Annotated in this window: 41 protein-coding genes and 6 pseudogenes (2 of these 47 cut by a window edge); 29 read left to right on the top strand and 18 right to left on the bottom strand. The window is 68.6% G+C overall.

Annotated elements, in window-relative coordinates; genetic code table 11:
* Positions 1–172 carry the 3' end of a VOC family protein gene (locus ACGH7X_RS04930; protein WP_399881997.1) on the top strand. It extends 593 nt beyond the left edge of the window, so 172 of the gene's 765 nt are visible here — the last part of the coding sequence; the start codon falls outside the window, past its left edge; the stop codon is at positions 170–172.
* A gap of 45 nt (positions 173–217) precedes the next feature.
* Here the strand turns inward: ACGH7X_RS04930 and ACGH7X_RS04935 are convergent, their stop codons facing one another.
* Both ACGH7X_RS04935 and ACGH7X_RS04940 read right to left on the bottom strand, forming a co-directional pair.
* Positions 218–847: a MarR family winged helix-turn-helix transcriptional regulator gene (locus ACGH7X_RS04935; RefSeq protein ID WP_399881999.1), complete on the bottom strand. Its 630-nt coding sequence runs from the start codon at positions 845–847 to the stop codon at positions 218–220.
* Positions 844–2,532, bottom strand: a complete 1,689-nt coding sequence (locus ACGH7X_RS04940) for an FUSC family protein (protein ID WP_399882001.1) — start codon at positions 2,530–2,532, stop codon at positions 844–846. Before ACGH7X_RS04940 ends, ACGH7X_RS04935 begins: the two co-directional genes overlap by 4 nt.
* 197 nt (positions 2,533–2,729) lie before the next feature.
* Here ACGH7X_RS04940 and ACGH7X_RS04945 point away from each other — a divergent pair, with 197 nt between their 5' ends.
* The 3 genes from ACGH7X_RS04945 to ACGH7X_RS04955 all read left to right on the top strand — a co-directional run bounded on the left by ACGH7X_RS04945 (position 2,730) and on the right by ACGH7X_RS04955 (position 5,138).
* Positions 2,730–3,314, top strand: a complete 585-nt coding sequence (locus ACGH7X_RS04945) for a DUF5134 domain-containing protein (protein WP_399882003.1) — start codon at positions 2,730–2,732, stop codon at positions 3,312–3,314.
* Positions 3,315–3,428: 114 nt separating this feature from the next.
* On the top strand, positions 3,429–4,364 hold the full coding sequence (locus ACGH7X_RS04950) for a M56 family metallopeptidase (protein WP_399882005.1): 936 nt from the start codon (positions 3,429–3,431) through the stop codon (positions 4,362–4,364).
* Between the two features lie 45 nt (positions 4,365–4,409).
* Positions 4,410–5,138 carry a phosphatase PAP2 family protein gene (locus tag ACGH7X_RS04955; protein WP_399882007.1) on the top strand — a complete coding sequence of 243 codons (729 nt, stop codon included), beginning with the start codon at positions 4,410–4,412 and terminating at the stop codon, positions 5,136–5,138.
* 35 nt (positions 5,139–5,173) lie between these two features.
* On the opposite strand, the gene ACGH7X_RS04960 is transcribed toward ACGH7X_RS04955, so the two are convergent.
* The gene (locus tag ACGH7X_RS04960; RefSeq protein ID WP_399882009.1) at positions 5,174–6,157 is read right to left on the bottom strand and encodes an SDR family NAD(P)-dependent oxidoreductase; all 984 of its coding nucleotides are present in this window, start codon (positions 6,155–6,157) and stop codon (positions 5,174–5,176) included.
* 137 nt (positions 6,158–6,294) lie between these two features.
* Positions 6,295–7,257, bottom strand: a complete 963-nt coding sequence (locus tag ACGH7X_RS04965) for an alpha/beta hydrolase family protein (RefSeq protein WP_399882011.1) — start codon at positions 7,255–7,257, stop codon at positions 6,295–6,297.
* A gap of 148 nt (positions 7,258–7,405) precedes the next feature.
* Here ACGH7X_RS04965 and ACGH7X_RS04970 point away from each other — a divergent pair, with 148 nt between their 5' ends.
* Together ACGH7X_RS04970 and ACGH7X_RS04975 are read left to right on the top strand one after the other, a co-directional pair.
* Positions 7,406–8,002 (top strand): TetR/AcrR family transcriptional regulator, encoded by a 597-nt coding sequence (locus ACGH7X_RS04970; protein ID WP_399882013.1) that lies wholly within the window; start codon positions 7,406–7,408, stop codon positions 8,000–8,002.
* A gap of 216 nt (positions 8,003–8,218) precedes the next feature.
* A complete protein-coding gene (locus ACGH7X_RS04975) occupies positions 8,219–8,941 on the top strand; it encodes a TetR/AcrR family transcriptional regulator (protein ID WP_399882015.1) in 723 nt (240 codons plus the stop codon).
* Here the strand turns inward: ACGH7X_RS04975 and ACGH7X_RS04980 are convergent.
* Complete coding sequence (locus ACGH7X_RS04980) at positions 8,929–10,473, bottom strand: LVIVD repeat-containing protein (protein WP_399882017.1); 1,545 nt, start codon at positions 10,471–10,473, stop codon at positions 8,929–8,931. The two genes, ACGH7X_RS04975 and ACGH7X_RS04980, sit on opposite strands and share 13 nt — an antisense overlap.
* Before the next feature lie 163 nt (positions 10,474–10,636).
* Between ACGH7X_RS04980 and ACGH7X_RS04985 the strand changes: the two genes are divergently transcribed.
* On the top strand, positions 10,637–11,293 hold the full coding sequence (locus ACGH7X_RS04985; RefSeq protein ID WP_399882019.1) for a DUF305 domain-containing protein: 657 nt from the start codon (positions 10,637–10,639) through the stop codon (positions 11,291–11,293).
* Between the two features lie 27 nt (positions 11,294–11,320).
* Here the strand turns inward: ACGH7X_RS04985 and ACGH7X_RS04990 are convergent, their stop codons facing one another.
* Positions 11,321–11,776: a DUF6214 family protein gene (locus tag ACGH7X_RS04990; RefSeq protein ID WP_399882021.1), complete on the bottom strand. Its 456-nt coding sequence runs from the start codon at positions 11,774–11,776 to the stop codon at positions 11,321–11,323.
* Positions 11,777–11,959: 183 nt separating this feature from the next.
* Positions 11,960–12,322, bottom strand: a complete 363-nt coding sequence (locus tag ACGH7X_RS04995; protein ID WP_399882023.1) for a helix-turn-helix domain-containing protein — start codon at positions 12,320–12,322, stop codon at positions 11,960–11,962.
* A gap of 143 nt (positions 12,323–12,465) precedes the next feature.
* On the opposite strand from ACGH7X_RS04995, the gene ACGH7X_RS05000 reads away from it, so the two are divergent.
* Both ACGH7X_RS05000 and ACGH7X_RS05005 read left to right on the top strand, forming a co-directional pair.
* The gene (locus ACGH7X_RS05000) at positions 12,466–13,545 is read left to right on the top strand and encodes an NADH:flavin oxidoreductase/NADH oxidase (protein ID WP_399882025.1); all 1,080 of its coding nucleotides are present in this window, start codon (positions 12,466–12,468) and stop codon (positions 13,543–13,545) included.
* A gap of 201 nt (positions 13,546–13,746) precedes the next feature.
* The gene (locus tag ACGH7X_RS05005; protein ID WP_399882027.1) at positions 13,747–14,550 is read left to right on the top strand and encodes a pectate lyase; all 804 of its coding nucleotides are present in this window, start codon (positions 13,747–13,749) and stop codon (positions 14,548–14,550) included.
* A gap of 4 nt (positions 14,551–14,554) precedes the next feature.
* Here ACGH7X_RS05005 and ACGH7X_RS05010 read toward each other — a convergent pair whose 3' ends face one another.
* Positions 14,555–15,307 carry a PaaX family transcriptional regulator C-terminal domain-containing protein gene (locus tag ACGH7X_RS05010; RefSeq protein ID WP_399896794.1) on the bottom strand — a complete coding sequence of 251 codons (753 nt, stop codon included), beginning with the start codon at positions 15,305–15,307 and terminating at the stop codon, positions 14,555–14,557.
* 102 nt (positions 15,308–15,409) lie between these two features.
* Here ACGH7X_RS05010 and ACGH7X_RS05015 point away from each other — a divergent pair, with 102 nt between their 5' ends.
* The 4 genes and pseudogenes from ACGH7X_RS05015 to ACGH7X_RS05030 all read left to right on the top strand — a co-directional run.
* Positions 15,410–17,128: an acyl-CoA dehydrogenase family protein gene (locus ACGH7X_RS05015; RefSeq protein WP_399882029.1), complete on the top strand. Its 1,719-nt coding sequence runs from the start codon at positions 15,410–15,412 to the stop codon at positions 17,126–17,128.
* Between the two features lie 81 nt (positions 17,129–17,209).
* Positions 17,210–18,364 (top strand): WD40/YVTN/BNR-like repeat-containing protein, encoded by a 1,155-nt coding sequence (locus ACGH7X_RS05020; RefSeq protein WP_399882031.1) that lies wholly within the window; start codon positions 17,210–17,212, stop codon positions 18,362–18,364.
* 70 nt (positions 18,365–18,434) lie between these two features.
* Positions 18,435–18,656: pseudogene (locus ACGH7X_RS05025) on the top strand (uracil-DNA glycosylase); the annotation flags it as partial.
* 2 nt (positions 18,657–18,658) lie between these two features.
* Positions 18,659–18,901, top strand: a pseudogene (locus ACGH7X_RS05030) (transposase); the annotation flags it as partial.
* Positions 18,902–19,076: 175 nt separating this feature from the next.
* On the opposite strand, the pseudogene ACGH7X_RS05035 reads toward ACGH7X_RS05030, so the two are convergent.
* Positions 19,077–19,543 (bottom strand): annotated as a pseudogene (locus tag ACGH7X_RS05035) (transposase); the annotation flags it as partial.
* A gap of 235 nt (positions 19,544–19,778) precedes the next feature.
* Between ACGH7X_RS05035 and ACGH7X_RS05040 the strand changes: the two are divergent.
* Positions 19,779–20,974: pseudogene (locus ACGH7X_RS05040) on the top strand (IS110 family transposase).
* 17 nt (positions 20,975–20,991) lie between these two features.
* On the opposite strand, the pseudogene ACGH7X_RS05045 reads toward ACGH7X_RS05040, so the two are convergent.
* From ACGH7X_RS05045 to ACGH7X_RS05080, 8 genes and pseudogenes are all read right to left on the bottom strand, one after another.
* A pseudogene (locus tag ACGH7X_RS05045) lies at positions 20,992–21,335 on the bottom strand (transposase); the annotation flags it as partial.
* Positions 21,336–21,522: 187 nt separating this feature from the next.
* Positions 21,523–21,780: an acyl carrier protein gene (locus ACGH7X_RS05050; RefSeq protein WP_399882033.1), complete on the bottom strand. Its 258-nt coding sequence runs from the start codon at positions 21,778–21,780 to the stop codon at positions 21,523–21,525.
* A gap of 29 nt (positions 21,781–21,809) precedes the next feature.
* The gene (locus ACGH7X_RS05055; protein ID WP_399882035.1) at positions 21,810–22,820 is read right to left on the bottom strand and encodes a beta-ketoacyl-ACP synthase III; all 1,011 of its coding nucleotides are present in this window, start codon (positions 22,818–22,820) and stop codon (positions 21,810–21,812) included.
* Positions 22,805–23,923, bottom strand: coding sequence for a histidinol-phosphate transaminase (locus ACGH7X_RS05060; protein WP_399882037.1), 1,119 nt, complete (start codon positions 23,921–23,923; stop codon positions 22,805–22,807). Before ACGH7X_RS05060 ends, ACGH7X_RS05055 begins: the two co-directional genes overlap by 16 nt.
* Positions 23,920–24,969: a 4-hydroxy-2-oxovalerate aldolase gene (gene dmpG, locus ACGH7X_RS05065; RefSeq protein ID WP_399882039.1), complete on the bottom strand. Its 1,050-nt coding sequence runs from the start codon at positions 24,967–24,969 to the stop codon at positions 23,920–23,922. Before dmpG ends, ACGH7X_RS05060 begins: the two co-directional genes overlap by 4 nt.
* Complete coding sequence (locus ACGH7X_RS05070) at positions 24,966–25,859, bottom strand: acetylating acetaldehyde dehydrogenase (RefSeq protein ID WP_399882041.1); 894 nt, start codon at positions 25,857–25,859, stop codon at positions 24,966–24,968. Before ACGH7X_RS05070 ends, dmpG begins: the two co-directional genes overlap by 4 nt.
* Before the next feature lie 67 nt (positions 25,860–25,926).
* Positions 25,927–26,691, bottom strand: coding sequence for a 2-keto-4-pentenoate hydratase (locus tag ACGH7X_RS05075; RefSeq protein WP_399882043.1), 765 nt, complete (start codon positions 26,689–26,691; stop codon positions 25,927–25,929).
* A 150-nt stretch (positions 26,692–26,841) separates the two neighbouring features.
* Positions 26,842–27,837 carry a class I SAM-dependent methyltransferase gene (locus tag ACGH7X_RS05080; protein WP_399882045.1) on the bottom strand — a complete coding sequence of 332 codons (996 nt, stop codon included), beginning with the start codon at positions 27,835–27,837 and terminating at the stop codon, positions 26,842–26,844.
* A gap of 351 nt (positions 27,838–28,188) precedes the next feature.
* On the opposite strand from ACGH7X_RS05080, the gene ACGH7X_RS05085 reads away from it, so the two are divergent.
* On the top strand, positions 28,189–28,470 hold the full coding sequence (locus tag ACGH7X_RS05085) for a hypothetical protein (RefSeq protein WP_399882047.1): 282 nt from the start codon (positions 28,189–28,191) through the stop codon (positions 28,468–28,470).
* Positions 28,467–29,057, top strand: coding sequence for a transposase (locus ACGH7X_RS05090; protein WP_399882049.1), 591 nt, complete (start codon positions 28,467–28,469; stop codon positions 29,055–29,057). Before ACGH7X_RS05085 ends, ACGH7X_RS05090 begins: the two co-directional genes overlap by 4 nt.
* Before the next feature lie 61 nt (positions 29,058–29,118).
* Here the strand turns inward: ACGH7X_RS05090 and ACGH7X_RS05095 are convergent.
* Positions 29,119–29,546: pseudogene (locus tag ACGH7X_RS05095) on the bottom strand (hypothetical protein); the annotation flags it as partial.
* 181 nt (positions 29,547–29,727) lie between these two features.
* Between ACGH7X_RS05095 and sbnA the strand changes: the two are divergent.
* The 13 genes from sbnA to ACGH7X_RS05160 all read left to right on the top strand — a co-directional run.
* On the top strand, positions 29,728–30,732 hold the full coding sequence (gene sbnA / locus ACGH7X_RS05100; protein ID WP_399882051.1) for a 2,3-diaminopropionate biosynthesis protein SbnA: 1,005 nt from the start codon (positions 29,728–29,730) through the stop codon (positions 30,730–30,732).
* A 1-nt stretch (position 30,733) separates the two neighbouring features.
* The gene (gene sbnB, locus ACGH7X_RS05105; RefSeq protein WP_399882053.1) at positions 30,734–31,744 is read left to right on the top strand and encodes a 2,3-diaminopropionate biosynthesis protein SbnB; all 1,011 of its coding nucleotides are present in this window, start codon (positions 30,734–30,736) and stop codon (positions 31,742–31,744) included.
* Positions 31,735–40,005 (top strand): amino acid adenylation domain-containing protein, encoded by an 8,271-nt coding sequence (locus ACGH7X_RS05110; RefSeq protein WP_399882055.1) that lies wholly within the window; start codon positions 31,735–31,737, stop codon positions 40,003–40,005. Before sbnB ends, ACGH7X_RS05110 begins: the two co-directional genes overlap by 10 nt.
* On the top strand, positions 40,002–47,204 hold the full coding sequence (locus ACGH7X_RS05115) for an amino acid adenylation domain-containing protein (protein ID WP_399882057.1): 7,203 nt from the start codon (positions 40,002–40,004) through the stop codon (positions 47,202–47,204). Before ACGH7X_RS05110 ends, ACGH7X_RS05115 begins: the two co-directional genes overlap by 4 nt.
* Positions 47,201–47,941, top strand: coding sequence for an aspartate/glutamate racemase family protein (locus ACGH7X_RS05120; protein ID WP_399882059.1), 741 nt, complete (start codon positions 47,201–47,203; stop codon positions 47,939–47,941). Before ACGH7X_RS05115 ends, ACGH7X_RS05120 begins: the two co-directional genes overlap by 4 nt.
* 81 nt (positions 47,942–48,022) lie before the next feature.
* Positions 48,023–48,799 carry an aspartyl/asparaginyl beta-hydroxylase domain-containing protein gene (locus ACGH7X_RS05125; RefSeq protein ID WP_399882061.1) on the top strand — a complete coding sequence of 259 codons (777 nt, stop codon included), beginning with the start codon at positions 48,023–48,025 and terminating at the stop codon, positions 48,797–48,799.
* Positions 48,780–49,940: an Ldh family oxidoreductase gene (locus tag ACGH7X_RS05130; protein ID WP_399882063.1), complete on the top strand. Its 1,161-nt coding sequence runs from the start codon at positions 48,780–48,782 to the stop codon at positions 49,938–49,940. Before ACGH7X_RS05125 ends, ACGH7X_RS05130 begins: the two co-directional genes overlap by 20 nt.
* Positions 49,924–50,697: an aspartyl/asparaginyl beta-hydroxylase domain-containing protein gene (locus tag ACGH7X_RS05135; protein ID WP_399882065.1), complete on the top strand. Its 774-nt coding sequence runs from the start codon at positions 49,924–49,926 to the stop codon at positions 50,695–50,697. The genes ACGH7X_RS05130 and ACGH7X_RS05135 overlap by 17 nt, the downstream gene beginning before the upstream one ends.
* The gene (locus tag ACGH7X_RS05140; protein ID WP_399882067.1) at positions 50,694–52,949 is read left to right on the top strand and encodes a lantibiotic dehydratase; all 2,256 of its coding nucleotides are present in this window, start codon (positions 50,694–50,696) and stop codon (positions 52,947–52,949) included. Before ACGH7X_RS05135 ends, ACGH7X_RS05140 begins: the two co-directional genes overlap by 4 nt.
* A gap of 16 nt (positions 52,950–52,965) precedes the next feature.
* A complete protein-coding gene (locus tag ACGH7X_RS05145; RefSeq protein ID WP_399896797.1) occupies positions 52,966–53,175 on the top strand; it encodes an MbtH family protein in 210 nt (69 codons plus the stop codon).
* A gap of 166 nt (positions 53,176–53,341) precedes the next feature.
* On the top strand, positions 53,342–54,403 hold the full coding sequence (locus ACGH7X_RS05150) for a TauD/TfdA family dioxygenase (protein ID WP_399882069.1): 1,062 nt from the start codon (positions 53,342–53,344) through the stop codon (positions 54,401–54,403).
* Between the two features lie 352 nt (positions 54,404–54,755).
* The gene (locus ACGH7X_RS05155; protein ID WP_399882071.1) at positions 54,756–55,328 is read left to right on the top strand and encodes a winged helix-turn-helix domain-containing protein; all 573 of its coding nucleotides are present in this window, start codon (positions 54,756–54,758) and stop codon (positions 55,326–55,328) included.
* Positions 55,329–56,007: 679 nt separating this feature from the next.
* Positions 56,008–57,671, top strand: partial view of a gamma-glutamyltransferase family protein gene (locus ACGH7X_RS05160; RefSeq protein ID WP_399882073.1) — the 5' portion only. It continues 64 nt past the right edge of the window; 1,664 of the gene's 1,728 nt are visible here — the first part of the coding sequence; the start codon lies at positions 56,008–56,010; its stop codon lies beyond the right edge, outside the window.

Raw genomic sequence — 57,671 nt, forward strand, 5'->3', positions numbered from 1 at the left:
GCTGCCGTACTTCGCGGTGGCGGACGTGAACACCGCCGCGGCCGACGCGACCGACGGCGGCGGCACCGTGCTCATGGAGCCCACCTCCGTGCCCGACGGGCCGCGCATCGCGGTCCTGCGGGATCCCCAGGGCGCGATGTTCGGCGTGTACCGGGCGGGCGACGAGCGCTGAGCCCTCCCAAGCCTCCCGAGCCCTCCCGGCACGCGGGGGGCGCGCTCAGGCCCGCAGCGCGTCCAGGCGGCCCTCCAGCTGGCCGAGCAGCCCTCCCAGGAGCGTCGCCAGCTCGCCCTGGCGGGGTCCGTCCACGCCGGACAGGACGGCGGACTCGTAGGCGAGCTGTTCGGGGAGAATGCCGTCGACGAGGTCGCGTCCGGTGTCCGTGAGGCGGACGTGGGCGACCCGGCGGTCGCGGGTGTCTCCACGCCGTTCGACCAGGCCGCGCTCGGTGAGCTGCTTGAGGCGCTTGGTGACGGCCGCTCCGGAGGAGAAGGTCTCGCGGGCCAGCTCGCCGGGGGTCAGCTCGTGCCCGGTGCGGCGCAGCGCGCCGAGCAGGTCGAACTCGGCGCGGCTGAGGCCGGCGCGGCGCAGCGGGGCGTCCTCGGCCTGCTGGAGGAGGGCGGCGCAGCGGTTGATGCGGCCGATGATCTCCATCGGCCCGGTGTCGAGGTCCGGATGGACGGCCCGCCACTGCCGCACGACCGCGGCCACGGTGTCCCCGCCCGGTCCCCTGCCGGGTCCCTCTCTCCCGTCACGGAGTCCCCTGTCGCCGGGCCCCGTGTCGCCGAGTCCCCCGTCACCGGCTCCCGCGTCGCCCGCGGTCACCGAGCCCCCGTCGGTTGCGGTCATGGCCGTACGCCCTCCGTTCTCGTGCCCGTGTCCCGGTCCGCACGCGCTGCCTGGCGTCGCACCGCCTCGGCGAGCGTACGGTGTCCGGACCGCTCGGCGAGCACGACCCTCTCCTGGGGCAGTGCGCGCCCCCACCATTCGCCGGCCGCCCCGTCGACGGTGGCCCGCAGGTCGGCCAGCGCGGCGGTGAGGCCCCTGCGGGCGGCCTCCAGGGTGCCCGGGGCCGGGTCCCGCTCCGCCAGCAGGCGCGCGGCGCGCTCCCGGGCCAGGTCGGCCGCGGTCACCGCCTGTTCGACGCGGTTCCCGGCGCGCCGGTTGGTGACCGCCACCGCGGCCAGGAAGCCGACCGCGGCCCCGACGAGGGTGTCCACCACCCGCTCGGTGATCAGCCCGCCGGGTTCCTGGTAGCCGGCGAACTCGGTGACGAGCAGCGCCATCGGGGTCACACAGACGCTGCCGAGCCAGTAGTTGCGGGTGATGAGGGCCTCGGCGCCGAAGTTGAGGGCGAGACAGAACAGGACGAGGAGCGCCTGCCCGAGGTGGGCGAGCGGGGCGATGGCGGCGAAGAGCAGCACCCCGGCGACGTTGCCGACCACCCGCTGCACGGCCCGGCTCCAGGTCAGGGTCATGTTGGCCTGGTAGAGCGCGGCGGCGGTGACCAGGGCCCAGTACGGGCGGCCGATGCCGAGGGCGAGGGAGGCGTACCCGGCCAGCGCGCAGCCGAGGGCGGTGCGCGCGGCGATCGGGGTCAGCGGGCCGAGCCGCTGCCACAGGGGCGCGGGGCGGGCGGCGAGTTCGGCGTCCACGCCGAGGAGTTCGTCGGTGGCCCCCGGGGTGTCTCCGGTGCGGGGGATCCGGCCGGCGCCGCGCAGGGCGTGGGCCCAGGTGCGCAGCCGCTCCGGGTCGGTGTCGGCGGGCGCGGCCAGCGCGACCTCGGCCCGCACGACGAGGCGTTCCAGGGCGTGCCGGGTGGTGGCCCGGGCGCCCGTCACGGGCAGGGACAGCAGCGTCTGCCAGGCGGCCTGTACGGCGGCGTACCCGGCGGCGCGGGCGGGGGCGTGGCCGTCGCCGGTGCCGCGGGTGGCGGCGTACGCGGCGGCGGCCTTCAGGGCCTGGGCGGTGGCCCGGCGTTCCGGGCCGTGCGGGCGGACCAGGGCGGGGGCCATGCCGACGAGCCAGGCCCAGACGCCCGCGGCGGCGCCCAGCGCCAGGTGTGCGGGGATCTGGCCGAGGGTCTGCGGGACGAAGAGGGCGGCGGAGCTGATGAAGGTCAAGACCACGTTGCCCGGCGGGCCGACGCGGGTGGCGTCGCACAGGGCCTTCTGCACGGCGGCCAGCAGGGCGCCGACGGTGACGAGGACGACCGCGTTCCGGGTGAGCGAGGCGGTGACCAGGGCGACGGCGACGCCGCCGAGCATGCCGAGCACCACCCACGCCAGGGTGCGGGCGCGGGCGGCGTAGGGGCGGTTGTGGGCGTAGAGCGCGCACAGGGACCCGGCCATCGTGTACATCGCCAGATCGAGCCGGCCGAGCCCCAGCAGGAGCAGGTTGGGAGGCACGAGGGCGACGACCGAACTCAGGGCGGGCTTGAACCAGATCTCGGAGGGCCGGCGCAGGCGCAGCACGCCTGCCAGGGACAGACGTCGGCCCAGTGAGGTGCCGGAGGTGGGGGTCGCACTGCTCATGGAGTTTAGCTTAACAGGTGTTTTACCTGTAAACGAATGACAGCGGATGCCGCCCCCGGGCCCGTCCGCCCCACCGACCAGCGACGATCCGCCGCGCTCCCCCGAATACCCCCCGTGTACACCCTTGCGCTCGCGTGCGCGCCGCTTGGCCCGGGCAGTCCTTGACGGACCGTGGACCGCCGAACGGGGAGGTGCGTGTGCACGGACCGGCGTCGCCCGGATGGCTGCTGGTCGCGCTGTGCGCGGCGACCGGCGCCTACTGCCTGCTGCGGATGCGCAGCGGTGTCGAGGAGCAGCGCCGTGCCGCCGGCGGCGAGGCGCTCATGGGGTTCGGCATGGCCGCCATGGCGGTGCCCGCGGCGGTGTTCACCCCGCCCGCGTGGGCGTGGCCCGCCTACGCCGTGGTGTTCGGGGCCGCCGGGCTGCGCGCGCTGTGGGCGGCCAGGTCCGGACGCCATCATCTGCACCACCTCGTGGGAGCCGCGGCGATGGTCTACATGGCGCTGGTGATGGCCGGCTCCCCCGCCCACGCGCACGGGCACGGCACGTCGGGCGCACCGGTGCTGACCGGGGCCCTGCTGCTCTACTTCACGGGGTACGTCCTGCTGACCGGCGTACGCCTGATACCCGTCGTCGCCGTGACCGGGGGCGGTCCGGTGCCTTCTCCCGCCCGCGCGGCCGGCGGCGGCCCTCCGACCGGGTGGGGCGACCGGCCGGAGCTGGCGCGCGCCTGCCGGCTGTCCATGGCGATCGGGATGCTGGCCATGCTGCCGGCCATGTGACGCCGGCGGCCGGGTCCGGCCGCCGGTCCGGCGTTCGCGGCAGGCCGTCGTTGCCTGCGTCACTTTGCGCGTCGGCCCGTACTGCCGGCGGCGCCGCGCTCATAGGCTGCCCCCATGATTCTCCCCGCGGCACTGCTGCTGCTCGGCGCGCTCACCGCCGTGCTCGCCCCCAGGCTGCTCGCCCGGGCCGACTGGCCCGATCGCGAACCGGTGGTCGCGCTGTGGGTGTGGCAGTGCGCGGTGGCGGCGGTGATCGTGTGCTGCGCGCTGTCGATGACGTTCAGCGCGGCGGCGGCCTGGCACGCGGTGGGCGGGCCCGTCTTCGCGAGCGCTCCCGGTCCGGTGGTCGAGGCCTACGCGCTCGGGACGTCCGGCCACTGGGCGGACATGACCGCCGTCACGCTGGCCTGCGGCGGGCTGTGGAGCGTCGCCATGCTGACCCGGGAGGTCGTACGGGCCCGGTCCCGGCGTCGGAGCCGCCGGGCCGAACTGCTGCTGCGCGTTCCGGTGTTGCCCGGCGAGGTGCCCGGCTCGGACCCGCTCGTCGTGCTGGAGGGCGAGCGGCCCGACGCCTGGTGGCTGCCCGGCACTCCCCCGCAGCTGGTCGTCACCACGGCCGCGTTGCGGCGCCTGAAGGGCCGGCAGCTGGACGCGGTGCTCGCCCACGAGAAGGGGCACGCGCGGGCGCGGCACGACTGGCTGCTGCACTGCTCCGCCGCGCTGGCGGACGGATTTCCCCAGGTTCCGGTCTTCGCCGCGTTCCGCGACGAGATGCACCGCCTGGTCGAACTCGCCGCCGACGACGTCGCCTCCCGCCGCTTCGGCCGGCTGACCACGGCCCTGGCCCTGGTCGAACTCAACGAGGACCGTGGCGTCTTCGGTCCGTGCCCGACCGCGCAGGCCCATGTCCCGCAGCGGGTCCACCGGTTGCTCACCCCGCCGAACCGGCTGACGGCGGCCCGGAGGCTGCGCCTGACGGCCGCGGCCGCGCTGGTACCGGTGGTTCCGGTTCTGGTGGCCTTCGCGCCGGGACTGCGGGCGTTGGGCTAGCCACCGAACTGGCCCCGGAGCCTCCGGGTCGGCGAGTATCGCTGCATGCAGACGCCGTCGGTCGACTCCCCGCCCACCCCGCCGCGGCCGCGCGGCGCCCTCCGCCTCACCTGGGTACTGGCCGTGTGCTCCGCGCTGCTGCTCACGCTGGTGGCCGTCGAGTGGCGCCCGTTGGTCCGGCTGGACGACGACATCGCCGGTACGACGCACCGCTGGGCCGTCGACGGGCCCGGGGTCACCCACGTCATGCGGATCCTCACCGACTGGGTGTGGGACACCTGGACGATGCGCCTGCTGTGCGCGGTGGTCGTGGTGTGGCTGTGGTGGCGGCGCAAGGACCGGTGGACGGCCGTGTGGCTGGGGACGACCTGTCTGCTGGGCAGCCTCCTCCAGCAGGTCCTCAAGGCGGCGGTGGACCGCCCCCGCCCGGTCTGGCCCGACCCCGTGGACTCGGCGCAGTACGCGGCCTTCCCCTCCGGGCACGCCATGACCGCGACGTTCGTGTGCGGCCTGCTGGTGTGGCTGCTCCACCACTACGGCGCCGGCCGCGATCCGCGCCGTGCCGGCCTCGCCGTGGCCGTCGTCTCCGTGGCCGGCGTCGGGGTGACACGGGTGTGGCTCGGCGTCCACTGGGCCACGGACGTCCTCGGCGGCTGGCTGCTGGGCGCCCTGGTCGTGGCGCTCGCCGTACAGGTGCACCGGCGCAAACCTCCGCGAGCAGGGCGGCCTTCCGCCCGGCCGGACTCCTGCCCGGACCGCGGCATCGCCTCCTAGGATCCGCCCGTGGCCGGCTGCTTGCCGCCGAGCGGTCAGGCGCCGAGCAGCCGGCCGCTCAGCTCCCACAGGCGCTGGGCGGATCGCGGGTCGAGGGAGTGCGAGGCGGCGTCCGAGGGGATGCTGTCCGGCGTCACCGGCCGCTGTTCGTCGTCCAGCGGCGCCACCTCGCTGTCCTTCAGATAGACGCCGCCGATGTCCGCCAGGAGCGGACTCGCGGCCCCGAACACGATCGTCGCCGCGCCCTGCCGGGCCGTCTTCTTCCCGGCCACCGGGTCGATGACCGGCCGGCCGGCCTCGTCGATCAGACCGGCTGCCCGCAGGCCCTCGTCACCGGCGGCGCGGTTGAGAGCCGTGCCCACGACGACGCCCGGGTGCGCGGCATAGCCCCGAATGCCGTCCGCGGCCCAGCGGTTGTCGAGTGCGACGGCGAACAGGACGTTGGCGCACTTCGACTGGGCGTACGCGGTGTGGGGCTCGTAGTCGCCGGAGGTGAAGTGCGGGTCGTCCCAGCGGATGGTGGAGTAACGGTGGGCGCCGGAGGTGACATTGACGACCCGGGCGCCGTCGGCCGCGAGCAGGGCGGGCCGCAGGGCCAGGGTGAGCTGGAAGTGGCCGAGGTGGTTGACCGCGAACTGCACCTCGTAGCCGCGGTCGTCCACCTCGCGCTGCGCGGGTGCCGGTACGCCCGCGCAGTTGATCAGTACGTGCAGCGGGCGCCCCGAGGCGTTCCAGCGGTCGGCGAACGCGTCGACCGAGGCCGCATCGGCCAGGTCCAGCCGACTGACCTGGACGCCTTCGAGGCCGGCCACCGCATCGAGGGCCCGGTCGGGGTTCCGGGCGCCGACGGTGACGGACGCCCCCCTCGCGGCCAGGGCGCGGGTCGCTTCGTGTCCGATGCCGGCGTGGCCGCCGGTGACGACGACGTTCTTGCCGGTGAGGTCGACGCCGGCGAGGACCTCGTCGGCGGTGGAGGCCGGGGTGAAACCCGAGCCGATGGGATGCTGCCGGTCAGTCATGGGACCGTTCCTCTCGTCGTACGGGTGCGGCACCCGGGTACGACCCGGATGCGGGGATGTCCAGCAGGAGCGGCGCGGGCGCCCTCGCGTGCCCGAAGTACGGCGGACCCGGGCGGGGCGGCCGGGCCCCGGTGGGCCTACTTCGACTCGATGCGCCCCACCGGGGCGGTGCCGGACACCAGAGCGTCACGGGCCCGCTGCCAGGCGTGCGCGTCGAGTCCCAGCGTGGTGGCGAGGTAGGCGGCGGTGAGGTGTCCGACGGCCGCGACGCGCTCGGGGTTCTCGTCGGTGGTCTCGTCGGCGTCGTAGCCGGCGATGCCGCCCAGCCCGTGCTCCGCGTCGAAGACGGTGAGCAGGGTCTTGGGGCCGGGGGCGAGGGTGTAGGGGTCGGCGTGCCAGTCCGGGCCCACATCCGTGAAGTGACGGGAGTCGTCCTTGTCCCCGGCCACGACGAGCGCGGGGGTGACCATCGTGGAGAAGTCGACGGTCTTGAAGGCCGGCATCTGCTCGGCCATGGATGCGTGGATGACGTCACCCCGGCCCGGAGCGGCGAGTACGACGCCCGCCTTGATGCGAGGCTCCCGCAGACTCACCAGCTCTCCGGCGGTGGGGTCGGTGAGCCGGGCGCCCAGCAGCAGGTTGGCGGTGAAGCCGCCGAGCGAGTGACCGGCGACGGCGACCCTGCCGTGGTCGATGCGCCCGGCGAGATGCGGCACGCTGCTCTCGATCACGTCGAGGCGGTCGAGGACGTGGGTCATGTCCTCGGCGCGCGAGCGCCAGAACAGGGGCGCCTCGGGGTCGTCGGAGACCTGATGCGCCAGCGTCCTGGAAGACAGGTGCGTGGGCTGGACGACGACGAAGCCGGCCTGCGCCCAGAGGTTCGCTATCGGCGCGTAGCCGTTCAGCGAGGACAGGTTGTTCGAGCCTCCGTGACCGTGGGAGAGCAGGATCACGGGGAGTCCGGTTCCCTGGGCGGGGGCGGTGACGCGGACCTGGAGGTCCACGGGCCGTCCCTCGACGGGAAGCACCACGGGGCTGAAGGACAGCACCGGGGCGGGCGAGGTCCCGGCGGCAGGAGCGGATGTGTTCACGAGGGGCATGAGGGGGTCCTTTCCAGAGCCCGCCGCCCGAGGACGGGCAGGGCGGCTCGGCATGGTCCGCGTGCGCTAACCTGAAAGCGGAACACGGCTCCATTTATTATGTGGAGCAGCGTTCCGCTTTGTCAAAGGGTGCCGAAGGGAATGCGTCATGACCACGGGAGGCCCTGCCGCGACGCCGCCGGCGAGGAGCAGGCGCGCCGACAGCCTGCGCAACCAGCGGGCTGTGATCACCGCGGCCGCCGAGGTGTTCCTCACCTCGGGTGTCGATGCGCCCATCCGTCGGATCGCAGCCAAGGCGGGCGTCGGGATGGGCACCGTCTACCGCCACTTCCCCACCCGGGCGGACCTCGTCACGGCCGTCTACAACCAGCAGATCGAAGACCTCGCCGCCGCCGGCCCGGCCCTGCTGGCCCGCGCCGAGACACCGTTCGACGCACTGAGCCAGTGGATCGACCTCTTCGTCGACTTCCTCGTCACCAAGCACGGCCTCGCCGACGCCCTGCAGTCGGACAGCGAGCGCTTCGCCGACCTGCACGCCCACTTCCTCGACCGCCTGTCACCGGTCACCACCGAGCTGGTCGACACGGCGGTCGACGCCGGCGACATCCGGCCCGGGATCCAGCCCTACGAACTCATGCGCGGCATCGGCAACCTCTGCATCGGACGGGGCAGCGACCCCCGCTACGACCCGCGTCGCCTGATCGCGCTGCTCCTCCAAGGGCTGCGCCGACCCGCCTCGTCCTGAACGGCGTGCGGCGGCGACCGGCGCGCGGACGGCGGCCGGCGCGGGTGGTGCGCGACGTCGAGGGCAGGTAGCCCGAGGCAACCACCGGGGAGTTCCGTCCGCCTCGGACGATCCCCCGTGTCGCCCGAGGCAGACGGTGGCCGGAGCGGACCCCTGGGGCCCGTCCGCCTGCGCCGAGTATAGTTGGCTGCCAGCCAGTCAACGCAGGAGTACAGCATGTCCCCGCGCAGCGCCTCGGTCAATGAAGAATTGCGGCGGCGCTCGAAGGAGCGGCTCCTGCAGGCCGCCGTGGAGCTGGTGGGCGAGCACGGGTACGACGCGACCACGCTGGGCGCCATCGCCGACCGGGCGGGCTCGGCACGCGGGCTCGTCTCGTACTACTTCCCCGGCAAGCGCCAGCTGGTGCAGTCCGCCGTGCACCGGCTGATGCACCGCACTCTGGAGGAGGCGCTGGAGCGCGAGCCGCACACGGTCGAGGGACGCGAGCGGATGGCGCGGGCCATCGACGCGATCCTGGGGCTCGCCCGGGACCGGCCGGTGCTCATGCGCCAGCACATGGCGGGCCTGCTCCAGGCCGAGGTCGGCTTCGTACCGTGCCCGGAGCAGCGGCGGCTGGCGGAGCTGCTGCGGGACACGGTGGCCCGGCACGGCTCGCAGGACGTCGACCGCGACTACCCGATGCTGCGCGCGCAGCTGATGGGCGCCGTCTTCGCGGCCCTGGTGCCCGGGGTGCCGATGCCGGTGCCCCGGCTGCGCGCCGAGTTGTTCGAACGCTACCGGCTGGACTGGGAACTGGGTGTCCCGCCGGACACCGAGGCGCCCGGCGGGACGACGTGCGACACGGATCTGTCGCGGTTCTTCGCGACCGGCGTGCTCGGTCGACCGGACCGGACCGCCGACCAGACCGACCCCGCCGGGCGCACCCCTCAGTCGAAGTAGTCCGGCTGCGTCTGCGTGTTGAGCTCACGCAGATGGACCCGCTTGGCCGGGTCCGTGCGCCGGTCGCTGAGCTTGAGGACGTCGAAGCCCTTGGCGATGTCGTTCGAGTAGATGTAGCCGTTGTAGTAGTACGCCGACCAGGAGCCGCCGGTGGTCATCGTGTCGGTGGTCAGCGGACCCCGCTCGAAGTAGGCGATCTCCTTGGGCCGCGAGGAGTTGGTGAACTCCCAGACGGAGATGCCGCCCTGGTACCAGGCCTGGACCATGATGTCCTTGCCCTTGACCGGGATCAGCGAGCCGTTGTGGGCCACGCAGTTCTCGGTGTCCGCCTGGTGACGGGGGATCTTGAAGTAGCTGCGGAAGACCAGCTTGCGGTGGTCGCCCCGGCCGACGATGTCGTAGATGCCGTCGGCGCCGCGGTCCGGGCCGATCTCCGCGTTGCAGGTGGCGGCGCCGCCGCCGCCCAGCTCGTCGGTGAAGACGACCTTGTTCGCCTTCTGGTTGAAGGTCGCCGAGTGCCAGAACGCGAAGTTCACGTTGTCCTGGACGCGGTCGATGACCTTCGGACGCTCGGGGTCCTTGATGGAGAACAGGATGCCGTCGCCCATGCAGGCACCCGCCGCCAGGTCCTCGGAGGGCAGGACGGTGATGTCGTGGCAGCCGGTGGTCTTGGAGACACCCGGGTTGGTGGGTCCGCCCGGGTTTCCGCCGCCGTCGGGGCCCTCACCGGGGAAGAGCACGGGGAAGCCCACGAGGGCCGCCCGCTCGGGGGCCTTGCGCGGCACCTTGATGACGGAGATGCCGTCGTGCGGCGGCTGGCAGTCGGGATAGGCGGCGTTCGGCGAGTACGACGAGACGTAGATGTAGACGTTCCTGCGCTCGGGCACCAGCGTGTGGGTGTGCGAGCCGCAGGCGGTCTCGACGGCGGCGACGTACTTCGGGTTCCGCTTGTCGCTGATGTCGAAGACCTTCATGCCCTCCCAGGAGGACTTCTCGGTCACGGGCTGCGTGGTGCTGTTGCAACTGCTGTCGCTGCGCGAGGAGTCGGTCGACAGGAACAGCAGGTCGCCGGAGACGGAGATGTCGTTCTGCGATCCGGGACACAGCACCTGGGCCACGGTCTTCGGCTTCTTCGGGTTCTTGATGTCGAAGATGCGGAAGCCGTCGTAGTTGCCTGCGAAGGCGTACCGGCCCTGGAAGGCCAGGTCCGAGTTGGTGCCCGGCAGCGCGTCCTTGGGGATGTTGGTCAGGTGCTCGATGTTGTCGGAGTGGACTATCTCGTCCTGACCGGGTATCTCGCCGCTCTCGATGGCGTCGCGCACGTCGGCGCGCGCACTCTTGGACACCTCCTTCGACGTGGCCGGACTGTCCCCGGGGTCGGGGGTCGCGACGGCCTGGCCGGCGGTCAGCAGGGCGGACAGGAGTCCGGCGGCCGCAGCCGCGACTCCCAGTCGTCTGCGCCGCGTTCGCGGGTCGTTCAACAGGGTCACTGTTTCCTCCCAACGTCCGTTCCCGTCGGAACGGTCACGCATCCCGCAGTATCGTCTTCGCCATGCACATACCAACAGGGGGCAACAAACACGCAATGAAGTTTTTTGATCAGTGACGCGCGGAAGCGTGCTAGGACGGTCATCGCACCCACAAGGTGTTCCGCATCCCTCCCCAGAGGGGCACCCCCAGCCACAGGAGGTCGTTGTGTCCTTTCGCCCCGCGATGTCCAGCGCGTCGCTCGTCACGGCCTCACTGACCGCACTGGCCGTACTCGCGCTGGGCGCCTGCGACTCGGGTTCGGACACCGGGTCGGCGGCCGCCGCCGGGCCTTCGGTGATCGCTCCGGGCAAGCCGGGCGAGGGCAACCGGACACTCTCCGCCGAGGACGCCGAGAATCAGCGCGCCGACGACGACTCCCCCAACTCGGCGGACGTCTCCTACGCGCGCATGATGATCCAGCACCACGCCCAGGCACTGAAGATGACCGAACTGGTGCCGGAGCAGGCCGAGTCCGGCCAGATCAAGAAGCTGGCCGAACGGATCTCGGCGGCGCAGGGACCGGAGATCGAGGCCATGAAGGGCTGGCTGAAGACCAACGGCGAGAAGGTGACGGGCGGCGGACACGATCACGCGACGATGCCGGGGATGGCCACCGAGGCACAGCTGAAGAACCTGCGCGCGGCGCGGGGCAAGGCCTTCGACCAGCTCTTCCTGACGCTGATGATCACTCACCACGAAGGCGCGATCGCCATGGCCACGGACGTGAAGTCCGAGGGCAACAACGTGCGGGTCGAGGAGATGGCCGACGACGTCGTCGCCCAGCAGACCAGCGAGATCTCACGGATGCGCGGCATGCTGTGACGGCGCGACGGGTCCTTCGGGCGCGGCTCAGCGGCGCGCGCGACGGGGCGCCAGGAATCCCTCGTCGCGCGCCTGGCCGATCAGCCTGAGCGACCTGCGCCGGCCGTGCCCGGTCGCGCGCATCACCGCGAGGACCGGGTCGCCGCCCTCCTCCCGGGCCGCCCGGTACTCCCGGGCGACGAGCCTGCGCTCCTCCCTCCCGCGCGGCCACGCCGGACGGGCCCGCCGCGACGCGGCCGCTCCCGCCCGCGCGGGGGCCGGCACGCAGGCCTCGAAGAGCGGCGCCTCCAGCCATTCGGCGAGCACGGCCAGATCGTCGAGGGACAGCGGCGGTTCGGCCCGTACGTCCTCGACCCGCACGTCCTGACCGGACAGCACGGCGAGCGCGTCCACCCGGGCGCCGTCGGCGAAGGCCAGCCGGACGTCGAACCACGAGGCCGTGGCACCGCCCTCGCTCACCACCCAGGTGTGCCGCACGGACATCTCACCGTCGTCCGGACAGCGGTCGGAAAGCTGAAGAGAACGATCAACGAAGGATGCTTCGAGCACATACGCAACGTAACCGAATGATCACATTCCATACGAACGGAACACGCTTCGTTCACCGGGCGCGGCACCCTGTCAGCGGAGCGGAGTACGCCGGGCCGTGCGGCACGCGCTCGTCGGTCAGGCGCCGCCGAGGACGGCGGCCTGACGGGCGGCGGCGGCCAGCAGGGCGTCGAGCAGCCCGGGGAAGAGGGCGTCCAGATCGCCCCTGCGCAGGCCGTTCATCTTGGCCGTGCCCCGGTAGGCCTGCCGGATCACCCCGCTCTCGCGCAGGACCCGGAAGTGGTACGTGGTCGTGGACTTGGTGACCGGCAGGTCGAAGTGCGAGCAGGAGAAGAGTTCGTCGCTGTCGGCGGCGAGGTCCCGCACGATCCGCAGCCGCACCGGATCGGAGAGCGCGTGCAGCACGCCCTCGAGCCGGATCTCCCCGCGCGTCGGGTGCGGCAGCTCGCGGGTGCCGGCGGCAGTGGCGGCGGGGGGCACGGCGACTCCAGTTCGTCCGGGGGTCCCACCGGTCAGGAGGGGCCCTTCATTGTACGAAGGACGCCGTAGTTTGACACTCGACGTACTACGAGAGATACCGTACGAGTCGCCCGACCCGCCGCGACCCCGGGGAGCAGCCCTCCATGAGCGCCCTTTTCCAGCCTCTCGACCTGCGTGACACCACGATCCCGAACCGGGTCTGGATGCCGCCGATGTGCCAGTACTCCGCCGCGCCGCAGGGCCCTGCGACCGGTGTGCCCGGCGACTGGCACTTCGCGCACTACGGCGCACGCGCGGCGGGCGGCGCCGGCCTGATCGTCGTGGAGGCCACCGGCGTGTCGCCCGAGGGCCGCATCTCCCCGCAGGACCTCGGGCTGTGGAACGACACGCAGACCGAGGCGTTCCGCCGGATCACGGGCTTCCTCCGGTCCCGGGGCACGATCCCGGCGATCCAGCTGGCCCATGCCGGCCGCAAGGCGTCGACCGCGCAGCCGTGGAAGGGCGGGGCTCCGGTGAGACCGGACGCGTACGGCTGGCAGCCGCTGGCCCCGAGCGCGCTGGCGTTCGACGAGCGACACCCCGTGCCGACCGAGCTGACGGCCCCGCAGATACAGCAGGTCGTCGGACAGTTCGCCGACGCCGCGCGCCGGGCCCTCGCCGCCGGTTTCGAGATCGCCGAGATCCACGGCGCCCACGGCTACCTGATCCACGAGTTCCTGTCGCCGCACTCCAACCAGCGCACCGACGCCTACGGCGGCTCGTACGAGAACCGCACCAGGTTCGCCCTGGAGGTCGTCGACGCGGTACGGGAGGTGTGGCCCGAGGACAAGCCGCTGTTCTTCCGCGTCTCGGCGACCGACTGGCTGGAGGAGGGCGGCTGGACGCCGGACGACACCGTCCGTTTCGCCCGCGACCTCCAGGCCCACGGCATCGACCTCCTCGACGTCTCCACCGGCGGCAACGTCCCGCGCGTCCGGATCCCCACCGGGCCCGGCTACCAGGTCCCGTTCGCCGCGCGGGTGAAGGCCGGGACCACGCTGCCGGTGGCCGCCGTCGGCCTGATCACCGACGTCGAGCAGGCCGAGAAGATCCTGGCCAACGGGGAGGCCGACGCGGTACTGCTGGGCCGCGAGCTGCTGCGCAACCCGTCCTGGGCCCAGCACGCGGCGCGCGAGCTCGGCGCGGACGTCCGGATGCCGGACCAGTACGGCTGGGGCATGTGAGGCAGCGGGGTTTCGCGCGAGGCGTTGACTAGAAAGCGCTTACCCCCTACGGTCCGTTCATCAGCATGACCGTCGCGAGCGCCGCGGCCCGCCCATACCCCACATGTGCTCCCGGCGCGCTCGTGATTCTGGTCAGCATGACGCACAACGTTCACGTACATGTTCCGTTCCACCCCCACTCCCTATGGAAGGGATCAGAACATGACCGCTGCGACACGCCCTCGCGCCCAACGGCGCGCGGTGACGGGCGCGCTGGCCGCGCTCGGCCTCTCGGTTGGCATGCTCATGACCTCCGGAGCCGGCTCGGCGCACGCCGCCACCTGGCCCACCCCGAACGGCAGTGAAGGCGTCTCCTCCACCATCTCGGTCTCCGGCACCAAGGACTACGGGATGAAGCGCCTGTACGGCACCGGCGACCTGGGCTCCGGCGGCCAGGACGAGGACCAGGGCCCGATCCTGGAACTGGCCCCCGGCGCCGTCCTCAAGAACGTGATCATCGGTGCTCCGGCCGCGGACGGCGTCCACTGCAAGGGCAGCTGCACACTGCAGAACGTCTGGTGGGAGGACGTCGGCGAGGACGCGGCGACCTTCCGGGGCTCCTCGTCGTCGAACGTCTACACCGTCTCGGGCGGTGGCGCGAAGGAGGCGAGTGACAAGGTCTTCCAGTTCAACGGGGCCGGCACGCTGAACGTCTCGGGCTTCGCCGTCAAGAACTTCGGCACCTTCGTCCGCTCCTGCGGCAACTGCTCGACGCAGTACAAGCGGACGATCAACCTCAGCGGCATCGAGGTGAACTGGAAGGGCGGCAGGATCGCCGGCATCAACACCAACTACGGCGACAGCGCGACCCTGCGAGGCATCACGATCGTCGGGGACAGCAGCAAGAAGATCGTCCCGTGCCAGAAGTACATCGGCAACGACGACGGCGACGAGCCGGACTCGAACGGCTCGGGCGCCGACGGCACGTACTGCAAGTACTCCTCGTCCGACCTCACCTACAAGTGACGCGTCAGGTCCGGGTGCCGGGCGCCCGGACCTGACCGGACTGCTCCCGCTGGTAGCGCGCGTAGGCGTCCCGCAGGGCCGCCCCCGGCCAGTCGGGCGGGAGCAGTTCCGCGGGCAGCACCGGGTCGGCGAGCAGGTGGCGTACGACGGCCGCGAAGGCGGTGAGGCGGTCGGCCGGACGCCGGGCCCGGTCGACATGGGCGAGCAGGGCCCGCGCCCCGTCGGACCAGTCGCCCAGCGGCCACAGGCGCGCGGCAAGTTCGCGGGCCGGGGCCCCGGGGCGGGAGAAGAGTCGCTCGGCCACCCGGTCCAGCTCGGCGGGCAGCGGGCGGCCCAGGTTGGCGGGGCGCAGCCAGACCCCCTCGCGGAGTTCGCCGAGGCGCAGGGCGGTCAGCCGGGTGCGCAGCTCGGCGCGGGCGGCGGGACCGCGCCCCGTCGCGGTGATCACGAGCATCTCCCAGTCGCCGTCCCACGCGCGCGTGTGCGGACGCAGGGCCTCGTCCTGGCGCCGTTGGCGTTCCAGAAGGCGCTCGCTGAGCCGGTAGCCGGTGTCCGTGCGCCTGAGGTCCCCGGCGGCCGCCATCCGGCTGAGCGCCGCGCGCACCGTGGAGGCACCGACGTCGAAGACCTCCACGAGCCGTACCAGTTCCCGCGCCGGCAGTTCGGGGGGATGCGTGCCGAGCAGCAGGCTCAGGACCACCGACCGCGCGGACAGCGGACGCAGCGTCAGCCCGCCGGGGGCCTGGGAGCCGGTCATCCGCGCGGGCTCGTGTCGTGCGTCCACATGAGCACGTACTGTACGTGCGCCCACCCTGTTGCACTATTGCTGCGGCCGTCGAGAGAGTGCAACACTCGAGGCATGACGACACTCGCGCAGGAGCCGCAGGAGCCGCAGGAGCCGCAGGAGCCGTTCGGGGACTCCGGGGAGCCCGCGGGGCACCCGGAGGGGTACGCCACGCACGACGTCGCCAACCAGCCCTCTCCCCTGGCCCCGTACGACGCCTCCGAGGACCCGGTCCTGCTGGAGGGCGTGCGGCGGGAGGGCGCCGGGTGGGCCGAGGACGGCCTGCGGCGGCTGGGCCGGCGGGCGGGGAGCGCCGAGGCCCAGGAGTGGGGCGATCTTGCGAACCGCCACGAGCCCGTGCTGCGCACGCACGACCGGTACGGCAACCGGGTCGACGAGGTCGAGTACCACCCGAGCTGGCACCACCTGATGCGGGTGGCGGTCGGTGAGGGGCTGGCCGGCGCGCCCTGGGCCGACGACCGGCCGGGCGCCCATGTCGCGCGGACGGCGGGAGGACTCGTCTGGGGGCACACCGAGGCGGGCCACGGGTGCCCGACCTCGATGACCTATGCGGCCGTTCCGGCGTTGCGTGCCCAGCCCGAGCTGGCGAAGGTCTACGAGCCGCTGCTGACCGCGCGGGAGTACGAACCGGGGCTGCGGACGCCCGCCGAGAAGCGCGGCCTGCTGGCCGGGATGGGGATGACCGAGAAGCAGGGCGGCTCGGACGTCCGCACGAACACCACGGCGGCCACCCCGACCGCCGAGCCGGGCGTCTACACGCTGCGCGGGCACAAGTGGTTCACGTCGGCGCCGATGTGCGACGTGTTCCTGGTGCTGGCTCAGGCCCCCGGCGGACTGTCCTGCTTCCTGGTGCCCAGGGTGCTGCCCGACGGCAGCCGCAACACCTTCCGCATCCAGCGGTTGAAGGACAAGCTCGGCAACCGGTCCAACGCCTCGTCCGAGCCCGAGTTCGACGGGACGGTGGCCTGGCTGGTCGGGCCCGAGGGACAGGGCGTCAAGACGATCATCGAGATGGTCAACTGCACCCGGCTGGACTGTGTGATGTCCTCGGCGACGCTGATGCGCAAGACGCTCGTCGAGGCCGGGCATCACGTGCGCCACCGCAGCGCGTTCGGCGCCCGGCTGGTCGACCAGCCCCTGATGCGCAATGTCCTGGCCGACCTCGCGCTGGAGTCCGAGGCCGCGACCACGCTCACCCTGCGGCTCGCCGGCGCGGCCGACCGTGCCGCGCGCGGGGACGCCGGGGAGGCGGCGTTCCGGCGGATCGCCACCGCCGTCGGCAAGTACTGGGTGACCAAGCGGGGGCCCGCCTTCACCGCGGAGGCCCTGGAGTGCCTGGGCGGCAACGGCTACGTGGAGGAGTCGGGCATGCCCCGCCACTACCGCGAGGCCCCGCTGCTGTCGATCTGGGAGGGCTCGGGGAACGTCAACGCCCTCGACGTGCTGCGGGCGCTGGGCCGCTCACCCGCTTCCGCGCACGCCCTCTTCGACGAACTCGCCCTCGCAGGCGGTGCGGACGCCCGGCTGGACGCGGCGGTGGCCCGGCTGGAGGCGGGACTCACGGAGGCGTCCGAGACCGGTGCCCGCCGGCTGGTGGAGCTGATGGCCCTCACCCTCCAGGCCTCCCTCCTGGTCCGGCACGCCCCGCCCGCCGTCGCCGACGCGTTCTGCGCGACCCGGCTCGGGGGCGACTGGGGGCACGCCTTCGGCACGCTGCCGGACTCGGCCGACCTCGGCGGCATCCTGGCGCGGGCCCTGCCGGGCGAGGGCTGAGCGGGCGGCGCCGAGACACCTCGCCGGACCCGACACCACCGACCTGACCTGCGGCGACACCCTCTCCAGGGGTGACTGTCAGTGGCTGGGTGCAGACTGGCCCGTGTCCGAGACAAAGGCGTCGACGAGGACGCCGCGGAGGTGATCGGCATGACCGAGGTACTGCTCGCCGTGGGCACCCGCAAGGGCCTGTTCATCGGGCGCCGGCGGGGTGGCACCTGGGAGTTCGACGAGAGTCCGTACTTCAACGCACAGGCGGTCTACTCGGTCGCCCTCGACACCCGCGGCGACACCCCGCGGCTGCTGGCCGGCGGCGACAGCGCGCACTGGGGCCCGTCGGTGTTCCACTCCGACGACCTGGGCCGGACCTGGACCGAGCCGAGCGCACCCGCCGTCAAGTTCCCCAAGGAGACCGGCGCTTCGCTGGAGCGGGTGTGGCAGCTGCACCCGGCCGCCGCCGAGCCGGACGTGGTGTACGCGGGCACCGAACCGGCCGCGCTGTACCGCTCGGAGGACCGCGGTGAGAGCTTCGAGCTGGTCCGCCCGCTGTGGGAGCACCCCACCCGGTCGAAGTGGGTGCCGGGCGGTGGCGGCGAGGGGCTGCACACGGTGCTCACCGACCGGCGGGACGCGAAGTCGGTGACGGTCGCCGTCTCGACCGCGGGCGTGTTCCGCACCGCCGACGGCGGCGCGAGCTGGTCGCCGTCGAACTCGGGTGTCTCCGCCGTCTTCCTGCCGGACCCGAACCCGGAGTTCGGCCAGTGCGTGCACAAGGTCGCGCGCGACGCGGCCACCCCGGACCGCCTGTACCTCCAGAACCACTGGGGGGTGTACCGCAGCGACGACGCCGGCGCGCACTGGACCGACATCGGCGAGGGCCTGCCCTCCACCTTCGGTTTCGCGGTGGCGGCCCATCCGCACCGCGGCGACACGGCGTACGTCTTCCCGATCAACGCCGACGCCGACCGGGTGCCGGCGGACCACCGATGTCGGGTCTTCCGTACGGCGGACGCGGGCAAGAGCTGGGAGCCGCTCTCGGCGGGCCTGCCCCAGGAGGACCACTACGGCACGGTGCTGCGCGACGCGCTGTCCACGGACGACGCGGAACAGGCGGGCGTGTACTTCGGCAACCGCAACGGCGAGGTGTTCGCGTCGGCCGACGACGGCGACAGCTGGCGGCAGTTGGCCTCCCATCTGCCGGACGTGCTCTGTGTGCGGGCCGCGGTCCTCGCATGAACCGGACCGGGGGGACCGGCCTTGGCCACCGGTTGATGGGCGTCACCCGTACGGCAGTAGGGTGACGCCCGTGGCACCACGACCCTTGAATGAAATCGTCGAAGCGGGCTGGGCGAAGGCCCTCGAACCCGTCGCCGGGCGGATCACCTCGATGGGTGAGTTCCTGCGCGCGGAGATCGCCGCCGGACGCACCTACCTCCCGGCCGGGGCGAACGTCCTGAGAGCCTTCCAGCAGCCCTTCGACGACGTCCGGGTCCTGATCGTCGGACAGGACCCGTATCCGGCCCCGGGGCAGCCCAGAACAAGGTCTGGCTCCAGATCGTCCAGATCGCCCGCGCCCTCCTGGCCTGGATGCCCATGCTCGCCCTCACCGGCAAGGCCCGACTCTGGGAACCCCGCCGCCTGCGGTTTCCCCCTGTTCTCCGCAGCCGCCTAGCTCGTCACCACCGGAAGACGCCGGGTTCTCCGCCTGGCCCAGCACTGGCCCTGGACCAGCGCCCCCTCGAACGGCTCACACTCCTACCCAACCCCGGCTGACCAGCAGCCTTCCACCGTCCCGACGACACGGTCACCCGTCCCCGGACAGTGGAACCAGGCTCCCACCCGACATGACACTCGGGCCACTGGTATGCCCGCTTTCAGCCGCAGAAAGCGAACGGTCCACCGACTTCGTCGGCGGACCGTCATGCAAGATCGAAGCTAAGACCGTGTCCTACGTGGTGAGGCGGATAAGTCGCTTGTAGCAGCTCAGGGCGGCGGAGAGTCCGAGACAGGCCAGGTAGTTGCGGGGACCGCCTTCGTAGCGGGGGCCGAGCCGACGGTAGCCAGACAGCCACGACATGGTGCGCTCGATGACCGATCGTCATCGTTCGCTGGACTCGATGCCTTTGCGGGCGATGCGGACGCTGATGCGCTTGCCGCGGAGCCACCTGCGCAGGTCAACCGCTCGTAGCCTTTGTCCGCATACAGGCGCTGTGGCTTGAAGTACCGGCCTCGGTAGGGGTCGTGTCCCGTTTGGCGACCCTCCACCACCGGCTTCACTCCATCGCTGTCGTGGGTGTTGCCGGCTGAGACGCCGACGAGAAGACGCAGTCCGTTTGCGTGCGACAGGACGTGCAACTTGGAACCCGGCTTCCCGCGGTCCACGGGACTCGGACCTGGGTGTCCGCCCCCGTTACCTTTTCGTGGCTCCGCAATGGGGTCCCCGGTACTGGGTCCGGCATGGCTTGCACCCCTTGTCGATCATGATCGAAGAAAACGTGGTGTCACCGGACCGGGAGGCATTGGCACCACCGCTGATCAGGGGCCTGACCTCTTCATCCGCACTCTCTGGGATGGACAGTCTTCGTAACGTGGATGCCGGCACGCTGATGCCACAGTGGAGGCGGGGAAGGGTGTCTGCTGGGGAGGGTGAGTGAGCGACGAGGGTGGGATCGATGTCTACCTCGGTCTGGACGTCGGCAAGGGCAAGCATCACGGGACGGCTCTGACTCCGGCGGGCAAGAAGGTGTTCGCCAACCCGCCGCCCAACAGTGAACCGCGGCTGCGTGAGCTGTTCGAGAAGCTCCAGTCCAGGCACGGAACGGTGCTGGTCGTGGTAGACCGGCCGGCCTCGATCGGGGCTCTGCCGCTGGCCGTCGCGCGGGATGCCGGCTGTCGTGTCGCCTATCTGCCGGGACTGACGCTGCGGCGGATCGCCGACCTCTACCCCGGTGAGTCCAAGACCGACGCCCGGGACGCTGCGGTCCTCGCCGATGCCGCCCGCACCATGCCGCACACTCTGCGGGACCTGGCACCGGACGACGAGACCGTCGTCGAGCCGAACATGATCGTGGGCTTCGACGATGACCTGGCCGGCGAGGTCACCCGTACCAAGAACCGTCTGCGCGGGCTGCTGACCCAGATCCATCCCTCGCTCGAACGGATCCTGGGTTCCCGACTGGATCACCCGGCCGTCCTGTTCCTGCTCGAACGACACAGATCCCCAGCACAGTTGCGGAAAGCCGGCAGACGACGGCTGATATCCATGCTGCGGCCCAAGGCACCGCGCATGGCAGAACGGCTCGTCGCAGACATCTTCGACGCGCTCGATGAACAGGCCGTCGTCGTGCCGACGCTGCGGCGCTGATCGTCCCCAGTCTGGCCGCCTCGCTCACCGCAGTGCTCGATCAGCGCCGACTCCTCGCCGCCAGGATCGAGCAACTGCTGGAGACACACCCTCTTTCCCAGGTCCTGACCCCGATGCCCGGCATCGGGGTCAGGACCGCAGCCCGCATCCTGATCGACGTCGGTGACGGCAGCGGCTTCGCCACCGCAGGCCACCTCGCTGCCTACGCCGGCCTGGCACCCGCCACCCGCCGATCCGGCTCCTCGATCCGAGGCGAGCACCCGGCCCGGCGAGGCGACAGACAGCTCAAACGAGCCTTCTACCCAGCCGCCTTCGCTTCACTGTCCCAGCCCGACTCCCGGGCCTACTACGACAAGAAACGACGCGAGGGAAAACACCACGTCGCCGCGATCGTCTGCCTGGCCCGATGCCGCATCGACGTCCTCTTCGCCATGCGCCGCGACGGCACCTTCTACGAACCGTCCAAGATCAAGACCGCTTGACAAAAGCCATCGGGGCACTCTTTGGCCCGGCCGTGGGCGGTGTCGAGGACGACGCGGTTGACGTCGATGAGGCCAGCCTCGTCGAGTTGGTGCAACACGGCCCCGTGCAGCCGGCCCCGGACACCGGCTCTGGACCAGATGAGGAACCGGCGGTGGGCGGTCGACTTCGATATACCGAAGCACGGCGGCAGAGCACGCCAGGCGCGGCCGCTGACCAGCACGTAGATGATCGCGGCGAATAGCGTCTCATCAGGCGTGTCCTGCATTCCCCCGCCCTGCGGCCGCACCTTTGACGGCGGGGTCAACGGCTTCGCGATCTCAACCCGCCCCGAACAGTCCAACTCCACGTTCCCCGTCCCATGCCGAGCTCAACGACGCCTCACCGCATAGGACACGGTCTAACTGTCGGTGTGCAGGACGATAGTGAGGTTGATCCACTTGCAGGTGGAATAGATCCTGATATGTCGAATCGCTTTGGTGCGGATGGCCGGGACCCATCAAGGAGCCCGGCCACCCTGTCGCGCCGGACAGAGCCGACGGACGATCCGTTACCCGGCCACCCTGGTGACGCCCTTGTTGAGCAGGAGAGCGGCTAGACCGGAGGCGCTTCCGGCCTTCTTGACCTCCGCGTCGTCGAGTTCCACCGAGTACATCTTTGTGAGGGCGAGGCTCAGTTCGACGATAGCCAGGGAATCGAACTCGAGAACCTCGAAGCTGGTCTCGACGGTCGCGTCGGAGGGGGCCTCGAAGTGCGCGACCAGGTGATCGAGGATCTGCTGCTCCAGCTGACTGGTGGTCAAGCTCATGGTGGGCGTACTCCTTAGGGTGTACCGGTTCAGAGGGGCGTGATGTCGGGCCAGGTGAGAGCAACAGAGGCCCACGTGAGGCCGCCGCCGAAGGCGGCCAGGAGGACACGGTCGCCCGGTGCGAATCGGCCCTGTTCGGCGGCGTGGGCGAGCGCGAGGGGGATAGAGGCCGCGGAGGTGTTGCCGACTCGGTCGACGTTGATGACGGCCCGCTTGGCGGGGATGTCGAGGTGATCGGCGAGGGCGGTGAGGATACGGACGTTCGCCTGGTGGCCTACGAGGTGGTCGACGTCGGCGGTGATCCAGCCAGTACGGGCGAGGACCCGGCGAGCGGACTCGCTCATCCGCAGGACGGCCTGCCGGAAGACGGCCCGGCCCTCCATCTGGAAGTAGCGGTCGGCCTCGGGGGGGTCTTCCGCAGTCGTGGGTCGGCGCGAGCCGCCGGCAGGGATGCGGATGAGGTCCTTCTGACCGCCGTCAGAGCCTAGGTCGGTGGCCAGCAGGGTGCCGGGACGGCTGGCACGGGCGTCCTGACGGGCCGTGAGGACGAGCGCCCCCGCGCCGTCGCCGAAGATGACGCGCGTGGTGCGGTCCTGGGGGTTGAGGATGGTCGAGTACGTCTCGGCCCCCACCACGAGGACGTTCGTGGCCTGTCCGGCCACGATGTGTGCGTGGGCGGTGGCCAGGGCGTACAGGAACCCGGAACACACGGCGGAGATGTCGTACGCGGCGACTGGACCGAGCCCGAGGCGGGAGGCGACATCGGGGGCGGTGGCCGGGCAGGGGTGGTCGGGGGTCGTGGTGGCGAGAATCAGCAGGTCGATGTCGTCGGGGGAGAGACCGCCGGACTTGACAGCGCGGGCGCCCGCTTCGGCGGCGAGGTCGCCGGTGGCGGTGCCGGGTGTGGCCCAGTGCCGGGTGCGGATGCCGGTGCGGCTCTCGATCCACTCGGGGCTGGTGTCGAGCAAGGCGGAGAGTTCTTCGTTGGTGACCCGGCGCGGGGGAAGGAAGGAACCGAGACCTATCACTGCGGAATGCATGCCGTACTCCTCACACCCGCTCGGTGACCGGAGAGGTTCGACGCGGGACTCCACGCCGCCGCACAGGCGAGGAAGGCGTCGTTGTCCTCGGGGGAACCGACCGACACCCGGACGCCCTCGCCGTCGTACGTCCGCACGGCGATGCCCGCGTCCGTGCAATGGCCGCCGAAGCCAGCCGCGTCCTCGCCGAGCGGGAGCCAGACGAAGTTGCTGTGGTTGTCGGGGACCTTGAGGCCGCCCGCCAGGAGCGCCTCGCGGATGCGGGTGCGTTCGGCCACGGTGGCGTCCACTCGTTCGCGCAGCTGGTCCTCCAGATCGAGGGCGGCGAGGCCCGCCACCTGGGCCACGGCGCTGACCGAATAGGCGAGACGGACCTTGGCGAGCGTGTCGACGATGTCCTGCGAGCCGATCAGATAGCCGACGCGCAGCGCGGCGAGCCCGTACGCCTTGGAGAACGTCCGGGTGACGACCAGGTTGGGGTACGTGCGGAGCAGGCTGAGGCCGCTGCAGGTGTCCGGGGTCCGGACGTACTCGTAGTAGGCCTCGTCCAGGACAACCGGACAGGTCGGTGGCACGCGGTCGAGGAACGCGCGTAGGTCGCGCTTCCCGACCACGGTGCCGGTGGGGTTGTTCGGGTTGCAGACCACGACCAGGCCGGTGTCGTCGGTGACGCGGTCCGCCATCGCCCGCAGATCGTTGTGGTACCGGTCCAGCGGCACCGCAACGGGCCGTAAACCGGCGAGCTGGGCGAGTGGTGGATACAGCTCGAACGAAAGCCACGGGAAGACGATTTCGGCACTGGGCTCGGCCACCGCCACGACCAACGCCTGGAGCAACGCCACCGATCCCGCGCCGACCAGGACGGTCTCCGGCCCCACGCCGTGGCGCCGGGCGATCGCCCGGGTGAGGTCGGTGCACTGAGGATCGGGATAACGGTGGGCGAGCGCGCCGGCCGCGCCGATCGCCTCGATCACACCAGGCAGGGGATCGTCGGGCGACTCGTTGGCGGACAGTGGCCGGGCGGGTTCCTTGTCGTAGACGCCCTCGGTAGCCCGGTAGCCCGGGAGCGAATCCAGAATGGGGCGGAATCTGGGCACGGTCACGGGCGTGCTCCTAGTTGTTGCGCGGCCTGCCGCAGAGCAAAGGCCACGTCCACGATCAGGTCCTCCTGTCCGGCCACAGCTTGGCGCCGGCCCAACTCGAAGAAGACGTCCCGCGGGTCGACGCCCTCCCGCGCCGAGACGTCTAGCACCCGGGCCTTGAACCCGGAGAACACCCCGGACAGACCGCTGACCACGCCGACGGAATCGATGGTCGGCGGTACGGGCATCAGCTCCCGGCCGGCAAGGTCGGCGGCATCAAGAAGCTTGTAGAGGTCGATGCCCGTCGAGTAGCCCATGCGCTCCAGCACGGGTACCACCACCTCGAGCTGGGTGTTGCCGGCGCCGGCTCCGAACCCGCGTGCGCAGGCGTCCACGATGGTGGCGCCGGCCTCGACGGCAGCGACCGAATTCGCCACCGCCATACCGAGGTTGTTGTGCCCGTGGAACATCACCGGCACATCCACGGCCTGCGTGATCGCGGTGATCCGCGCCGTGACGTCGGCGGGCAGGAAGTGCCCGGACGAGTCGAGGATACCGACGCCCGTGGCCCCGTACCCGACGAGGCTCGCACAGTGCTCGGCGAGTTCCCCGGGCCCTGCCATGTGGCTCATGAGCAGCACGCCGTGGGCGTCGGCGCCGCGTTCGCGCAGATGACCCAGATGGCGTTCGGCGAGGTCGCTCTCGGTGCAGTGAGTGCCGATCCGCACCACGTCCACCCCGAGGGACAGCGCCCGGTCCAGATCCTTGGCTGAGCCCCAGCCGGGGAGCATGAACACGCCCAGCTTGCTCTCCGGCAGCGCCTCCCGTACGACGGTCAGCATCTCCTCGTCGCCGAGGCGGGCTCGCCCGACCTGGAGCGAGGACGCACCCAGACCGTTCCCGTGACCGACCTCGACCACCGGGACGCGGGCTGCGTTCGCGGCGGCCGCGTACGCGCGCAGCTGATCGGCGCTCAGCTGGTGGCGGACGGCGTGGTGGCCGTCGCGCAGGGTTGGGTCGTGGATGAGGACCTTGCTCGTGACATCGTTGTTCGTGACATCGCTCATGACATTTCCGCGCCGACGGTAGACAGGCGGACTGCCGCGTACTGCTCGGCGACGCGCAGCGCGGCGGAGTTGATGATGTCGAGGTTCCCCGCGTACCGGGGGATGCGGTGGGCGGAGGCGGCCACCTCCACAGCGATGAACGCCTTGCCGTCGGTGACCGAGCAGGTCACGACGTCGTAGCCGGCGACGAAGACCCGCATCCGCTCCACGACCGGCTCGACCGCGGCACGCACCGACTCCGCGGTGAGGTCCGCGCCGAGCAGGGTGAGGGCGACACGGAATTTGACCGGCGGCTTGGCCGGGCTGAGGTTGACCATTACCTTGACGTCGCGGATGGTGCTGAACTCGCGCACCGCGTCCTGTGTCGTCTCGATGTACTCGTCGAGGTTCAGCCGGGTGGAGCGGCCAATGCTCGCGCTTGCGGCGGTGGTCACGACCTCCGCGTAATCGATGCTGTGGCGGGCGGCGACGGCGTGCAGTAGGGGGATGCCCGCCTGCCCACCACAGCTGACCATGTTGACGTTCCGGTGCGACAGCGCCTCCAAGCCGTTGACGGTCGGAATGATCATCCGGCCGACCTGGCTCGGCGTGAGGTCGACGACCAGCGAGGACAGCGGGGACAGCAGCCGGTCGTGCTCGGCGTGGGTGGACGCCGTGGTCGCGTCGAAGACGATGTCGAACGGCACGTCGCGCTCGACCAGGGTCAGGATGCCGTCGGCGGCGACAGGCAGGCCGGCCTTGGCCAGGCGACGCAGGCCCGGGGTGCTCGCGTCACGGCCCACGACCAGGCCCAGATCCAGACACTCCGAGCGTGTGATCTTGGTCGCGAGATCGGCGCCGATCAGACCAGCTCCGATCACCGCCGCGGACAATCGCCCGTTTCCATTCATGCCTGTACAGCCTTCCCATGGGGACGAGGTTGCCTAAGGGCGCTCCCGGGGGAGATCCGGCGCGGTCTCAGCGGGTGAGCGCCGCGCCGTCGACGGTGAGCGAGACCGAGCCCAGCGAACCGAACGCGGCCTTGACCGCCATACCGGGGACCAGGTCGACGGCGGCGGCCCAGGAGCCGGCGAGAACGATGTCGCCCGCGCGGATCCCCTCACCGAAAGAATCAAGGATCCGCACGAGGCAGGCCACGGACTGCGCCGGATGGCCCATCACCGCCGTACCGCGGGCGGTCTGCACACTGTTGCCTGCCTCGAACACCATCTGTTCAGCCGCCAGGTCGAGGTCCCCGGGAGGGACGCCTGGACCGAGCACAGCCAGGGCACAGGACGCATTGTCGGCGACCGTGTCCACGAGTTCGATCTCCCAGTTCGCGAACCGGCTGTCGAGGACTTCGAGTGCGGGAAGCACCACAGACGTGGCATCGAGGACGTCGCCGGCCGTAACGGAAGAGCCGGAGATGTCTGCGCCCATACGAAAGGCGAGTTCACCCTCGACCTTCGGAGCGATGAATCGGTCGGGGCTCAGGCAGGCACCGTTCGACAGCAGCATGCGGTCCGCCAGATAGCCGAAATCAGGGTGGTCGATGCCGAACATCCTCTGGATGGCCTCACTGGTGGCGCCGATCTTGTGCCCTACCAGTACCTCTCCGTCCGCGAGGTCCAGCGCGCGAATCTCGCGCTGGACCCCATAGGCATCGGCCAGGGTGAAGTGCGGGTGGCGGGTGGAGATCGACCGAACCGCCCGGCGGTCGCGGGCGGACGTCCAGAGCTCCATGGCGAGTTGCCGGTACAGGGACTGCGTGGTTGGCGATGTCATAGCAGTGGGCCGGCCGAAGGATGCCGTCGGGCTGGCCCGCCCTCCTTTCACGGTGATGTCGGACCTCAGCGCATTGCGCGCCTACACCTGCACCTGCCGCAGTTCGGATCAGCCCTCCCGCTTCGTCGCAACGAAGAGGCGGCTGCCGGGCAAGACTTGCGACAGGGATTTCACTGTAGTGAATCCCGCTGCTCGGAAGGTTTCCTGCCACTTGTGCTCACTGGGCAGGCGAATGTCCATGAAGTTGGCATGAACGTAGGTGAATAACGCACTGAATTGGCGTTCCCCTCGGCTCTGCGCGTACGACACCGCATCCGCGACGACCATGAAGCCGTTCGACGGAAGCGCCTGGTGACACCGGCGCAGGACCGCATGACACAGAGCCTCGTCCTGCAGAACATCGTGCATGGCGAAGCTCGCCAGAATGGCCTCGGCACCCTCCACGGGGGCGGCATCCTCGACCAGGGACTCGATGGACCGCTCGGCGACCTCCAGACGATCGGACACGCCGCCCCGGTCGGCAGCCTCCCGCGCCGCGGCGCACGCTGCCGGACTGACGTCGAGCGCGACGCCCTCGCGAGCTGGGTCGTCGAGCAGCAGCTGAATGAGGAGTCCCCCCGTGCCAGCTCCGAGATCCGTCACGCGCTGGGCACCGGCAGCGTTCACCTGGTCAATGATGCCGGGATAGACGGCCCGTTCGGCCATCCAGCGGGAACTGACTGCGACACGACGGCCATCGCGCCGGTGAACACGTGCGGCGGCTTCCCGGTCGGTGAGGAAGGCTCGGACGTTATCCAGGAACGGCTGGTTGGCGTTCATGGCCCACGAGACGTAACCCGCCTGGTACTTGCTCGCCGCGAAGTCCTCCGCAACCCGGTACTGCCCCGGGACATCCGTTTCGACTACGAGGCCCGCGGCCACCAGGGCCGCGACGTACTCCTCGATGCCCCGCACCGGTACGTCCGTTGCCTTGGCCAAATCGGCGACATCGAACGTGTCACCGGAGTCCAGCACCCGGTCGACGCCGAGTTCGACACCGATCTGAAGCAAAGCGGCGACCGCAGCGACATCAGCGGCCTTCTCCAGCGAAAACTGGCGACTCATGTTTTCCCTTCCGCGCTGGTGCCGGCAGCGGCCAGCGACATCGCTACCTCGACAGAACGAGTTCCAGGCGTCACCAAAAGCGCGGCCTCTTGGAGCCGGCAGGGTGCACACCCTCCGGCGTCGGACACATCGTTGCCGACACCCTCGATCATGGAAGCACGCGGTGTCGGCTCACCCTCAGGCCGGTATCACTTGAGTACTGAGTCCCCGAGCCGTTTCCGTGCGACCTCGTACGCCCCGTACGGGGCCCCACGAGAGTGGCTGCTCATCTACTGATCTTTTCGTTGTTTTCTGTGGGTGGGCTGGGTTGGTGGGTGGGAGGCCGGTGTCGTGTCGTATCAGCCTTCGTCCATGGTGTCCGGTGCGCATGTTCCTCCTTTGTCGCGGCCGCAGTTGGCGGAGGCTCGGCGTGTTCGTGCGGTCGAGTTGTTCGGGCAGGGTCTCTCGAACCCCGACGTCGCGCTGATGGTGGGGGTGCACGCGGAGAGTGCGTTGGAGCAGGGCGCCCAAACGCATGGCTTCGAGGCCGATCGGTGGACCTTGGAGCGGGTCGGCGTGGTGGTGGAGCGGTACGAGTCGGAGATCGCCCGTTGGGTTGCGCATGAGTGGCCGCGCATCAAAGGGGGGCGGTGAAGAAACGTGCCTGGATCGTGTTCCTCGACGAATCAGGCATCTCTCTGCTGCCTCAGGTCCGTCGCACTTACCCACCCCGCGGCCGCACTCCGCTCCTGCGGCACCGGCTGCACTGGAAACGCGCGTCGATGGCTGCGGCCCTGGGCTACCACGCCAGTGATCCCGACCGCGATCCCCGTCTGTGTTTCCATCTCAAGCCCGGCAGCTACGACACCGCCTCCCTGATCGAGGTACTGGAGCAGGTCAAGGTGTTCTACCGCGGTGAGCGGGTGGTGCTGGTCTGGGATGGACTGTCCGCCCACTGGAGCCGGGCGATGCGGGCCTGGGTCGCCGAACAGGACTGGCTCACCCTCGAACGATTACCGGCTTACGCTCCTGAGCTGAACCCGGTGGAACTGCTGTGGTCCTCGCTCAAGAAACGTGAACTCGCCAACCTCGCCGGCGACCACCTTGCCGATGTCGCCGACGCCACTGAGCAAGGCATCCACCGCATTGACCACAACCCACAATTGCCATGGTCCTTCCTCGCCCACACAGGCCTGACCATCCACCCACCAGACCCACGCAATCTACGAAAAGATCAGTAAGGGCTGTCCCGCAAAGATCTTGGGTCCGGGTGTGGAGCAGCCGGAAGAGCTGGCGAGGTGCTCAGCCGGTGGTTCGTGAGGTGTCCAGGGATCGGGTGAAGTCGGCGAGCGCGTGGAAGTCGTTGTCCCGTAGGCCGATCCGCGGGTTGACGTGGTGCAGGAGCCCGGCACCTTGGTGGTGGGCGGTCACGTAGGTCTGATCCAGTTCGCTCTGCTCGTCGTCCACCCAGGCGAAAGGACGGCCGCCTGCGTAGTCCACCAGCGGCCCAGTCTTGCAGTGGACTCCATCAGGGCGTTCTCGGAGTAGGGCGTCGCCGAAGTCCACGAAGGGAGTTTTGGAACGCCCAGGGCTGGTGCGATCCGCCGGTTGGCGTCGTCCATCCATGTGGTGGCCCAGCACAGCTCGAAGCCGAGCCGGAGCAGGATTCGTCCGTGCTCTGGGTTGAGCCAGACTCTCAGGGGTCGTCGGGACGAGAGGCCTCTGTCGTCCTGGCCTATTTTGTGTCGTACGCAATTGAATCGGACTATCTTCGGGACCTGATACTCACGCGATACCGGTCTGGGGATGCCCCGACACCACCTGTGTCCATGGTCGAGGGTGCCACCAACGGCACCGTACGTGACGCTGGAAGCTCCGCGAGTACGCCGGAGGGGGACAGGAAGTGGTTCTGTGATATACAGACACGCCTATGAAGTGATCACGGGTGATGTTTTTCTGTCGCTCGACGGGCTGTTCCTCGAAGGGAATGCATATCTAAAACTGGAGGGTTTGAATCCGGCCGGATCCATAAAGCTGAAGACCGCTCTAGGCCTGATCGCCGACCTGGAATCCGGCGGCTATCTGAAACCCGGATCCCGTCTCATAGAGTCATCCTCGGGCAATCTTGGCGTCTCTCTGAGTATGATATGCGCGGCCAAAGGGTACAGGTTCACCTGCGTGACCGACCCCCTAGCATCCGAACATAACCTCATTCTCATGAGAGCGGCCGGCGCCTATGTCATCCAGGTTGATGAGCGCGATGAGCGCGGCGGCTACCTGGGCACCCGAATCCGCTGCATCGAGGAACACCTTAAAGCAGACCCGGAGCTCGTCTGGACAAATCAGTACGCGAACACCGCAGGGCCGAGAGTACACGCAGACCGAACGGCACAGGAGATTTTGCGTGAATTCGATTCGGTCGATTACCTGTTTGTCGGCACCGGGACGACCGGGACGCTCATGGGGTGCCTTGACCGGTTCCGGAAACATTCACCGCACACGCGAGTCATCGCGGTCGATGCCCACGGTTCGGTCACCTTCGGCTTTCCGCCGGGCCGGCGGCACCTCCCCGGCCTGGGCACCAGCCGACGTCCACGACTGCGCGACCTCGACGAGAACCAGCCGGACGAGGTGATCCGGGTGAAAGAGGCGGACGCTATCCGAGCCTGCCGCCACCTGGCCATCGACCGGGGAATCTTCGTCGGCGCGTCCACCGGTGCCGTGGTCGCGGCGATGCTTCAACGCGAGCGGGACTTCCCGCCCGATGCGACGCTGGTCGCCGTCTCCCCCGACATGGGGGACAGGTATGCCCGAACCGTCTATGACGAAGGCTGGGTGCTGCAAAATTACGGGGCAGATGTCGCTACTGGGGTAAGTCTGCCCGACGCAGAAGTGATCCGCGACGGAAGGGTCTGACATGCCGCCATTCCACATCATCAACGGCCGCAATGTCGAGGCTGTGATATCCAGCTCACGAAACCAATTGGTGGACTGGGTCAAGGAAGCCTACCTCCTGCACGCCGGCGGAGCTTCAGTGAACCCGGACAGCTATTTTCTCAATTTTCCGCAGAAACCCGGTACCCGCATCATCGCCCTCCCCGCATTCCTCGGCGGGGACTACGGGGCAGCAGGCATAAAATGGGTGAGCAGCTTCCCGTCCAACATCGAGCGAAACATCCCCAGGGCCTCAGCCACCCTTATCCTGAACGACTATGAAACCGGCTATCCCTTCGCCTTCCTGGAGGCATCGCGCATCAGCGCGGCGCGCACCGCCGCCTCAGCGGTGCTTGGCGCCGAAGAACTGACAGGAAGCCGGAGCGCCAGGACTGTCTCCGTGATAGGAGCTGGGGTAATAGCCCGCACCGTAGTGGACTTCTTCGAGGCTCGCGAGTGGTCCGTGGATAAATTTCTCATACATGATCGAAAAGCACAGTACATGGAGTCTCTCGCACGCTATGTAAACTCCTCGACCCCGTACCACTCGGATACGAGGAGTTCGCTGGAGTCCGCGATATCCGGCTCCGACGTGGTGGTCCTGACGACCACCGCCGGGACCCCGCACATCACGCAGCCCGGCGCCTTCTCGAACGGGCAGGTTGTTCTCAATATCTCGCTACGCGACATCGGCCCCGAGATAGTGGCCGCCTCGCACAACGTCCTGGACGACGTCGATCACTGCCTCAAGGCAAACACCTCCCCTCATTTGGCCGAGCAGCTTCTTGGGCACCGGGACTTCATCGACGGCTCCCTGCCGGAGCTCATGACACGCAAGATCGAGGTGGGTGAGGACAAGCCCAAGATCTTCTCACCCTTCGGCCTGGGTGTGCTCGACCTCGCGGTCGGACTGAACGTCTACCGCGCCGCCGTTGAACGAGGTCTGTCGACCGAGTTAGCCGACTTCTTTGGGGACTTGACGAGGTGGCCCTGACCAGCAAGCAGAAGGGTGAGTGGCTGGGTATGACGAATGATGCCTTCCTGCACCGGATGTTCGAGAAACAGGCGCAGCGATCCCCGAACGGCATCGCCATCTGCGCGGCCGGCGAGGAACTCTCCTACGCGCGCCTCAACGCCCGAGCGAACCAGCTGGCACGACAGATGATGGCTCTCGGTATCGGGCCGGAGCGGATGGTGGCAATCGCCCTGCCGCGCTCCGCCGACTATGTGATCACGATGCTCGCCGTGCTCAAGGCGGGCGGCGCCTACGTACCGGTGGATCCCGAACATCCGGCCGAGCGTCTGCGGTTCGTGCTGACGGATGCCGCACCCACGCTCGTCGTGAGCATCAGTTCGGTGGCCCCCAGTCTGCCGTTGTCGGACGCCGCGCATCTGCTGCTGGACGCTCCGCGCACAGTCGAGGATGTCGGCCGGTTCGCCCCGGCCGATGTCACTGACGCGGAACGGTGCTCGCCGCTGTCCCTCCGGAATACCGCCTACGCCATCTATACCTCCGGATCTACCGGCCGCCCGAAGGGCGTCATGATCGAGCACTCCTCACTGGCCTGCTATGCGGCACGCGCACGCGACGAGTACGGAGACGACGCGGAACAGTCACTCGTGCCCTCGCCTCTGACGTTCGATCTGACCCTTACAGCACTGTTCACGCCCCTGGTCAGCGGTGGCTGTGTGCACCTCATGGACACGCAAGACCCCTCCTCACACACTCGGCGACCGACTTTCCTCAAGGCGACGCCCAGCCAGTTCGTCTACCTGACCACCCTGTCCGAGGAGACCGCACCCTCCCGCAGACTCATTCTCGGCGGTGAGCCGCTGACAGGCAGCATCATCGACGCATGGCGCGCTGATCACCCGGACGTCACGATCGTCAACGCCTACGGTCCGACTGAGGCCACGGTCAACTGCCTGGAGTACGTGCTCCCTCCGGGAGCTGCCACCCCCGAGGGCCGGATTCCGATAGGAACTGCGTTCCGCTACGTCCAGGTCCATGTCCTCGACTCTTCGCTGTCCCCCATCGCGCCGGGCGAGGCCGGAGAGCTCTACGTCGCCGGTAAGGCACTCGCTCGCGGCTATCTTGGCCGGCCCGGACTCACCGCGGAACGATTCGTGGCGAACCCCTTCGGCCCTGCCGGAACACGTATGTACCGCACGGGCGACTCCGTGCGGATCACCGCGGACGGCCTGCTCGAGTACATGGGGCGAGTGGACGACCAGGTCAAGGTACGGGGCTTCCGGGTGGAGCTAGGTGAGATCGAGGCGGCGTTGGCCCGTCATTCCGGCGTTGCCCAGGCAGCCGTGGCGCTCAGGGAGGACACGGTCGGCGAACCCAGGCTCGTCGCCTATGCCGTGGCCCGGCCAGGCCATGACCTCCAGCCCAGTGACCTTCGGGCCTTCCTCGCGGCCGACCTGCCGGAATATATGGTCCCCTCGGCCTGCTTGCTGCTCGCCGACATGCCACTGACAGCGAACGGAAAGATCAGCCGCAGCACGCTCCCTGTTCCTGGTCCACTTACTCTGGGCTCGACGGGGCGTTCGCCGCGCGACGGCCGCGAAGAGCTGCTGTGCAGTCTGGTCGCCCAGGTCCTGGGAACCGGGCGGGTGAGTATCGATGACGACTTCTTCGAACTCGGTGGCAACTCCTTGCTGGTGGTGCGGTTGATTAGTCGCATCCGTGTCGCACTGAAGGTGGAACTCAGTCCGCGAGCGCTCTTCTCAGCACGGACGGTGGTGGAGCTGACCCGGGTCATGGACGCAGCTGACAGGGCACGCCCGCCACTGGAGAGAAGAGAGCGTCCCGCCGTCCTGCCGCTGTCCTTCGCCCAGCAGCGACTCTGGTTCGCGAACACCATCGAGACCCTCCAGCTCTCCTACAGCATCCCGTTCGTTCTCCGGCTGACAGGGGAACTCGACGTAACGGCGCTGAGAGCTGCGCTGGAAGACGTGGTCCGACGCCACGAAAGCCTGCGCACCGTATTTCCCGAGGTGGATGGGGCACCCTGCCAGATCGTGCTCGACCCGGCTCAGGCGATCGGCGAGCTGACTTTCGAGGCCGTCGCCCCCGGTCGACTGGAGGAGAAGATCCGCGCGTTCGTGGAACGGGGCTTCGATCTGGAGTCCGAGCCGCCGGTCGCCGTCAGACTCTTCGGAGTCGAGCCGAACCAGCATGTGCTGGTTCTCCTCCTGCACCACATCGCCACTGACGAATGGTCTCGTGGCCCGCTGTTCAGGGATCTGAGCTCGGCCTATGCGGCCCGTCGCATAGGCCGAGCTCCGGCGTGGTCCGAATTGCCGGCGCAGTACGCCGACTACACCCTGTGGCAACGTGACCTGTTGGGATCACCTGCGGATCCGTCCAGCATGTTGTCCCGTCAGCTGGAGTACTGGGCAAAGACCTTGACCGGCGTCCCAACGGAGCTGACTCTCCCGGTGGATCGCCCTCGCCCCTCGGTGCCGAGCCGCAACGGAGGTGTCGTACATCTTCGCGCGGGCGCCGAGCTCCATCAGAAGATGGTGCGGCTCGCCCAGTCCTCCGGAACGACAGTGTTCATGGTGCTGCATTCGGCCCTGGCGGCATTGCTTCACCGACTGGGCGCCGGAACGGACATCCCGATCGGTACCGCGGTTGCCGGGCGCGCGGACGAGGCCCTCGACGACCTTGTCGGCTTCTTCGTGAACACTCTGGTCCTACGCACGGATGTCTCCCAGGACCCCACCTTCCGCGAACTGCTGGCCCGCGTGCGTGGAGTGGATCTCGAGGCGTACGCGAACCAGGACCTGCCGTTCGAACAACTGGTTGAGTACGTGCGTCCGGAGCGTTCTCTCTCCCGGCACCCGCTCTTCCAGGTCATGCTCGTCCTGCAGAACCTCGACGGAGGCGAACTGAGACTGCCGGGCCTGGCCGTCAGCGAGACACCGCCGGACCCTGCGCGCGGTGCGTTCGACCTCACCTTCGAGTTCACCGAGCACCTGGAGTCCGGCGGACAAGCGGTTGGTCTGAGTGCCGTCATCGAGTACAGCCGCGATCTGTTCGACGACGCCACGGTCGAGGGATTCGCCCAGTACTTCCTGCAGCTCCTCGGTCACGCCGTGGAGGCTCCGGACGAGCGCGTCTCGGGACTCGACCTGCTTGCACTCGACGAGCGGCGCGCGATGCTGAGCCGGTGGAACGACACGGCGGTACCCGTACCGTCGCACACGTTGCCGGAGCTCTTCGAGCAAAGCGTCGCGAAACACGCCGCCGCGGTAGCGCTGGTGTCCCAGGACACGACCCTGACCTATGCGGAGGTCAACGCCCGTGCCAACCGTCTGGCCAGGGTCCTGATTGACCATGGTGTGCGCCCGGAGGACACGGTCGCACTGGTGCTGCCCCGTTCGGTGGAGCTCGTGACGTCGGTTCTCGCGGTGCTGAAAGCGGGTGCAGCGTACGTTCCCGTGGACCCCGGATACCCAGCCGACCGGCTGACCTTCATGTTCGCGGACGCTGGACCCAAATGCGCGATCACGCTGACCGACTTGATGGGGACCGTGCCCGCCGGGCTGCCCGCTCTCGTGTTCGACACGCCAGACTTCATGGCGTCGAGCCGTTCCAAGTCCGGCGTCAACGTCACAGATTCCGAGCGCGGTTCGCCCCTGCTGGTTTCCCACCCCGCCTATGTGATCTACACGTCGGGTTCCACGGGCCGGCCCAAGGGCGTGGTCGTTCCGCACACGGGTATGTCGAGCCTCCTGGCCACATGGCACCGGTTTTTCGACCTCGCGGGTGAGGACTCCGCAGTCCTGCAGTTCGCCTCTCCCAGTTTCGACGTCTCAGTGTGGGACATGTTCACCGCTCTGCTGACGGGCGCCCAGCTGGTCCTCGTCCCTCCGGACGGCGCGGACGGCCATAAGCTGGCGGAACTGGTGATCCAGTCCGGTGCCACGCACCTGGTCCTGCCTCCGGCGCTTCTCCCCTCCCTGCCGGAGGAACAATTCCCTGCACCCCTGACGATGACGATCGCCGGGGACACCTGTCCCCCCGAGGTGATCAAGAAGTGGGCGAGCGGCAGGCGCCTGCTGCATGTGTACGGCGCGACCGAGGTCACGATGGCCAGCACCGTGAGTGGGCCCATGGCCGGGGAACCCTATCCCAGTGTGGGCCGACCGATGGTCAACCAACAGGTCTACGTGCTCGATGCGCAACTACGGCCGGTTCCGCCTGGCTTGACGGGTGAGATCTACCTTGGGGGCAGCGGCCTCGCCCGCGGATACCTGGGCCGTCCAGCACTCACCGCGCACCGATTCCCCTCGAACCCGTTCGGCCCCCCGGGGTCACGTATGTACCGAACGGGGGACCTCGGACGTTGGCGTGCGGACGGCGAACTGGTGTTTCTAGGACGCATCGACAACCAGGTGAAGATACGCGGCTTCCGTGTCGAACTGGGTGAAATCGAAATGGTGCTGGCGGATCACCCGGATGTGGAGCACGTGACCGTGATCGCGCACGAGTTCCAGCCGGGTGACGAGCGTCTTGTGGCCTACGTCGTGCCCGCGGCGGAACGGCGTGACGAAACAGCGCTATGTGACCACGCCCGTCTCACTCTCCCCGACTACATGGTTCCCGCCATGGTGGTCCACCTGGATGAGCTGCCGCTGACCGCAAACGGAAAGGTGAACCACAAGGCGCTGCCGACTCCCGACCTCTCGCCGCGCTCTTCGGGACGGCTGCCGCGCACCGCCCTGGAAAGGGATCTCTGTCTCCTGTTCGCCGAGGTTCTCGGCGTGGATCAGGTGAGCATCGATGACAGCTTCTTCGATCTGGGCGGACATTCGCTCCTGGCCACCAGGCTGACCAGCCGCATCCGATCGTCGTTCCAAGCGGAGATCGGCGTGCAGACCTTGTTCGCCACCCCCACGGTCGCCGGTCTGGGCCAGACCCTGCACCAAGGACGGCAGGCACGGCCGGCGTTGGAACCGCGATCGCGTCCCGAGATGCTCCCGCTGTCCTTTGCGCAGCAGCGTCTGTGGTTCTTGAACAGGCTGGAGGCGCAGCGGGCAGCCTACAACGCGCCCTTCGTCTGGCACCTTTCGGGGCTGCTGGACATCGAGGTGCTGCGGCAAGCTTGGGGGGACGTCGTCGGTCGGCACGAGAGTCTGCGCACGGTATTTCCCGAACGTGACGGCGAACCGCATCAGGTCGTACTCCCGCCGCCGGCGAGCCTACTGACGGTCACCACCGTCGCTGTGGGCGCCGTGGAAGCAACGGTGGCCGAGCTGATCGATCAGGGATTCGACCTGACCGTCGACATCCCCGTCCGGGCCCACCTGCTTTCCAGCGACGCAGCTACACACACTCTGGTTCTCGTCATCCATCACATCGCGGGCGACGGGTGGTCCCGGGGCCCTCTGTACCGGGATCTGTGTACCGCCTACGAAGCCCGCCGGTCCGGCCGGCCTCCGCAGTGGTCCAGCCTCCCGGTGCAGTACGCCGACTTCGCCTTGTGGCAGCGCGAGCTGCTGGGTTCGGGAGCCGATCCGGAGAGTCTGCTGTCCCTTCAGCGGGCGTACTGGACGACGGCGCTCGAGGGCATCCCCGAGGAGCTCAACCTCCCGCTGGACCGCCCGCGTCCCGCCCTGGCGGGGTACACCGGCGGCGTGGTGCACTTCCGCCTCACCGAGGAACTTCACCGCGGTCTCCACGACCTGGCCCGCGCATCGAACACCACGGTATTCATGCTGCTGCAGGCGGCGCTGGCCGCCCTACTGCACCGGCTGGGCGCAGGCACGGACATCCCCCTGGGATCGGCCGTCGCGGGGCGCACGGACGATGCTCTCGACGACCTCGTCGGGTTCTTCGTCAACACTGTCGTGCTGCGCACGGATGTGTCCGGCGACCCCAGCTTCCTGGAACTGCTGAGCCGCGTTCGATCGGTCGACCTGGCGGCGTACGACCACCAGGAGCTCCCCTTCGAACGTCTGGTGGAAGAACTAAACCCGTCACGCTCGCTCGCGCGGCATCCGCTGTTCCAGATCATGCTGATCCTGCACAACACCGAGGACGCCCGACTGGAGCTGCCGGAGCTGCAGGTCACCGAGGCTTCCGCCGAGCGTGCGTACGCCAAGTTCGACCTGGCTTTCGAGTTCGCCGAGGCTCGTGGTGAGGACGGCGGACCGACCGGCGTGTCTGGTCAGATCGAGTACAGCTGCGATCTCTTCGAACGGGCCACCGTTCAGCGTTTCGCAGACTCCTTCGTACGACTGCTTGGCCACGCCGTGGCCGAGCCGGACGCCGCCGTCTCAGGGCTCCAGCTACTCAGCGCCGAGGAACGGCACGAACAGCTCCACCGCTGGAACGACACCGCCGTCCAGGAGGAGACGGACGGCTCCTGCTTACATCACCTGTTCGAGGAGCAGGCGCGGCGTACACCCGGGGTCACTGCGGTGACCGACGGTCCGCGTTCCCTGACGTATGCTGAGCTGGACGGCCTGGCCAACCAGCTTGCTCACCGGCTGCGCGACCACGGGGTGGGCCCGGACGTGCCAGTGGGCATGTGGGCAGACCGTTCGGTCGAACTTGTAGTGGGACTTCTCGCCGTGCTCAAGGCCGGCGGTGCCTACCTCCCGCTGGATCCCGATGTGCCCAGCGCACGCGCCGCCCAGATCCTTGTGGATGCCGGAGCGCCGGTCTGCATGATCACGGCCGCCCATGGCGATCGGCTTCCTGGCACGTGCCCGGCCACTCCGGTGCCCCTCGACATCGGTGCCGTCATGACCTACCCACAGACACCGCCCCGTGCTCCGGTTTTGCCGGGGCACCTGGTGTCCCTCTACTACACGTCCGGCTCCACCGGTACTCCCAAGGGAGTCGCCAGCACGCACGCCGGCTGGGTCAGCCGAATGCGATGGATGCAGCGACAGCACCAGCTGAAACCTGGGGAGTCGGTGCTGCATAAGACCGTGCTCAGCTTCGACGACTCCGCAGTGGAGATCTTCTGGCCGCTGATGGTCGGCGGCACTGTCGCACTGCTCGAACCCGGACTTCACCGCGACCCCCACGCAATTGCGCGGGCGATCATCGAACACCAGGTCGTCGTGGTGCAGTTCGTCCCAAGCATCCTCGCCCTCTTCCTGGAGGACCTGCCACCCCACGCGGCTGACGCAATGGGATCTCTGCGGCACGTGATATCCAGCGGGGAGGCGCTTGCCCCCGATCTCGTCGCGCTGTTCTACGAACGCATGAGGAACTCAGGTTGCACCCTGCACAACCAGTGGGGGGTTACGGAGGTCTCCATCGACTCCACCCACCACGCCTGCACCGCCGAGGACGTCGGCCGGCCCGAGATTCCCGTCGGGCTGCCGATCGACAACCATCAGGTCTACGTGTTGGACGACCGGCTGGAACCGGCACCCGTGGGCGCACCGGGGGAGCTCTACCTCGCCGGCCGAGGTTTGGCCCGGTGCTACTGGGACGACCCGCGGAAGACCGCCGAGGCATTTGTCGCCAGCCCGTTCGCCCCGGGAGAACGCCTTTACCGCACCGGCGACCAAGGCCTGCGCCGCCCTGACGGCACGCTCCTGTTCCTGGGGCGCAACGACCATCAGATGAAGATCCGCGGCATTCGGATCGAGCCGCAAGAGATCGAGCAGACGCTCCGGCTGCACCCACTGGTGTCCCGTGCGCTGGTGGTGAAGTGGGCCCCTTCCCCGGACGACCAGCGTCTGGCGGCATACGTGGTGACGGCCGAAACCGATCAGCCACCGTCCGCCCGGGAACTGTGGGAGTTCGCCTCCGAACGCCTGCCGTCGGCCATGACCCCCGGCTCCTTCACCCTCCTCGACGACATTCCCATGACAGTCAGCGGCAAGGTGGACAGGAAGGCCCTGCCCGACCCGAGCGACAGTGGGCTGCCCGCAGACAGCACTCCGCCGAGCAGCGAGTCCGAGCACCTGATCGCGGACATCTGGTCGGCAGTGCTCGGCATACCCCGGCGTCTCGGCGTGTTCGAGGACTTCTTCGCCCTGGGCGGCCATTCCTTGCTCGCCATGCGCGTCACCTCACGCCTGCGCAGGGCCTTGGACTTCGAATTCCCCGTGGGCCTGCTCTTCGAACACCCCACCGTCCGCGGTCTGGCGGAAGCCGTAGAGGCTGCTCTGCTGGAGGACTTGACCGGGCCCGGTGTCGCACAACCCGACCAGGACACCTCGCCGCCCGAGCCCCAGCCGTACCGATCAAGCGACCCGAAGGGAGAACCAGCATGACCGCGGGCGCAGACAGGGCCTCCGACGAGCAACGTGCCCGTTTGACCGAGCGCATCCGCGCCGCCCGGGTGCAGTCGCGTGACGGAGCCTCAGACACGGTGCCCCGCCGCCCCCGGGCCCAGGGCGAGCTGGTCGCCTCATCGGCCCAGGAACGCCTGTGGCTGCTGGACCGTCTGCTGGACGATCGTTCCCTGTACGTCATCCCCGTGATCTTGCGGATTGACGGATTTTTCGACGCGGGGCTGTTCCAGCGTTCCGTGACCAAGGTGGTCGAGCGCCACCAGGTACTCCGTACCGTGTTCGTCGAGCGCGATGGGCTTCCGGTGCCGGTGGTGAGTGAGATGACCGAGGCGCCACTGAGGATGACCGACCTCAGCACGGTGCCGGCCGCCGAACGCGAAGAGCGGGCCAAGGACGCCGTCCGAGCCGCCGCTCAGGAACCGTTCGACCTGAGCAGGGCCCCAATGATCCGCATAGATTCGATCCGGCTGTCCGCACAGGAACACCTCCTGGTGCTCGGCATCCACCACATCGCCGCGGACGGCTGGTCGCTGCCGCTGCTGTGGGCCGAGATCGCCCAGGTGTACGAAGCCCTCCGCCTGGGCGAACTGCCCGCCTTCGCTGAGACCGCCCCGCAGTACAGCGACTTCGCGCACTGGCAGCGAGAGCAACTGGTGGGCGACGGCATGGAACGTCAGATGAGTTACTGGCGCGAACAGCTGGAGAACCTGAGGCCCCTGCACCTCCCCACCGACCGTCGCCGTCCCCGTCGCTGGTCCGGACACGGTGACGCCGTCTCCTTCACCGTCCCCGCCACCACCACCAGCGAACTGACCGAGATCGGTCGCAGCCGGGGAGCCACCCTGTTCGTCACCCTACTCGCCGCCTTCCAGGCACTCCTGGCCCGTCACGCGGGACATGAAGACATCACGGTGGGCACCCCGGTCGCCGGGCGGACCCACGCTGAGTTGGAATCCTTGATCGGACTCCTGGCAAACACCCTGGTGCTGCGCACCGACGTGTCGGGAGACCCCACGTTCGAAGAGCTCGTCGAGCGAACACGTAAGACCGTGGTCGCTGCGTACTCCCACCAAGACGTGCCCTTCGAGAAGCTGGTAGAGGACCTGCGCCCGGAGCGCAACCTCAGCCAGAACCCGCTCTTCCAGGTCATGTTCCAGCTGAACGTCGGGCAACAGGACTACCAGTTCCCCAACGCCACGGTCACCTCAGTGGCACCCGACATCCACTCCTCCAAATTCGACCTCACCTTCGCCCTGTCCGAACAGGCAGACGGCCTGTCCGGGCAGGCGATCTTCGCCACCGACCTGTTCAACCGCGAAATGGTGGAGCACCTGGTCGAGCACTATCAGCGCCTGTTGCTCAGCGTCACTTCCGGACCGAGCTGTCGGCTGTCCGAGCTGGACATGCTCGGGCCCCAGCAAGAGTACGCGGCACTGTCGCAGGGTGGTGAGCGGAATCAGCTTGCGCCCGTGGGAGAGTGTCTGCACCACCTCATCCTGGACCAGGCCGAAGCGACCCCGGATGCCCCGGCGGTCCGCTGCGGCAACCGGACGCTGTCCTACCGGGAACTGGCGGATCGCTCGGCACGGCTGGCCGCCCGGCTGCGGCAACGCGGTCTGCGCACCGGCGACCTTGTCGGCGTGCACCTGGAGCGCTCCGCCGACCTGGTGGTCTCCCTGCTGGCCGTCATGCGAGCAGGGGGCGCGTACGTTCCCATCGATCCGTCGTTCCCGCGACAGCGGGTGAACTCCCTGCTGTCAAACTGCGCCATCCGCCAGCTCGTCAGCAGGGGCGCCCTCCTGGGCGAGACCCCCGTGCCGGCCCATGTCGGCGTCGTCGACCTCGACCGCGACGCCGCAGTCATCGCCAAGGCCGTATCCGACACCCCGGCGACAGGCACGCCGGAACAGCTGGCCTACGTGATCTACACCTCGGGCTCGACAGGGCACCCCAAGGGAGTCATGGTGCCCCACCGAGGTGTCGTCAACTTCGCCCAGGACATGAAGGAACGGCTGAGCCTGGGCCCCCACGACGTCGTCGGCGCGCTCACCACCGTGTCCTTCGACATCTCCGTGCTGGAGTTGCTGGTCCCGCTCACTGCCGGAAGCACGGTGCACGTTCTGGCGCGCGAGGTCGCTCAGGACGGGCAACTGCTCACGGACGTCGTCGACTCGGCCGGGATCACCGTACTGCAGGCCACTCCCACAGGGTGGTCGGTCCTCATCGAGACCGGCTGGCCCGGCGCCGACGTGCGGGTCCTGTGCGGAGGAGAAGCGCTGCCCGAGCCGCTGGCCGTCAGCCTCCGGCGCCGGGTGAGCGTGCTGTGGAACGTCTACGGACCGACCGAGACAAGCATCTGGTCGACCGCGGAAGAGATCACCGATCACACTGCTGCGTCCATGGCCGGGTCTACGGCCCCGGTCTCCATCGGCAAACCCCTCAACCGCACCAGTGCCTACGTCCTGGATGGCAGGATGCGGTCGGTTCCGGTCGGTGCGACCGGCGAACTGTACCTTGCAGGTTCCGGTGTCGCCCACGGTTACCTGGGCCAGGCGGCGCTGACGGCCGCGCGCTTCGTGCCCGATCCTTTTGGCGAGCCCGGCACACGCATGTACCGCACCGGAGACCTCGTACGCCGGCTCATGGACGACCGGCTCGAGTTCGTCGGACGCAACGACGAGCAGGTGAAGGTCGGTGGTCACCGGATCGAGCTCGGGGAGATCGAGAGCTGCCTGCGCACGCATCCCAACGTGGCTCAGGCAGCGGTGCGCACCCACGGTTCGGGCACCGGTCGGCGCCTGGTGGGCTATACGGTTCCGCGCAACGGGATCGATCCTGGCCAACAGGCGCTCCGCGACCACGTCTCCCAGAGCCTTCCCGCCTACATGGTCCCCACAGGGTGGGTGTCGCTGGACCGCCTGCCGCTCACCGCGAACGGCAAGATCGACCGATCCGCACTCACCCAGCGGCCCGCGCCGGTGGCTGCGAGCACGGACGGGAAACCCGGGACCGGCGAAGGGCGCATCGCGGCGGTATGGGCGGAAGTGCTCGGGCTGGAGCGGGTCGACGTCAACGACAACTTCTTCACCCTCGGCGGGGACTCCCGGCGTGCCGCTCAGAGTGTGGCGCGCCTGCGCGCCGAGCTCGACCTGGAGATCACGGTGCGCTCGCTGTTCGAAGCGCCCACGGTCGCCGAGTTCGCGGCAGCCCTCGAGAACGCCGAACGCGCCGCGGTCATCCCGCCCCGGCAGGGCGGAGCCCCAGCTCCCGCGTCGTACACGCAGCGACGCATGTGGTTCCTCGAGCAGCTTCGGTCGGGCGGATGCGCGTACAACGTCGCTCCGGTGCTGAGACTCCACGGGTGCCTAGAAGAAGGGGCGCTGCGTGCGGCGCTGGAGGACGTCGTGGCCAGGCACGACATACTGCGTACCCGCTTCGTGCACACAGACGGCGCTCTTCAGCAGATCGTGGACGAGTCGGCCAACCCCTGGCTGGCCACCGTGGACCTCACCAGCTCCGAGGACCCGGTGACGGATTCGGCCTCCTGGGCGGCCGAGTTGGCCCGCCAGCCTTTCGATCTCACCGAAGGACCACTTCTGCGCGCACGGCTCCTGCGGCTTCGTCCGCAGGAGCACGTCCTGGCACTCGCGTTGCACCACAGCGTCATCGACGGTTCGTCCCTGCCTGTCCTGCTCCGTGACCTCAGCGGGTTCTACCGTGCCCGGCTCGGGCACAGTGGCACCGAACCGCCCCGACTCACCCGGCAATTCGGCGACTTCGCCCACTGGGAAGTGAGCCGCGACGTGGCGGCGGAGGACGATCTCGCCTTCTGGAAGGAACGGCTGCACAGCACCTCGCCGACCGAACTTCCCACCGATCTCCCCCGACCGGCGGAGTTCACGGGCCGGGGCCGGACCCTCGAGTTCACCATCCCCGACGATGTCGCGGCACAGGTGCGGGAGGTGTCCAAACGGCAGGGCACCACGGTGTACGTCACGCTCATGGCCGCCTTCATGACAGTGGTCTCGCGGCTCTCCGGGCGCCCGGACATCGTGCTCGGCTCCCCCATGGCCGGCCAGGGTCGGCTGTACCCCGAACTGGAGAACGTCATCGGCCCCTTCGTCGACACCGTGGTGCTGCGGGGCCAGGTCACGGACGGGCTGAGGTTCGTGGATCTGCTGAGCCAGGTACGGCAGGAAGTCGTCGAGGCGGAAGCGCACCAGAACGTGTCCTTCGAGCGGCTTGTGGAGCAACTGCGACCCGACCGGGAGCTGAGTCGGCATCCGCTCTTCCAGATCATGTTCGCCCATGGCACCGACGAGCTCACGGACCTGGATCTGCCCGGTGTGCGGGCCGAGCCCTTCCCCGTGCCGGAGGAGTCCGCGAAGTTCGACCTGAGCGTGGTGGTCGTGGAGTCCGGTCACGGCATGACAGGAACGGTCACCTATGCCGAGGACCTCTACCGGCACGAGTCGGCGGAGCACCTGGTCCGTCTCTTCCTCGGCTCCCTCAGGGCGACGGTCGCCGATCCCTGGTGCCAGGTGGCGCGGCTGCCCGCACCCGACGTGCACGACGTGGCGCGTCTGACCCCCGCGACTGCAGCGGACGAGCGTCGGACGTACGACCTGGTCCGGGCCCAGGCGCTCAGGACGCCGGAGGCGACAGCCGTCACCTGCGGCTCCCGAAGCCTCACCTACGCGCAGCTCGACTCCAAGGTCAATCGCCTGGTCAGGTGGCTGCTCGACCACGGCGCGCGGCCGCGACGCCCCGTGGGCCTGCTCGCGGATCGTTCCGTGGACACGGTCGTGGCGCTGTTGGCCGTCCTTGCCTCCGGAGCCCCATGCGTTCCGTTGGACAGCGGCGCGCCCGTCGGCCGCAACGCCCTCGTGCTGCGCGAGAGCGCGGCGGAGGTCTTGCTCACCGACAGGCGCCATGCCGCAACGCCCAGCCTCCCCACATTTCGCAGCACCCTGCTGCTCGACATCGGGGAAGAGGAACTGGGCGACTACCCGGACTCCCCTATACATACGACCCACCGGCCGGATGACGCGGCCTACATCACCTACACCTCCGGATCCACTGGGTCCCCCAAGGGAGTGGTGTCAGCCCACCGGGGAGTGGTCAACTACCTCGAATACCTGCGCACATCCCACGGTCTCGGTCCCGGGGACACGATCATGCAACTGGCGGCCCTGTCCTTCGACGCGTCCGTCCGGGACATCATCGGGCCGCTGGTCTGCGGCGCCCACGTCGTGGTGTCCGAGGAGTCCGGTGCCCGAGATCCCCGGTCGATCCGCAAGGAGATGAGGCGCCGGGGCGTGAACGTGCTGCTGTCAGTCGTGCCCTCCTTGTTGACCTCACTGAGTGCGGTCAACCCGGATGACGAGGCAGAGGACCTGGATGTACGGCTCGTGCTGACCAGTGGTGAGGCGCTGACCTCCGATCAGGTCCGTCGTGCCCGGACACTGGGTTCCGACGTCGTCGTCGTGAACCAGTACGGCCCGACCGAGTGCACCATGACGTCCACCTGGCATCGCATCGCCGCAGAGGACCCGGTTGCCGGACCACTGCCGATCGGCAGACCGATCCCGGGGATGGCCTGCCTGGTCCTGGACTCGTGGCTCCAGCCACTGCCGGCAGGAGCAGTCGGTGAGGTCTACCTGACAGGGGCGGGACTGGCACGGGGGTATCACCGATCCCCGTCGTTGACCTCCGAACGCTTCGTGGCCAACCCTCATGGGCCTGCAGGCAGCCTCATGTTTCGTACCGGCGACCTGGCGAGATGGAACGCCCAGGGTCAGCTGGTGTTCCACGGCAGAACCGACAGGCAGGTCAAGATTCGCGGCGTCCGGGTGGAGCCAGGCGAGGTGGAAGCCGCGCTGTGCGCCGAGCCCGGCGTGAGGGGGGCGGCGGTCGTTGTCAGGACTTCTGGCAACGAGGCGGAACTGGTCGCCTACGTGGAAACGAACGGCGGATCGGTGGATGTCAAGGCACTGCGCAGCCGGCTCGGCACAACGCTCCCTCCGCAACTACAGCCGTCGCGGTACGTGATGCTCGATGCATTACCCAGGACGCCGCACGGCAAGGTTGACCACGCGGCGTTGCCCGAGCCGCCACGCGAACCAGTAGGCGAGCACGTGCCACCGCGGGACCGCCTGGAACTGCAACTTACCTGTATCTGGGAGGAGTTGCTGGACCGAAGCCCGATCGGTGTGCGGGACGACTTCTTTCACATCGGTGGACATTCCCTGAAAGCCGTCGACATGATCCAGCGAGTCCATGCCCAGACAGGTATCGACGTGCCGCTCAGCACGGTCTTCATCGCGCGAACCGTGGAACAGCTGGCGGAGGAACTGGCCAGCGGCGGAGGGCAGGCCGAGCGTCTGCTCTTCGAGATGAACCACAGTCCCGCCTCCTCCCCCCCTCTCTTCCTGATCCACCCCCAGTCCGGCGGAGTGTCGTCGTACGTCAGGCTGGCGCAGGAACTCGGCTGTGCCCGGCGTGTGTACGGCATCGAAGCGGTGGGTTACAACAGCGACGCCGCCCCGCTCACCGGCATCCCCGAGATGGCTCGCCGCTATGTCGAGGTGATCACCGAGGTCCAGCCGCACGGCCCCTATCTACTGGCGGGCTGGTCCTTCGGCGGGAATGTGGCCCATGAAATGACCGCGTTGCTCGAGGCGGCGGGTGAGCGGGTGGCATTTCTCGGAGTCATCGACGCGCGGGCATTCGGCGAGGACGGCATCGACGGCTGGTACGCGGAGGTCGACGAGTTGGACAGGGTCAGCATTCTGCACGGCATCGACACCGCCGAGCTGCGCGGTGAGGGGGGCCCGGAGGAGGCGAAGGAGCGACTGAGCCATCTGCTGCTGTCCGAGCACCGCGTCGCACGGCACGCCGACGCGCGCGCCATCCGGCGCATGGTGGACGTCTTCACCGCCAACGGCAGAATCGCGGACGCATACCGGACCACGCGCCGGATCGAAACCGACATCTATCTGTTCCGCACCGCCGACCTGCATCCCACTCTGCCGAACCCGCAGGTGCGACCACGCAGTTGGGCTCTGCGAACCAAGGGAGAGGTGCGCACGGTCACCGTGCCGGGCAACCACCACAACGTCATGGAAGCACCGCATGTACAAGTCCTGGCCAAGCGTCTTCTGGAGGAACTCACGTGACCGGCGCCATCGGAGTGGTGGGTGGGGTGGGCCCGCTTGCGGCCGCGCACTTCTATCAGAGGCTGTTGCAGTTGAGTGGGGCCGATCGGGACGAAGAATATCCCGCCGTCATCCTCGTCGCGGAGCGGGTGCCGAGCCGGATCGCCCACTTGTCCGGAACGGGGCCCAGTCCGCTGCCCGTTCTCATGAAGGTGGCCCGTCGGCTGGTTGCGGCCGGCGCGGAAAGCATCGTGATTCCCTCCGCAACGACACACGCCTATCGGGGGGAGATCGCAGCGGCGGGGGGTGTTCCCGTCTTCAACCTGCTCGAGGAGACAGGGCGAAGACTAGGCGAGCGAAAATACCGGAACCCGCTCGTCCTGGCCACGGAATCGACAGTCGGACTAGGCCTGTTCGAGCCGTACCTGAAGAACGGCATCCGCGCACGATATCCGTCCGTCTCGGAACAACACGAGGTGAACGGATTCATCGAGGCGGTCAAGCGCGGAGCCGATCCCGAAGCCGGTCGACGGAAGTTAGCCCTGTGGATCAATGAGAAAGCGCCACACTACGGTGCGGACTCCGTCGTGCTCGGCTGCACCGAGTTGCCTCTGATCAATCCAGGCGGTTCTCTGCGCCTTCCGACCGTGGACACCACGGACGTGCTGGCCGAAGCGGTACTGCGCAGGACGGCGGCGCCGCAAGGCGACGAGGCGGCCTCAACCTCACTTCCCATCCTAGTAAGGAAAAGTTTCTAAACGTATGCTTAGATGCCTGACGGTTCGATGACGCCCACACCAAGTCACCTCGGACGAGGCCGCGTTACGGGAGGGAGTTCGATGAATGAGGAGCAGCGCGCCAAGAGCGCGAACGCGCTCGTGCAGTGGTCCGACGAGAGCGGTATTGACCAATCCGCACTGGCGCGGATTTTCGAAGGCCTTAAAGGCTCCGGTGGCAGCGGTGCCCCGTTGCAGAATCCGGCGTTCCTGTGTCCCGGCCTGGAGGCGCGGCCGTGGCACGACCCCGACCGCTTCCCGTGGGTGAAGGAGTTGGAACGTGGCTACCCGGATATCCGCCGTGAACTGCTCGAGGAGTCCGCAGCCATGTCGGCACACCCCGAATCCGGGATGCTGGCGGCCAGCGGCCGGTGGACGACCTACCACTTCTTCAACCTGGGGCGGCGCTACGAGGAGCACCACGCCCGGTGCCCGGTCACCTCACGGACACTTCAGCAGGTGCCGGGTATCGCTTCGGCCGGCATGGCGTACTTCTCCCGGATGGCGCCGGGCACCGAGGTCAAGCCACACTGCGGTTTCACGAACACACGCATTCGCGCACACCTCGGCCTGGTCGTGCCGACGGACTGTGCCATGCGGGTGGGCCCAGAGACCCGGAGCTGGGAGGAGGGCAAGGTCCTGGTCTTCGACGATTCCTTCGAGCACACCGTCCGCAACGACGCAGACAGCTGGCGCGCCGTACTCCTTCTCGACACCTGGCATCCAGAACTGAGTAAGGACGAATGCCGCGCTCTGAGCTTCCTCATGAGGCTGTGGAAATCGCACCTCGGGAGAGCAGGGGACGGAAGGGGTCCTGTCGATGCACCTGCCAATCGGTAACCCGGTCGCGCCCGACGTCCTGCGCAGCTTCAGCACGGCAGTGTGCCGCCGCATGGGTGCGGATACCGACGTGGCCACGGAGGTGGCGGACCACCTCGTCGACGCCGACCTGGCCGGGCACCCGTCACATGGCGTCATGCGTCTGACACAATACTTCGACGAGTGGGAACGAGGCGACCTCGCGCCCCAGGCGCGACCTCGACTCTTGCGTGACGGTCCGGGCACCGCGCTCTTCGACGCCGCTCGGGGTTTCGGCCACTTCTCCACCATGGTTGCCAGCCAGTGGGCGGCCGCACAGGCGGAGCGGCAGGGTGTGGCGATCGCCGCCGTCCGACACTCGGGCCACACCGGACGACTCGGAACTTACGCCGAGCATCTGGCGAGACGCGGTCTGGTGGCGATCGTACTGGTCGGAGCCGCGGGACACTCCGTGGGAGCAGCCGTGCTCCCCGGGACCTCGACCCGCTTCCTGGCCGCCAACCCCTGGGCCATCGGAATTCCGGCAGAACGCAGGGCACCCGTCGTGGTCGATGTCTCCACCACGATGCTGGCCGAAGGGAAGATCACTGTCGCCAGGGAGAACGGACAGTCCCTTCCTCCAGGATGCATCGTCGACGCGGACGCCCGGGACAGCCGGGCCCCGGAGGAATACTTCAACGGTGGCGGGCTCCTTCCGCTGGGCGGCCACACCGCGGGACACAAGGGGTTCGGCCTGGGGCTGGCCGCCGCCCTGATCGGCTCTCTCGCCATGATCGGCGATTCGGAGCCCACCCTGGCAGGCAGTCAGATACCAACCGGGGCCGACCCCCGGGGCCGTGCAGGGGGCGTCGCGGTGATCGTCGTCAACCCCGCAGCCCTCGGCGACGGCGCCCTGTACGCCCACCAGGTCGCCCAGACCGCCACCGCAGTGGGCCGCGCAGCGGTCAATGCGAGCCACGTCCAGGTTCCCGGCGCTCCGGAAGCCGCCGCCAGGCAGAGGCACACACACGGCATCCGACTCGCCGACGCTACGCACAGGGCACTGCAGGAGCTCGGCACACGTCTGGGGATCGCCACCGGCTACGGCAGGATGCCGAGCCGGCGCAGAGGTACCGAGAACTCGTCGTCAACAGAGGAGACGGACCATGACCGCCTGGGTTAAGGACAGTCGGCCGTATCTGGAGAGCTGGATCGACCGCACCGGTGCCGACCGGTCACAGCTGGTCAGAATATTCGACGGCATGGACGAGGGAGAGAGCCGCACGCCCTCCACCGAGACCGGGCCGCAACGCCCCGAGATCCTGTGCCCCGGGCTGGAGGCTTCCCCCTGGTGGGACAAGAGCCGTTTTCCATGGATCCCTGGCCTGGAGCAGGCATACCCGGACATCAGGGCAGAATTCCTCAGGGCGTGGGGGGTAGCCGGCCCGAATGCAGAGGGGATCATGCGGCATCCCAACTCGCACAATCTCGCGCGGAGCGGACGATGGAGCGCTTACTACTTCCATCTCCTGGGCCAGGTCGACCAGAGGAACATGGAGTCCTGCCCCCGCACCAGCGCGACGCTGTCCGGTATTCCCGGGGCCGACTCCGCCGGGATGTCCTACTTCTCCGTGATGGACCCGGGTACGCACGTAGCGCCCCATTGCGGGTTCATCAATGTCCGTGTCCGCTGCCATCTCGGCCTGGTCGTTCCTGAGGACTGCGCCATGCGGGTCCACGAGGAGACCCGGGACTGGACGGAAGGCGCGGCATTCACCTTCGACGACGCCTTCGACCACGAGGTGTGGAACAAGAGCGAGGGCATCAGGGCGGTCCTGCTCTTCGACGTATGGCACCCAGATCTCAATGATACGGAGAAGGCCGCGATGACCTACATGATGCAGGTCTGGAAAGAATTCCTGTACCGGAATGTGAAGTGACAGCGCCCGTCGGCGTGGGGGCGGCCGAGGCGAAGACGGCCGGTTCCTGGATCATCGCGAAGGACGTACTGATCAAGACTACCGGCTTCCCCTTCGAATCGCTGGAGTCCCTGCGTGCCCAGGACATCACCGAGAGTGTGCGGGCCCTGCTGGAGGTGTGCCGCGACGACCGCTTCCTCGAGGCGGTGATGATGTCCAGCCCGGACGCGTTTGAGCAACTCGACCGCTGGCTGGCCAAGAACCCCGATCCGGCGCACTTCCGCTCCGCCGACCGTCGTAAGGCTCGGCTGGCGGCCATGTACCTCCAGCGATTCTGCGCCAAGAACGAGAGCACCAGCTTCTTCGGTCCCGTCTTCTGGGCCCGTCTCACCGACGACAGCGCCCTCACCCTGGAACAGGGGGAAGAAGGAACCGAAGCACGCCGCGCGGTGTTCTGGAGCCACTGGGCTGCGGAGGTTGTTGCCGATCAGATGGCCGCCGACGCGGACGTGATGCCCTTCCTGGTTCCGGTACGGCCCCCCAACCTCGTCGAGCGGGAAGGTCTGCTGCGCGGTGTGCGCTTCGTCGATCATCCGATCCAGGTGAGCGACAGGCCGCCACCGGCAGCGGGCTCGCCTCAGTCCCTGCTCTTCAAGCTGGTGGATGGCAAACGCACCATGCAGGAGTGCGCCGACACCCTCGGGATCACCGTGACAGAGGCTGCCGAGTTGCTGCGAAGCCTGGAGACCGACGGGCTCGTCCGTTTCGGGGTGGATGTTCCTGTCGGGGTGCTGGAACCGATGCACCACCTGCGGGCCTTCGTCGCCACCTTGCCCGGCGAGGCGAACACGCGGTGGACGCACAGATGCAACGAACTCGATGGACTGCGTGAGCGGTTCCGGTGCGCGGAAGGGCTACGTGAACGCCAGGCCGCTCTGAGCGCCACCCGCACGCGTTTCGAGGAAATCACCGGTGCCGCCTCGGCCAGGGGAGCGGGCGAGCATTACACGGACCGGGCCATCCTGCTCGAGGACTGCCTGCACACGTGGAAGCGCTTCGACATCGGCGGCCCCGTCCGGGACTACCTTGAGGACGAGCTGCAGATCGCTCTCAACCTCCTGTTCGAACTGCCTTTGGCCCGGCGCCGTGCGCGTGCCGCCGAAGTCGACCGCTGGTTCCTGAATCATTTCGGCCCCGACCGGACCGTCCCCCTGGACGAGGTGTTGCTGGCGTGGTCACAGGACGACCATGCCTTCGGGGCGCAGCTGCGCGCCCTGGACCGACGGATTCTGGAGTCCGGACCGTGTGCCATCAGCGACGTACTCCATCAAAACCCGGACCGTAGAAGCGTGAACCTCGATCTGGCCTGGGGGCGGGAGCGAGCCGGGGCTGTCAATTTCGACACCTGGTGTGTGGCGGGCGCCGACATCCTCCTGGGAGCGGCGGACCAGGACGCCCTGAACCGGGGCGACTTCCTGTCGGTCATCGGCGAAGTGCACGGGCTGCACGACCAACTGCTGCAGGGGCTGTGGACGGACCTGCACCCGAACGCGGACGCGTTGACGAGCGAGATCGCCGACATCGTCTCAGGTCTGAGCGACACAACCATTTGTGATCCGGTGATGTGGCACTGGCGCAAGACGATCGCACGGGCTCCGGCCCTACCGGAAGTCGAGTTCGCCGGCCGCAGCCCACGCCCCCCGGGCCGGGTCGCTCGCGCCCGGGACTTGTCTGTGCGGCATACGGGCGACCGTCTGTATCTGCATGCGGAGCCGCTCGGCCCTATTTCGCTGACCAGGCCTCCGCTGCGGTCGTGGGGCGACGAGGTCGAGACCCTCTTCACCCTCTTCACCGGGGCACGCAGCATCGGCCCCGATGACGGACTTCGTCGCGTGCCGGAGCATGTGAACCACCTGCCGCGGCTCACGGTGGGGCGCACGGTGGTGCACCGAGAAACCTGGTGGCTGCCACCTCCGCCGAGGGCCCGGTGGCGGGCCATGACGGCCGACAACCAGCGCCTGGGCCGCTGGGCACAGCAGGAATTCGGGCTGTCTAACGAGGTGTATGTCAAGTTTGCGGCAGAGCCCAAACCTGTGTTCGTTGATTTTCGAATCCCGGTGCTCGTGGAGCTCTTCACCAGATTCTGGCAACGCTCCACAACACCGGCAAAGGTGGTCGAGATGCTGCCCGACTCGAAGAATCTTTGGGTTCGGAACGGGAACAGCAGACACACCTGCGAATTGCGCGTCGGTTGCTATCAGCCAGAGAAATAGGAGCAGAGGTATGGACGTGACGAATCCGTTCGAGAACCCGGAAGCACAGTACGTGGTCCTGGTGAACGACGAGAATCAGCATTCCCTCTGGCCGGTGTCGATCTCCTTGCCTGACGGCTGGACCATTGCCCACGGCGAGAGCAGCCGCGAGGACTGCCTCCAGTTCATCGAGACGAACTGGACGGACATGCGTCCCAGGAGTCTGGTCGAGGCAATGGACGACTGAGAGGGATCAGCGGCTTTACGGAGGAGACCGGCGGCGAGCTGAGCGGCACCTCCCTCCACGCCGCCGAATCGTCCGGCGAGCCCGCAGGGGACAGGAGACAGGGAACCGCTCATCCCGCGCGGCTCACCCGCGCGTGGAGACCGAGGAAGAAGCGAGGAGACGAACCATGACCGACTTAAACTCCGGGACGTGGAGGTTGCAGTCGCCACACGGCAGCAGGCGGCGTCCAACCAACCCGTCAGCGGTCGATCCGGTGCGGACCGGATTCCTGCCTGATGCGCCCACGATGCCGCTGGTGGTCACACCCTCGGTCGACGGGGCCGACCTGCCCGGCTGGCTACGGGAGAACCGTGATCTCGTCAACTCCTACCTGCACCGCCACGGCGCCTTGCTGCTGCGCGGTTTCCACGAGCAATCGGTCGCGGAGTTCGAGGCCGCGGCGTCCGCCATCTGCCCCACCCTGTTCCGCGAGTACGGCGACCTGCCGAGAGAGGGCGACTCCGACCAGATCTACCAGTCCACGCCATACCCGGAGGACAGGTCGATCCTGTTCCACAACGAGAGCTCTCACTTGGACAGCTGGCCCATGCGGCAGTTCTTCTCCTGCTTGCTGCCCGCGCAGGCCGGCGGCGAGACTCCGATTGTCGACTGCCGCGAGGTGTACCGGCTGATGCGGCCGGAACTGCGCGCGCAGTTCGCCGAGCGAAAGCTCCGGTACGTGCGCAACTTCATCGAATCGTTGGACGTGAGCTGGCAGCGGTTCTACGGGACCAGCGATCGGACAGTAGTCGAACGCAAGTGCGCCGAGGCGGGGATCGGGTTCTCGTGGGCACCGGACGCCACGTTGCGCACGTGGCGGGTCGCGGACGCAGTGCTGAAGCATCCAAGGACCGGTGAGACCGTGTTCTTCAACCAGCTGGCTCTGCACCATGTCTCGTGTCTGGACCAAGACACGAGGCAGGGGCTGGAGAGCTTGTACGGCCGGGAAGGCCTGCCCCGCAGCGTCTACTGGGGCGACGGCGCACCAATTGACGACCATGTCGTGGCCGAGGTACGGGAGCTCATGGACCGCACAGCCGTCGCGTTCACCTGGCAGACGGGTGATGTACTGGCCATCGACAACATGCTGGTCGCCCACTCACGCCGTCCGTTTACCGGTCCACGCAAGGTCATCGTGGCACTCGGCGACATGCTAAGCCACACGGAGCTCTCCGTAGCCGATGCCTGACGCCGCTCCTTTGCGTGCTCAGCAAGGAGAAGCCCTGGGGAGCCTTGGCTCGTAGAGTGCCTGACACAGGGCTGAAAGAGCCTGCCCGGTCCCTACTCTCCGCAGGACGAGACAGGTTCGAGCTTCCAGTCGACCCGGTGTGGTTCAGGCATCCGGCCCCCTCGGTCGACTGTCGGCGTCAATCGCCCCGTCCCCGCCAGGGGCAGGTGTCACCTGGTGGAAGATCAGGGATTACAGCTGCCGTGTCGGGGGCGTCTTCGAGCCAGGAGCACTCCACTTGTATAGATGCCTTTAGAAAGGTATCTTTATCTTTATGTCATCAGATAGGCGCAGCACTCCGCAGTCATCGAAGATGTCGGTCCATCTCACCGACCCCCACGCCTTGCGCGCCTACGCTCACCCGATTCGGCTGAAGCTCGTCGGATTGCTCCGTGTCCAGGGCCCTTTCACCGCCACCCAGGCGGCGGAGCTCACCGGTGAATCGGTCGCCAGTTGCTCATACCACCTGCGCATGCTCGCGAAGTACGGCCTGGTGGAAGAAAGCGAGGGCGGGCACGGGCGGGAGAAGCCCTGGCGGGCGACGGCTCTACAAACGGACTGGTCGGGCACTTCTGAGGACGACGCCTCCGCGGAAGCCGCAGCGGAGCTCAACGCAGCTCTCGCCGAGAACTACTTCCAGACGATGACGCACGCGCTGAAGACCCGGCGGCAACTGCCCAGCGAGTGGCGCAAGGCCGAGCAGTTCGGCGACGAAGTCGTCTACCTGACAGCTGCGGAGCTTGCCGAGTTGGGGGAACGGATCTCGAAGCTCCTCGAGCCGTACGGCGGGCGGTTCGACGACCGGTCTCAGCGCCCCGTGGGCGCGGAGCCGGTAACTGTACTGCGCGTCGCATTCCGCAACCGTCGTAATGAGACGAACTCGTAGGCGATGCGCTGCCCGGCGCGTTGCGGATTGAGGAGACGTGACATGACCGGTCTGCGGTCACCGATTTCGACAGGTGGATGCGCTGTGAGTTCTTTGAGTCAGCCTCTCCGTCGTCGGAGTCATCTGCGAACCATGGTTGACCTTGCTGCCAGCATGGCGGGGCTCGGGGCGGCAGCGGTTTGCGGTGCGCTGAGCACACGTCATTCGCAACCAGGAGCACGCGAGGATCCGGGGAGCGCGCGGGCGGCGTTCCTTGCCCGCGCGGACGCTGTTGCGGATACTCGCGGCCCAGCTCCCGGCGTGCCGGCTGTTGGCGGCGTGGGCCACGACGGCGAGGCGGGCGTGGCCATTCGCCGCGTGCCAGAGGCCCGCCGGAGGCACCGGTGCTGTCCATGATCGTCCCCTTGTGGGCCCCGGTCGCCCGGTCTCATTCGGTGAACACGAGTGAGACACTCTTGTGCCGTGCGCCAGACACCTGCTCGGCGGCGCGGACCTCTGCCGGGAGCATTGACCGGTGCTCTGTGGGGCCTCTGTGGGGCGTGTCCCTGAAGCCGACCGGACGGCCTCGGCCCGGACGCAACTCACCCGGGCCGCAGAGCAGCTCGTGCGGCACGTCGTGCGCCCACCGAGCCCCAGAGGTCACAACTCCTCCCGTGCCTGCAGAGAGGATGGTCCTTTGATGAGCTCGGTACAACGCCCTTCTGGGCGACCTGGCCTGGGTCTGGCCAGCCCTCATGGACTGGCAACGCACGCAGGAAAATGCGTCGTGGAACAAGGGGGAAACGCGGTGGACGCCGCGGTGGCCGCCGCTATCACCCTGTCGGTCGTCTACCCCCACCAGTGTGGCGTCGGCGGTGACTTGATGGCACTCGTGGCTGTGCCCGACGGGCGGGTCCTGGCGGTCAACGCCACCGGAGCGGCGCCTGCGGGGGTCGTTCTCGGCGATTTGGCAACCGTCGGGTCAATGCCATCCAGAGGGCCGGATACGGTGACAGTACCGGGAGCCGCCGCTGGCTGGGCCACCTTGTCCCGGCTCGCGGGGCGCCTACCCTTCCCTCGACTGTTCGACTTCGCTGTCGCATGTGCCACAGAGGGGGTTCCCGTATCGCCAGGTTTGGCTCATGTGCTCTCCCACGGACAGGAACTCCTCGGGCGGGACCCCGGTATGCGGGCGGTGTTCTATCCCGACGGGGTGCCGCCGGCGGTCAACTCCGTCCTGACGCAGCCGGCCCTCGCGAGAACGCTTGCCGCCATCGCGGAAACACATGCCTCCGCCCTGTACAGCGGTGATGTCGGAAAGGCCCTCGTCGCCTTCCTGCGCGGGCATGGCGCTGCATTGAGCACCTGGGATCTGACCCGGCACGATACAGAGATCACGGCGCCGATCGGGAGGGTATTCGGCGGAGAGGAGTACCTCACCGCTCCCCCAAATTCCCAGGGGGTGCATTTGTTGCAGATCCTTGGTGCGCTCGACGTCCATTCCTCAGTCTCCGACCCCTTCGACTCCGCCGCGAAGGTGTGTGCACGCGTGTTCCAGGCGGCTGCGGATGATCGTGCCGCCTACCTTGCGGACCCCCGATGCGCCCCCGTCGACATCGAGTACCTACTAAGCGACAAGCGGATCGCGGAACTTTCATGTGACGCTCCGCAACTTTCGCCGCGTATCACCTCGGCTCCCCGCTCCACCGGGGACACTGCGGCAGTTGTCTCGGCGGACGACGAAGGATATGCCGTCTCTCTGATCCAGAGCCTCTTCCAAAGCTTCGGTTCCGGGCTACTCGATGCAGCGACGGGAATTGTTGCGCACAATCGCGGCTCCGCATTTTCCCTCGATCCGACATCACCCAATTACCTACAAGGGGGGAAACGCCCGGCGCATACGCTCCTGCCGGTCATCACCCGCAGCGGCGGTGAGATCACGGGAGCACACGGAACCATGGGCGGGCTCGCACAGCCACAGATTCACGCACAGTTCGCCGCGTACCTCAGGGCCGGGATGGACGCGGCCGACGTCCTTCACCGCCCACGGTGGGCCGTCACCGGACGGACCCCAGGAGACCTTACCGGGACGATCGTCGCCGAGCACGAGGTTCCTGCGGAGACGGTCGACACCCTTGGCAGTGCGGGCTTTCCGGTTGTCCGGCGCAACGACGACGCGGTGGGGCACGGCCAGATCGTGCGACGTCGGCCCGACGGGTTTTCCGCGGCCGCGGACCCGCGCTCCGACGGAGCCGCGGTGACCTTGATTCTGCGCGACGGGTGGGAGTCGCATGACTACCAGGCTCCGGATCGCAGGGTCTCCAGTGAAGTTACCGATCGGGCTGAATTGCCCAAATCGCATGA

This window comes from Streptomyces sp. BBFR51 (genome assembly GCF_044591655.1).
Classification (GTDB): Bacteria; Actinomycetota; Actinomycetes; order Streptomycetales; family Streptomycetaceae; genus Streptomyces.

Bases quoted from the DNA above. Each gene is read 5' to 3' on its own strand.
- ACGH7X_RS04935 (WP_399881999.1), bottom strand. From the start codon at position 847: ATGACCGCAACCGACGGGGGCTCGGTGACCGCGGGCGACGCGGGAGCC.
- ACGH7X_RS04940 (WP_399882001.1), bottom strand. From the start codon at position 2,532: ATGAGCAGTGCGACCCCCACCTCCGGCACCTCACTGGGCCGACGTCTG.
- ACGH7X_RS04950 (WP_399882005.1), top strand. From the start codon at position 3,429: ATGATTCTCCCCGCGGCACTGCTGCTGCTCGGCGCGCTCACCGCCGTG.
- ACGH7X_RS04955 (WP_399882007.1), top strand. From the start codon at position 4,410: ATGCAGACGCCGTCGGTCGACTCCCCGCCCACCCCGCCGCGGCCGCGC.
- ACGH7X_RS04960 (WP_399882009.1), bottom strand. From the start codon at position 6,157: ATGACTGACCGGCAGCATCCCATCGGCTCGGGTTTCACCCCGGCCTCC.
- ACGH7X_RS04965 (WP_399882011.1), bottom strand. From the start codon at position 7,257: ATGCCCCTCGTGAACACATCCGCTCCTGCCGCCGGGACCTCGCCCGCC.
- ACGH7X_RS04970 (WP_399882013.1), top strand. From the start codon at position 7,406: ATGACCACGGGAGGCCCTGCCGCGACGCCGCCGGCGAGGAGCAGGCGC.
- ACGH7X_RS04975 (WP_399882015.1), top strand. From the start codon at position 8,219: ATGTCCCCGCGCAGCGCCTCGGTCAATGAAGAATTGCGGCGGCGCTCG.
- ACGH7X_RS04980 (WP_399882017.1), bottom strand. From the start codon at position 10,473: ATGCGTGACCGTTCCGACGGGAACGGACGTTGGGAGGAAACAGTGACC.
- ACGH7X_RS04990 (WP_399882021.1), bottom strand. From the start codon at position 11,776: ATGTCCGTGCGGCACACCTGGGTGGTGAGCGAGGGCGGTGCCACGGCC.
- ACGH7X_RS05000 (WP_399882025.1), top strand. From the start codon at position 12,466: ATGAGCGCCCTTTTCCAGCCTCTCGACCTGCGTGACACCACGATCCCG.
- ACGH7X_RS05005 (WP_399882027.1), top strand. From the start codon at position 13,747: ATGACCGCTGCGACACGCCCTCGCGCCCAACGGCGCGCGGTGACGGGC.
- ACGH7X_RS05010 (WP_399896794.1), bottom strand. From the start codon at position 15,307: ATGACCGGCTCCCAGGCCCCCGGCGGGCTGACGCTGCGTCCGCTGTCC.
- ACGH7X_RS05015 (WP_399882029.1), top strand. From the start codon at position 15,410: ATGACGACACTCGCGCAGGAGCCGCAGGAGCCGCAGGAGCCGCAGGAG.
- ACGH7X_RS05050 (WP_399882033.1), bottom strand. From the start codon at position 21,780: ATGAGCTTGACCACCAGTCAGCTGGAGCAGCAGATCCTCGATCACCTG.
- ACGH7X_RS05055 (WP_399882035.1), bottom strand. From the start codon at position 22,820: ATGCATTCCGCAGTGATAGGTCTCGGTTCCTTCCTTCCCCCGCGCCGG.
- dmpG (WP_399882039.1), bottom strand. From the start codon at position 24,969: ATGAGCGATGTCACGAACAACGATGTCACGAGCAAGGTCCTCATCCAC.
- ACGH7X_RS05070 (WP_399882041.1), bottom strand. From the start codon at position 25,859: ATGAATGGAAACGGGCGATTGTCCGCGGCGGTGATCGGAGCTGGTCTG.
- ACGH7X_RS05075 (WP_399882043.1), bottom strand. From the start codon at position 26,691: ATGGAGCTCTGGACGTCCGCCCGCGACCGCCGGGCGGTTCGGTCGATC.
- ACGH7X_RS05080 (WP_399882045.1), bottom strand. From the start codon at position 27,837: ATGAGTCGCCAGTTTTCGCTGGAGAAGGCCGCTGATGTCGCTGCGGTC.
- ACGH7X_RS05085 (WP_399882047.1), top strand. From the start codon at position 28,189: ATGGTGTCCGGTGCGCATGTTCCTCCTTTGTCGCGGCCGCAGTTGGCG.
- sbnB (WP_399882053.1), top strand. From the start codon at position 30,734: ATGCCGCCATTCCACATCATCAACGGCCGCAATGTCGAGGCTGTGATA.
- ACGH7X_RS05115 (WP_399882057.1), top strand. From the start codon at position 40,002: ATGACCGCGGGCGCAGACAGGGCCTCCGACGAGCAACGTGCCCGTTTG.
- ACGH7X_RS05125 (WP_399882061.1), top strand. From the start codon at position 48,023: ATGAATGAGGAGCAGCGCGCCAAGAGCGCGAACGCGCTCGTGCAGTGG.
- ACGH7X_RS05130 (WP_399882063.1), top strand. From the start codon at position 48,780: ATGCACCTGCCAATCGGTAACCCGGTCGCGCCCGACGTCCTGCGCAGC.
- ACGH7X_RS05135 (WP_399882065.1), top strand. From the start codon at position 49,924: ATGACCGCCTGGGTTAAGGACAGTCGGCCGTATCTGGAGAGCTGGATC.
- ACGH7X_RS05150 (WP_399882069.1), top strand. From the start codon at position 53,342: ATGACCGACTTAAACTCCGGGACGTGGAGGTTGCAGTCGCCACACGGC.
- ACGH7X_RS05155 (WP_399882071.1), top strand. From the start codon at position 54,756: ATGTCGGTCCATCTCACCGACCCCCACGCCTTGCGCGCCTACGCTCAC.